Origin of the sequence: Nocardia crassostreae, assembly GCF_001613405.1 — a bacterium.
Taxonomy (GTDB): Bacteria; Actinomycetota; Actinomycetes; order Mycobacteriales; family Mycobacteriaceae; genus Nocardia; species Nocardia crassostreae.
The window spans coordinates 1-57,671 of the sequence record NZ_BDCH01000028.1; the positions used below are offsets into that span (position 1 = coordinate 1).

General features: G+C 68.1%; 47 protein-coding genes and 2 pseudogenes (1 of these 49 running past the window's edge). 39 read left to right on the forward strand and 10 right to left on the reverse strand.

Features of this window, described 5'->3' with window-relative positions:
- Positions 1 to 4,345 (forward strand): non-ribosomal peptide synthetase (locus NC4_RS26875; RefSeq protein ID WP_067543771.1); only part of this gene is annotated, 4,345 nt, incomplete at its 5' end.
- Between the two features lie 47 nt (positions 4,346 to 4,392).
- Here the strand turns inward: NC4_RS26875 and NC4_RS26880 are convergent.
- From NC4_RS26880 to NC4_RS26895, 4 genes and pseudogenes are all read right to left on the reverse strand, one after another.
- Positions 4,393 to 6,519 carry an amylo-alpha-1,6-glucosidase gene (locus NC4_RS26880; RefSeq protein WP_067543773.1) on the reverse strand — a complete coding sequence of 709 codons (2,127 nt, stop codon included), beginning with the start codon at positions 6,517 to 6,519 and terminating at the stop codon, positions 4,393 to 4,395.
- A 521-nt stretch (positions 6,520 to 7,040) separates the two neighbouring features.
- Positions 7,041 to 8,120, reverse strand: a pseudogene (locus NC4_RS39400) (glycosyltransferase family 4 protein); the annotation flags it as partial.
- Positions 8,083 to 8,460: a hypothetical protein gene (locus NC4_RS26890; protein WP_157555246.1), complete on the reverse strand. Its 378-nt coding sequence runs from the start codon at positions 8,458 to 8,460 to the stop codon at positions 8,083 to 8,085. The gene NC4_RS26890 and the pseudogene NC4_RS39400, both read right to left, overlap by 38 nt.
- Positions 8,461 to 8,592: 132 nt before the next feature.
- Positions 8,593 to 9,696, reverse strand: a complete 1,104-nt coding sequence (locus NC4_RS26895) for an AMP-binding protein (RefSeq protein ID WP_218021309.1) — start codon at positions 9,694 to 9,696, stop codon at positions 8,593 to 8,595.
- A gap of 191 nt (positions 9,697 to 9,887) precedes the next feature.
- On the opposite strand from NC4_RS26895, the gene NC4_RS26900 reads away from it, so the two are divergent.
- The 4 genes from NC4_RS26900 to NC4_RS26915 all read left to right on the forward strand — a co-directional run bounded on the left by NC4_RS26900 (position 9,888) and on the right by NC4_RS26915 (position 14,628).
- On the forward strand, positions 9,888 to 10,868 hold the full coding sequence (locus NC4_RS26900) for an ABC transporter substrate-binding protein (protein ID WP_067543778.1): 981 nt from the start codon (positions 9,888 to 9,890) through the stop codon (positions 10,866 to 10,868).
- Positions 10,869 to 10,899: 31 nt separating this feature from the next.
- Entirely contained in the window at positions 10,900 to 12,267 is a 1,368-nt protein-coding gene (locus tag NC4_RS26905; RefSeq protein WP_245721946.1) for a SagB family peptide dehydrogenase, read from the forward strand.
- 54 nt (positions 12,268 to 12,321) lie between these two features.
- Positions 12,322 to 12,666 (forward strand): MmcQ/YjbR family DNA-binding protein, encoded by a 345-nt coding sequence (locus NC4_RS26910; RefSeq protein WP_067543782.1) that lies wholly within the window; start codon positions 12,322 to 12,324, stop codon positions 12,664 to 12,666.
- An 81-nt stretch (positions 12,667 to 12,747) separates the two neighbouring features.
- Positions 12,748 to 14,628: an ABC transporter ATP-binding protein/permease gene (locus NC4_RS26915; protein WP_067543784.1), complete on the forward strand. Its 1,881-nt coding sequence runs from the start codon at positions 12,748 to 12,750 to the stop codon at positions 14,626 to 14,628.
- A gap of 15 nt (positions 14,629 to 14,643) precedes the next feature.
- Here the strand turns inward: NC4_RS26915 and NC4_RS26920 are convergent, their stop codons facing one another.
- Positions 14,644 to 16,677: a M13 family metallopeptidase gene (locus NC4_RS26920; RefSeq protein ID WP_084529819.1), complete on the reverse strand. Its 2,034-nt coding sequence runs from the start codon at positions 16,675 to 16,677 to the stop codon at positions 14,644 to 14,646.
- 356 nt (positions 16,678 to 17,033) lie between these two features.
- Here NC4_RS26920 and rplN point away from each other — a divergent pair, with 356 nt between their 5' ends.
- The 18 genes from rplN (at position 17,034) to NC4_RS27010 (ending at position 27,954) form a co-directional block, all read left to right on the forward strand.
- Complete coding sequence (gene rplN, locus NC4_RS26925) at positions 17,034 to 17,402, forward strand: 50S ribosomal protein L14 (RefSeq protein ID WP_067543786.1); 369 nt, start codon at positions 17,034 to 17,036, stop codon at positions 17,400 to 17,402.
- A gap of 2 nt (positions 17,403 to 17,404) precedes the next feature.
- On the forward strand, positions 17,405 to 17,719 hold the full coding sequence (gene rplX, locus NC4_RS26930) for a 50S ribosomal protein L24 (protein ID WP_067543788.1): 315 nt from the start codon (positions 17,405 to 17,407) through the stop codon (positions 17,717 to 17,719).
- 1 nt (position 17,720) lies between these two features.
- Complete coding sequence (gene rplE, locus NC4_RS26935; RefSeq protein WP_067543789.1) at positions 17,721 to 18,287, forward strand: 50S ribosomal protein L5; 567 nt, start codon at positions 17,721 to 17,723, stop codon at positions 18,285 to 18,287.
- A 4-nt stretch (positions 18,288 to 18,291) separates the two neighbouring features.
- Positions 18,292 to 18,477, forward strand: a complete 186-nt coding sequence (locus tag NC4_RS26940) for a type Z 30S ribosomal protein S14 (protein ID WP_029923637.1) — start codon at positions 18,292 to 18,294, stop codon at positions 18,475 to 18,477.
- A 175-nt stretch (positions 18,478 to 18,652) separates the two neighbouring features.
- Positions 18,653 to 19,051: a 30S ribosomal protein S8 gene (gene rpsH, locus NC4_RS26945; RefSeq protein WP_067543791.1), complete on the forward strand. Its 399-nt coding sequence runs from the start codon at positions 18,653 to 18,655 to the stop codon at positions 19,049 to 19,051.
- A 14-nt stretch (positions 19,052 to 19,065) separates the two neighbouring features.
- Complete coding sequence (rplF, locus tag NC4_RS26950) at positions 19,066 to 19,605, forward strand: 50S ribosomal protein L6 (RefSeq protein ID WP_067543793.1); 540 nt, start codon at positions 19,066 to 19,068, stop codon at positions 19,603 to 19,605.
- Positions 19,606 to 19,608: 3 nt separating this feature from the next.
- Positions 19,609 to 20,016: a 50S ribosomal protein L18 gene (gene rplR, locus NC4_RS26955; protein ID WP_067543795.1), complete on the forward strand. Its 408-nt coding sequence runs from the start codon at positions 19,609 to 19,611 to the stop codon at positions 20,014 to 20,016.
- Between the two features lie 31 nt (positions 20,017 to 20,047).
- On the forward strand, positions 20,048 to 20,683 hold the full coding sequence (rpsE, locus tag NC4_RS26960) for a 30S ribosomal protein S5 (protein ID WP_067543798.1): 636 nt from the start codon (positions 20,048 to 20,050) through the stop codon (positions 20,681 to 20,683).
- Position 20,684: 1 nt separating this feature from the next.
- Positions 20,685 to 20,870 (forward strand): 50S ribosomal protein L30, encoded by a 186-nt coding sequence (gene rpmD, locus NC4_RS26965; RefSeq protein WP_067543800.1) that lies wholly within the window; start codon positions 20,685 to 20,687, stop codon positions 20,868 to 20,870.
- Positions 20,867 to 21,310, forward strand: coding sequence for a 50S ribosomal protein L15 (gene rplO / locus NC4_RS26970; protein ID WP_067543802.1), 444 nt, complete (start codon positions 20,867 to 20,869; stop codon positions 21,308 to 21,310). Before rpmD ends, rplO begins: the two co-directional genes overlap by 4 nt.
- Before the next feature lie 156 nt (positions 21,311 to 21,466).
- Positions 21,467 to 22,789, forward strand: coding sequence for a preprotein translocase subunit SecY (gene secY / locus NC4_RS26975; protein WP_067543804.1), 1,323 nt, complete (start codon positions 21,467 to 21,469; stop codon positions 22,787 to 22,789).
- Positions 22,786 to 23,331 carry an adenylate kinase gene (locus NC4_RS26980; RefSeq protein ID WP_067543806.1) on the forward strand — a complete coding sequence of 182 codons (546 nt, stop codon included), beginning with the start codon at positions 22,786 to 22,788 and terminating at the stop codon, positions 23,329 to 23,331. The genes secY and NC4_RS26980 overlap by 4 nt, the downstream gene beginning before the upstream one ends.
- On the forward strand, positions 23,332 to 24,132 hold the full coding sequence (map, locus tag NC4_RS26985; RefSeq protein ID WP_067543808.1) for a type I methionyl aminopeptidase: 801 nt from the start codon (positions 23,332 to 23,334) through the stop codon (positions 24,130 to 24,132).
- Between the two features lie 106 nt (positions 24,133 to 24,238).
- Positions 24,239 to 24,466 carry a ribbon-helix-helix domain-containing protein gene (locus NC4_RS26990; RefSeq protein WP_067543810.1) on the forward strand — a complete coding sequence of 76 codons (228 nt, stop codon included), beginning with the start codon at positions 24,239 to 24,241 and terminating at the stop codon, positions 24,464 to 24,466.
- Entirely contained in the window at positions 24,454 to 24,879 is a 426-nt protein-coding gene (locus tag NC4_RS26995; RefSeq protein ID WP_245721948.1) for a type II toxin-antitoxin system VapC family toxin, read from the forward strand. The genes NC4_RS26990 and NC4_RS26995 overlap by 13 nt, the downstream gene beginning before the upstream one ends.
- A 96-nt stretch (positions 24,880 to 24,975) precedes the next feature.
- Positions 24,976 to 26,523, forward strand: a complete 1,548-nt coding sequence (locus tag NC4_RS27000) for a YncE family protein (protein WP_067543812.1) — start codon at positions 24,976 to 24,978, stop codon at positions 26,521 to 26,523.
- Between the two features lie 244 nt (positions 26,524 to 26,767).
- Positions 26,768 to 27,736, forward strand: coding sequence for a DUF6585 family protein (locus NC4_RS27005; RefSeq protein WP_067543814.1), 969 nt, complete (start codon positions 26,768 to 26,770; stop codon positions 27,734 to 27,736).
- A gap of 11 nt (positions 27,737 to 27,747) precedes the next feature.
- Complete coding sequence (locus NC4_RS27010; RefSeq protein WP_067543816.1) at positions 27,748 to 27,954, forward strand: hypothetical protein; 207 nt, start codon at positions 27,748 to 27,750, stop codon at positions 27,952 to 27,954.
- Here NC4_RS27010 and NC4_RS27015 read toward each other — a convergent pair whose 3' ends face one another.
- The 3 genes from NC4_RS27015 to NC4_RS27025 form a co-directional block, all read right to left on the reverse strand.
- Positions 27,955 to 28,371: a hypothetical protein gene (locus NC4_RS27015; protein WP_245721949.1), complete on the reverse strand. Its 417-nt coding sequence runs from the start codon at positions 28,369 to 28,371 to the stop codon at positions 27,955 to 27,957.
- A 275-nt stretch (positions 28,372 to 28,646) separates the two neighbouring features.
- Positions 28,647 to 29,642 (reverse strand): pyridoxal-phosphate dependent enzyme, encoded by a 996-nt coding sequence (locus NC4_RS27020; RefSeq protein WP_245721950.1) that lies wholly within the window; start codon positions 29,640 to 29,642, stop codon positions 28,647 to 28,649.
- 3 nt (positions 29,643 to 29,645) lie between these two features.
- Positions 29,646 to 30,155: a DoxX family protein gene (locus NC4_RS27025; protein WP_084529821.1), complete on the reverse strand. Its 510-nt coding sequence runs from the start codon at positions 30,153 to 30,155 to the stop codon at positions 29,646 to 29,648.
- A gap of 217 nt (positions 30,156 to 30,372) precedes the next feature.
- Between NC4_RS27025 and NC4_RS27030 the strand changes: the two genes are divergently transcribed.
- The gene (locus tag NC4_RS27030; RefSeq protein WP_245721976.1) at positions 30,373 to 33,741 is read left to right on the forward strand and encodes an AfsR/SARP family transcriptional regulator; all 3,369 of its coding nucleotides are present in this window, start codon (positions 30,373 to 30,375) and stop codon (positions 33,739 to 33,741) included.
- Here NC4_RS27030 and dtd read toward each other — a convergent pair.
- Positions 33,704 to 34,146, reverse strand: a pseudogene (gene dtd, locus NC4_RS27035) (D-aminoacyl-tRNA deacylase). The gene NC4_RS27030 and the pseudogene dtd sit on opposite strands and share 38 nt — an antisense overlap.
- 123 nt (positions 34,147 to 34,269) lie before the next feature.
- On the opposite strand from dtd, the gene NC4_RS27040 reads away from it, so the two are divergent.
- The 15 genes from NC4_RS27040 (at position 34,270) to NC4_RS27115 (ending at position 57,221) form a co-directional block, all read left to right on the forward strand.
- Entirely contained in the window at positions 34,270 to 34,551 is a 282-nt protein-coding gene (locus NC4_RS27040) for a PLD nuclease N-terminal domain-containing protein (protein ID WP_084529823.1), read from the forward strand.
- A 226-nt stretch (positions 34,552 to 34,777) separates the two neighbouring features.
- Entirely contained in the window at positions 34,778 to 36,046 is a 1,269-nt protein-coding gene (locus NC4_RS41160; protein WP_067543820.1) for a hypothetical protein, read from the forward strand.
- Between the two features lie 71 nt (positions 36,047 to 36,117).
- Positions 36,118 to 36,570, forward strand: coding sequence for a hypothetical protein (locus NC4_RS41165; protein ID WP_067543822.1), 453 nt, complete (start codon positions 36,118 to 36,120; stop codon positions 36,568 to 36,570).
- Positions 36,567 to 37,358 carry an ESX secretion-associated protein EspG gene (locus tag NC4_RS41170; protein ID WP_067543824.1) on the forward strand — a complete coding sequence of 264 codons (792 nt, stop codon included), beginning with the start codon at positions 36,567 to 36,569 and terminating at the stop codon, positions 37,356 to 37,358. The genes NC4_RS41165 and NC4_RS41170 overlap by 4 nt, the downstream gene beginning before the upstream one ends.
- A gap of 203 nt (positions 37,359 to 37,561) precedes the next feature.
- Positions 37,562 to 37,864 carry a hypothetical protein gene (locus NC4_RS27060; protein ID WP_157555248.1) on the forward strand — a complete coding sequence of 101 codons (303 nt, stop codon included), beginning with the start codon at positions 37,562 to 37,564 and terminating at the stop codon, positions 37,862 to 37,864.
- Positions 37,861 to 38,370 (forward strand): YbaB/EbfC family nucleoid-associated protein, encoded by a 510-nt coding sequence (locus NC4_RS27065; protein WP_245721951.1) that lies wholly within the window; start codon positions 37,861 to 37,863, stop codon positions 38,368 to 38,370. Before NC4_RS27060 ends, NC4_RS27065 begins: the two co-directional genes overlap by 4 nt.
- The gene (locus tag NC4_RS27070; protein WP_067543828.1) at positions 38,363 to 45,286 is read left to right on the forward strand and encodes a WXG100-like domain-containing protein; all 6,924 of its coding nucleotides are present in this window, start codon (positions 38,363 to 38,365) and stop codon (positions 45,284 to 45,286) included. Before NC4_RS27065 ends, NC4_RS27070 begins: the two co-directional genes overlap by 8 nt.
- Positions 45,287 to 45,295: 9 nt before the next feature.
- Positions 45,296 to 50,503 carry a hypothetical protein gene (locus tag NC4_RS27075; protein ID WP_067543830.1) on the forward strand — a complete coding sequence of 1,736 codons (5,208 nt, stop codon included), beginning with the start codon at positions 45,296 to 45,298 and terminating at the stop codon, positions 50,501 to 50,503.
- 1,255 nt (positions 50,504 to 51,758) lie between these two features.
- Complete coding sequence (locus NC4_RS27085) at positions 51,759 to 52,244, forward strand: hypothetical protein (protein ID WP_157555249.1); 486 nt, start codon at positions 51,759 to 51,761, stop codon at positions 52,242 to 52,244.
- 103 nt (positions 52,245 to 52,347) lie between these two features.
- Positions 52,348 to 52,629, forward strand: coding sequence for a hypothetical protein (locus NC4_RS27090; RefSeq protein WP_067544201.1), 282 nt, complete (start codon positions 52,348 to 52,350; stop codon positions 52,627 to 52,629).
- Positions 52,630 to 52,678: 49 nt separating this feature from the next.
- A complete protein-coding gene (locus tag NC4_RS27095) occupies positions 52,679 to 52,975 on the forward strand; it encodes a hypothetical protein (protein WP_067543836.1) in 297 nt (98 codons plus the stop codon).
- Between the two features lie 74 nt (positions 52,976 to 53,049).
- Positions 53,050 to 54,384 carry a hypothetical protein gene (locus NC4_RS27100; protein ID WP_157555250.1) on the forward strand — a complete coding sequence of 445 codons (1,335 nt, stop codon included), beginning with the start codon at positions 53,050 to 53,052 and terminating at the stop codon, positions 54,382 to 54,384.
- A 21-nt stretch (positions 54,385 to 54,405) separates the two neighbouring features.
- Complete coding sequence (locus NC4_RS43275; RefSeq protein WP_067543840.1) at positions 54,406 to 55,383, forward strand: hypothetical protein; 978 nt, start codon at positions 54,406 to 54,408, stop codon at positions 55,381 to 55,383.
- Positions 55,335 to 55,544, forward strand: a complete 210-nt coding sequence (locus NC4_RS43280) for a hypothetical protein (RefSeq protein ID WP_067543842.1) — start codon at positions 55,335 to 55,337, stop codon at positions 55,542 to 55,544. Before NC4_RS43275 ends, NC4_RS43280 begins: the two co-directional genes overlap by 49 nt.
- 3 nt (positions 55,545 to 55,547) lie before the next feature.
- Positions 55,548 to 57,221, forward strand: a complete 1,674-nt coding sequence (locus NC4_RS27115) for a protein kinase domain-containing protein (RefSeq protein ID WP_084529825.1) — start codon at positions 55,548 to 55,550, stop codon at positions 57,219 to 57,221.
- 15 nt (positions 57,222 to 57,236) lie between these two features.
- Here NC4_RS27115 and NC4_RS27120 read toward each other — a convergent pair whose 3' ends face one another.
- Positions 57,237 to 57,671, reverse strand: partial view of a GNAT family N-acetyltransferase gene (locus tag NC4_RS27120; RefSeq protein WP_084529826.1) — the 3' portion only. Its footprint extends 153 nt past the window's final position; only the last 435 of its 588 coding nucleotides appear in the window; the start codon falls outside the window, past its right edge; it ends in the stop codon at positions 57,237 to 57,239.

A 57,671-nucleotide genomic window follows, 5' to 3' on the forward strand; every position in this document is an offset into this window, starting at 1 on the left:
TTCGGAATTCGACGCCATCGCCGAATCCGAACGCCGCCGCCCCTTCGAGCTGAGCCGCGGTCCGGCGCTGCGCATCCTGCTGCTGTCGGTCCCCGGTTCCGACACCCGTCGCCTGATCCTCACCGCTCACCACATCCTCATGGATGGCTGGGCGGTCGCGGTGTTCTTCACCGAACTGCTCGCCGTCTACCGTGCGGGCGGATCCGCCGACGGCCTGCCCAAGCCGCGCCCCTACCGCGATTACATCGCCTGGCTGGCCGGTCAGGACCGGGCCGCCGCACTGGGTAAATGGGTGGACTACCTCGGCGTGCTGGGCGGTCCGCTCATGATCGCCGACGGCGCCCCCGCGGCGCGCGGCAGCGCCGTCCCCGAGAAGACGAAGCTGCTGCTGCCCGCCGCCGAGACCGCGCGACTGCAACAGTGGGCGCGCGCCAACGGCTTCACCCTGAACACCGCCGTCCAGTTCGCCTGGACCGTCCTCCTGGGCCGTCTCACCGACCGTCGCGATATCGTCTACGGCACCACGGTTTCCGGCCGCCCCGAACACCTTCCGGGCGTCGAGCAGATGATCGGCCTGTTCATCAACACCATCCCGGTCGCCCATCACATCGACCGCGACAGCAGCGTCGTCGAGCAGTGCGCCCGCCTGCAACGCGACTGCGCCGCCATGCGCGACGCCGGATACCTGAGCCTGTCCGAAGTGCAGCGCGCCGCCGGTCACGGCACCCTCTTCGACACCCTCTTCGTCTTCGAGAACGCACCCATCGACGACGCCATCCAGCAGGTCACCACTCCCGACGGCGCGGTCTTCCGCCCCACCGAAATGGAAAGCCTCGCCCACTACCCCCTGACCGTCGTCTCCCACCTCAGCGGCGCCGACCTGCTCGTCCTGATCGAAGCCATCCCGGAAGCGCTACCGCATTTCTCCTCCGCCGACCTCGGCGAGCGCCTGCTCGGCCTACTGCGGCAACTCCCGGAAATCGGTACGGCCACACCGGATTCCCTGGATGCACTCACCATGGCCGAACGCGCCGAACTCGCTCTGGGCGCGGCCAGCCGCACTGCGAACGGAACCGCATCTGGTCCGAGCGGCGCTCTGTCGGATCGCAACGGCGTTCTGACGGGCCCGGGTGCAGGTCTGGGCGGAGTTGTCGACGCGTCGGCCGCGGGCGGCGATCCGGGCACGGTGTGGGAGGCGTTCGAGCGGCAGGTGGCGCTGACGCCGGAGGCGGTCGCGCTGCAGACGGGAAGCGGTGCGCGCTACACCTATCGGGAGCTGCGGGATGCGGCGGCGCGGCTGGCGAATGAACTGGCGGCGCACGGCGTCGGTCCGGAAACCGTTGTCGCGCTGGTGCTGCCGCGCTCGACCGAGTCGATCATCGGTGTGCTCGCGGCCTTCGCGGCGGGCGGCGCGTATGTGCCCGTGGACATCACCTTGCCCGCGTCACGCATCGAATCGATTCTGCGACAGGCGAACCCGGCGCTGATTCTCACCGTCGAGGAATGCCGGGAACTGGCTCCGGCGGAGTCGAGCGCCCTCGTGCTCGACGATCCCGTGGTCGTGGAGCGCGTGTCGGGGCGCGCGAGTGTCGTTCCCGGGGTCTTGCGCGCCGCCGCACAGTGCGCCTATCTGATCTTCACCTCGGGCTCCACCGGCGAACCCAAGGGTGTGGCGGGCACCAATGCCGCGCTGCTGGCCTACTTCGCCGATCACCGCGATCGCGTCTACCGTCCGGCTATGGCGCGCCTGGGTCGCCCGCTGCGGATCGCGCACGCCTGGTCGCTGAGCTTCGACGCCTCCTGGCAGCCCATGGTGGGTTTCCTTGCGGGGCAGACGATTCATCTGTTCGACGCGGAGGAGATGCGGGACGCGCATCGGCTCGTCGAGGGCATGATCGCGCACGAGATCGACATGATCGATACGACGCCGTCGATGTTCGCCCAGCTCAATGCGGCTGGTCTGGTCGACCGCGAACTGCCGGTACTGGCCCTCGGCGGCGAGGCCATCGATGCCGCCCTCTGGTCCCGCCTGCGTTCCCTCGCCCCGCACGGCGGCAAGTCCGGCACGGCCGTCTACAACTGCTACGGCCCCACCGAGACCACGGTCGAAGCCGTGGTCGCTCCGGTCGCCGACTACGACACCCCGACCATCGGCACCGCGAACGCCGGAATGTCGGGCTATGTCCTGGATTCCATGCTCCGCCCGGTGCCGCGCGGCGTCATCGGCGAGCTGTACCTGTCGGGCCCGCAGCTGGCGCGCGGCTATATCGGCCGCCCCGCAACGACTTCCGACCGTTTCGTCGCCGACCCGTTCGTGCCCGGCCGCCGCATGTACCGCACCGGCGATCTGGTCCGCCGTCTCCCGCACGGTGGTTTCGGTTATCTGGGCCGTGCCGACGATCAGGTGAAGGTGCGCGGCTACCGCGTCGAGATCGGCGAGATCGAGACCGCGCTGCGGCGACTGCCGGGCGTGGACACCGCCGCCGTGACGGTCGTGCGCCGCGCGGGCGGCGCGAGCCTGGTCGGGTTCGTGGTGGGGGAGGCCGGTCGTGCCGTCGATCCGGTCCGCTCGCGCATCGCGCTGGCGGAACGCCTGCCCGCGTACATGATTCCGGCGCGCATCCTGGTGCTGCCGCAGCTGCCGACCAATGCCAATGGCAAACTCGACGGCCACGAACTCACCCGCCGCGCCGAACAGGCCCTCGCCGACACCGGCTCCGGCAGCGCCCCGCGCACCCCGACCGAGAAGGAACTCTGCGAGGTCCTGGCCGAACTCTTCGACGGCCGCACCCCCGCCCTGGACGACGACTTCTTCGCCCTCGGCGTGGACAGCATCGTCGCCATCTCCCTGGTCAACAAGGCCCGCCGCCGCGGCCTGACCCTGACCCCTCGCATGGTGTTGGCCACCCCCACCATTCGCGAACTGGCCGCCGCCCTCGACACCGCCGATCCGGTGTCCACCGCGGCGGAGGCCGCCGACTACGGTGAGATCCTCCCGGTTCCGGTCGTCTCCTGGATGTACGAGTACGGCGGCTATCGCCGCTTCACCCAGACCGCACTGTTGAACCCGCCCACCGGAATCCGGCGCGATCAGCTCGAAGCGTCACTCCAGACACTGCTCGACAGCTACGACACCCTGCGCGCCCGGCTGGCCGACACCCCGGACGGCCCGCGCCTGGTGACTCGCGCTCCCGGCGCGGTGACCGCTACTGAGATCCTCACGCAGACAACGGAACCTGCGGATCCGAACGCGGCCATCCACAGTGCTGCCCGCACCGCCAACGACCAGATCGACCCGCGCACAGGCGATATGGTGCGCGCCGTCTGGTTCACCGGCACGGGCCAGGACGATGTCCTGCTCCTGACCATCCACCACCTCGCCGTGGATGTGGTCTCCTGGCATCTCCTGCTGGCAGCCCTGACCGAAGCCTGGACCCAACTCGAATCCGGCACGCCGCCGACGGCTCTGCCCGAATCCACCTCGTACCGCGAGTTCTCCGGCCGCCTGTGGCAGCGCGCCGCCGCACCGGAAGTCCTGGCCCAGCGCGACTACTGGACCACCCAGCTCGCGGCCCCCGATCCCGCTGTCGGCCACCGCATCCCGGACCCGCGCACCGACACCTGGTCCTCTTTGCGTGTCGCCACCGCCGTCACCCCGGTCGAGGTCACCGAACGCATCCTCACGGCCCTCACCCGCGAGGAGGGCGTCCGCGAATTCCTGCTCACCGCGCTGACCATGACCATCGCCACCTGGCGTCGTGAACGCGATCAGGACCCGTCCTCCGGCGCGCTCATTGCCCTCGAAGGTCACGGCCGTGCCGACGACCTGCTCGGCGTCGACACCTCCAATACCCTCGGCTGGTTCACCAGCGTCTTCCCGGTTCGCCTCGGCGCCGGTGACGCCGTCGACATCGACCGTGCCGAGGCGGACCCGAATGCGGCTCGCGCCCTGCTGGATTCGGTTACCGCGCAGCTGTCCGCCATCCCGAATCAGGGCTTGGACTACGGCCTGCTCCGGTACGTGAACCACACCCCGGACCTGGTCTCGGCCCCGCAGCCGCAGCTGGAGTTCAACTATCTGGGCCGCGTCGACCTCAGCGGTCAGCAGCCGGGCTCCTGGTCGTTGCACAGCGGTCCGCTGAACGAGGCGCTACCCCTGGACCCGGAACCCGACCTCCCCCTGCGCTACGCCTTGGACGTCATCTCCGGCATCGGCACCACCTCTGAAGGCCCGCAGCTGACCACGAATTGGCGCTGGAGCGACGCCCTGTTCACTGCGGCCGACGCCGAGCACCTCACCGCGCTCTGGAATCGCAGCCTCACCGCACTGGCCGCGGCGCTCTGAGCCCGAGCGCCGAGCCATCGAACGTCATTACCTGCTTGCATTGCGGGTCAGTGGGTGATGAGGGTCCAGGTGTCGGGGAGGTTGGTGGTGGTCAGGCGATCGGATTCGGCGGACAGGTCTATCAGGTCGGGGCCGAGGCGGAGGTCGGTGAGTTCTACTCGGCCCCAGCGGGATGGGAGGTGGGGGAGGATCGTGAGGCGGCGGTGCGGGACATCGGGGGCGAGGCCGAGGAAGGAGCGAACGAGGAGTAAAGGGGCTGCGCTCGCCCAGGCTTGGGGGGAGCAGGAGGTCGGGTAGGGGACGGGGGCGGCGAATTTGGTTCGCGGGAAGCCGCAGAAGAGTTCGGGGAGTCGGCCGCCGAAGGCCGCGGCGGCGTCGAGGAGGCCGTCGGAGAGGCGGGTCGCGAGGTCGAGAGCGCCGGGGATGTGGCGGTAGCGCAGAAGACCTGCCACGGCGATCGCGGTGTCGTGGGGCCAGACGGAACCGTTGTGGTAGCTCATGGGGTTGTAGGCGCCCATCTTCGAGGAGAGGGTGCGCAGGCCGAAGCCGGTGTCCATATCGGGTGTGGACAGGTTCGCGATGACTTCGGCGGCGTGCTCGTCGGTGACGATGCCGGACCAGAGGCAGTGGCCGATATTGCTGGTGAGGGCGTCGAGGCGGCGTTTGTTCGCGTCCAGGGCGACCGCGTACCAGACCTTTTCGGGCAGCCAGAAGGCTTCGGCGAATTTGGTGCGCAGCTCGGCGGCGCGGTCGCGCAGGTGTTCGGCGGTCGTCGGATCGCCGAATTCCTCGGCGAGATCGGCGCGCGCGTGCAGGGCGGCGTAGACGTAACCCTGGACCTCGCACAGCGCGATGGGGGGTTCGGCCAGATGGCCCGCGGCGTCGTTGATGCCGTCGAAACTGTCCTTCCAGCCCTGATTGATGAGGCCGCGGTCGGTGGCGCGCCGGTATTCGACGAAGCCGTCGCCGTCGCGGTCGCCGCGATCGGCGATCCAGGTCAGGGCGGCGTCGGCGGCGGGAAGCAGGGCGCGGACCGCGTCCTTGTCCGCGCCCCAGCGCCGGGCCTCCGCGAGCAGCATGACGAAAAGCGGTGTGGCGTCGGCGGTTCCGTAGTACGTCTCACCACCGAGCACCGCGCCGCTGGCCGGGCCGCGGCGCATTTCGTGCATGATGCGGCCGGGTTCCTCCTCGGTCATCGGATCGACCCGCACCCCTTGCATTTCCGCGAGCTGCTGCAAGGTGCCGACGGCCAGGTTCACATCCAGCGGCAGCGCCATCCAGGCGGTGAGCAGGCTGTCGCGGCCGAACAAGGTCATGAACCAGGGCGCGCCCGCCGCCACGAACGGTCTGCCGCCGCGGGCATCGTCGTGAATCTGCAAGGCGCCCAGATCGCTTTCGGTGCGCCGCAGTACCGCGGCGAGTTTCGGATCGGTGGCGGTGATATTCGTGGCGGTATCGCGCCAGGCCGCGATCTTGCGGCTCGGCGCGCTGAATTCGACGTGCTCGCCGGGACGCAATCCGGAATGGATGGGCTGATTGCCGACCGTCGGATGCGCCACGATCTCGGTGTGCCAGCTGCCCCCGGCGGGCACCACGGCCCGCCAGGACAGCGAACCCGGCAGCACCACCGGCAGTTCCGAGGAGGACACCGCCAGCCCGCGCGCCCGGTCCGAGCGATCGTTGAGCAGCAGTTCCACATCCGCGACCAGCATTTCGGCGCGGGCATTGCCGCTACGGCCCTCCTTGACCGCGAACAGGTCCGCGAAATCGGCGTCGATATGCAATTGCAGGTCCACGGCGGTGGTTTCGCGGCCCAGATTCTCCACGGTGATGGTCTCGCGCAGCCCGTCGGCGACGAGCCGTTCCCGGATGATCAGGACCGAACTGTCGGCCGCGCCGGCCCGCGGTGGCCGGCGCAGGATGAACCGGGCGTGGAAAGCCTCCGGATTCAATACCGACAGCGGCTCCGGCCGCTGCCCGTCCAGGCGCAGTTCCCAGCGGGACAGCACGCGCGCGTCCCGATAGAACAACCCGTACGGAGTTCCCGGCTCGACATCGCCGAGCCGGTCGGACAGGCAGAATGTGCTGCCCTCCACCAGGGTGACCGCGCCCCCGACCCCGCCCAGGGCCGTCGGCTCACCACTGTTGAGAGCGGCCGGAGCCTCACCGTTCATGCAGTGCCTTCCTCCCTCGCGCCCGTCTCTGGATCGCATTCGGCGGCGGACGCGAAACCTGTTGCGTTGCTGTCGGGAACCGTTGTACGGCCCAGTGTGCGGCCTTCTCCGGTCAAGACCACTGAATCGGCCGCGAGTCCGCCGACCGTGTCGACGTGCAGTTCCGATCCCGACTCCGTGAGATCGGCGACTGTCTCGACGACGGGGCCGAGCGGCGGTGCGGCCGGACCGGGTACCCGATTCGGGACGGGGCCCGTGGCGCGTGTCGGGGTTGCGCCCGATGCCCGGATCGCCCCGGAACCCGATGCGCGCTTACGGCTCTTACCGCCGCGGGGCGCCGCCGTGCCCGGTGTCCGGCCCGCGGCCTTGCCCCGCGCCACCGGGGAGCCGGGCTTGCGCACCGCGCCGGTGGGCGCGGTCGCGCGTCCCGGACCGGTCCCCGCCGCCCGGGTGGGCTGCGGATTGGCTTGGTGCGCAGGCTCACTGGACCAGGCGTGCAGGGTGATGCGCCCGCCGCGGCGGGAGGTACGGGGGCGGAGCACGCTGCGATAGATCTCCTCGTAGTCGCGGCCCAGGGTGTCCGCGCCGAAGTGGGCGACCACGTGCTCGCGCATGACGTGCGGGTCGTAGTCCTGGACTTCCTTGATGGCAGCGGGCAATTCGTCCGGATGATCGCAGATGCGGCCGGTGACGCCGTCGACGATCACCTCGGCGACCGCACCGCCGCGCAGGGCCACCACCGGCGTTCCGCACACCATGGCCTCGATCATGACCATGCCGAAGGGTTCCTCCCAGCGCACCGGGAACAGCAGGCATTTCGCACCGGACAGCAATTCGCGCTTGGCCACGGCATCGGCCATGCCGAACATGTGATCGTGCTCGGTGAGCAGGGGCGCGACCGCGCTGTCGAAGTACCGGCGCTCCGGCGGCTCGGCGCACTTGCCCGCCAGAATGAGCGGCATCCCGACCGCGTGCGCCGCCGTCAGCGCCAGATGCGGCCCTTTCTCCGCGGTGAACCGCCCGAGGAACAGCGCGTAGTCCTGCTTCACGGGCTGGAACGGCCAATCCTGGACGCGCAGCGCATTGTGCACCCGCCCCGCCCAATTCAGATCGGGAGCCAGCGCGCGCTGCCGATCGGAGATGGCCACCAGATGCGCGTCCTGCCCGAGTTCGCGGTAGTACACATACGGATCGCCGTCCACGGGACCGTGCACGGTCACCACCGTCGGCAGTCCGAGATCGCGATAGACGGGCGTATTGAGCACCCCGGCGAAGGTGTGGTCGTGCACCAGGTCCACGCCCGAGGTCATGGCGAGCCGCTCCAGGGCGCGCCGGACCTTCAAGGCGTGCACCACTTCCGGAAACGGGTCGCCTAATCGCGCGGCCTGAATCTAGTCCCACAGGGGTAGGAAGTCTGCCTTGGTGCCGTTCTCGCCCGCGCCCAGCAGGGTGACCTGATGCCCGCGTGCGACCAGGGCGTCGACCAGATCGGCGACGACGGCCTCGACCCCGCCGTAGGCCTTGGGCGGGATAGGGGGCACCACCATGGCGATGCGAAGTTGCTCAGATTCCGGGCCGCGCGCCGGGTATTCCGCGCTCATAGCCCCTCCTTCCGGGGACACAACCGCCGGCGTCCGGATGCGGGCGCCGGTCCTCGTGACCGAACCGGGAGAAGATCGAATGCGGCTGTGCCGCAGTGGACCACCGGTCGACCCGCTCGAGGCGAATTCGCGCGGGCAGCCGGGCACACGGGTCCGACAGCACGCTCGCGGAGATGAACGCCTGGTGATCGTCGCGCCGGTTGATGCATTCGTCGCGGTGCCACCGCGCGGTCATGCGGCGTGGACGACTCAGCGACGGCGGTGAGGTCGTCACCGCTGGTCGAGCGGTGAGACCGAAATCGAAGGCACCCCGAGGCGCGTCATCGCGCTCGGCGGCCATTCGGTAATTCCACGATATAGCCCGCGATCACACCGCTAGGGCGGATCGTAATTGTTCCGGGCTTTATCGATAGAAAGTTCTCTCCAGGCCACCCGGCGGTTCGTTACCGGTACGACTTTCCGTTACCGCAGCTCAGGCGGCCACGTAGTCGACGTCGTCGTCGCCGGGGAGCAGCTCGGTCAGATCGAGCGATTCGGCCAGGGCGGAAGTCGCTGCCACGGGCAGGGATTCGGCCGCGTCGAAGACCAGCCAGCCGTCGGCGGTCCAGTGGCCGCGCGCACCGGTACGGGCCAACTGGCCGGTTTCGTATGGGTCCGTGACGAATTCGGACGCGGAATCCACCGCCGCCACCGTGAGCGCCGCGCCGCCGAGGTAGACCTCGCCGGTGACGCCGGGCGCCACGGCCCGCAGCCGTTCGTCGAGCACCAGCACCCGCGCGCCCGGAATGGGGCGCACCCGGCCGGTGCCGTCCAGCGGACCGCGCGCGGCGACGCCCGCGTATTCGGTGGCGGTATAGGCGAATCCGGCGACCGAACCCGGCGCGATACTGCGCAGCAGACCGGAAAAGATTGCCGGGCAATCGGTTCCGAGCACATCCCAGCGGCGCACGCTGGGCAGCGCCGGAGCGGGCAGATCGGCGATGGCGGCGAGGGTGTGCGCCTCGGCCACCACATGGGTGGCGGCGCTGCTCGCGATGAGCTCGCACAGAGCGGCCGGATCGGTGCGCTCGGCCTCGGTGGCCAGCACCAGGGTGGCGCCGTCGGCGAGGGCCGCCAGGAGTTCGACGGCGGCGTCGGCGCAGTCCCAGCGGGAGGCGAAGAGCCGGACCTCGGCCGAACCGAAGGCGCGGTCGGTGGCGCAGGGGCGATGGTCGGCGACCACGGCGCGGCGATCATCGGCCGCGGCGGCCAGGGCGGCGGGGCTCAGGCCGATACCGCAGCCGTCGAGGGGCAGCACGGCGCCGGTGCGCGCGGAGTCGGCGATAGTACGCAGCAGCTGCGCCAGCCCGTCCATGGAGGGCCCGGTCGCGCCGATGGCGCCGCCGTCGAGGTGCCCGTACAGCTCGGCATAAGTACGAATGTGGGCGCCGCAGCGGACCGCGGTGCGCAGCGACGGCACGCGGCGGCCACGTTCGATCAGCCCGGAGACCGCCGGTACGTCGTACAGTTCGACGCCATTGGCCCATTCGTCCACGAGTCGATGCTGCTCGACGCCGGACAGAGATTCCCGCACCACGCTCTCCATCGCTCTCAACCCCCGTACAACAACTTATGCAACCCTAACCTAACAGGGGTGGATCACGATAGCCCGCCCCATCCGGAATCGATCGCGCCACACCGTTCCGCCAGGTCGTCGCATATTAGGCTAGGCTCACCTCCCGCTCGCCCGTTTCGGGCCGGGCATCCCTGAGAAGGAGAGGGTCAACGATGAAGTCGGTCCGCAACGCACGCGGCTGGACCCGGGCGGCCGTGGCCGTCCTCGCGGGTGTGCTCACCCTCGGAATCGCGGCCTGCGGGTCCGCCTCGGACGAACCCTCCGGCAGCGGCGAACCCGTCACCATCGCGCACGCGCTGGGCGAGACCACCATTACCGGGGTGCCCGAACGCATTGTGGCGCTGGGTAATCAGTGGCTCGACACGGTGCAGGCGCTGGGCGTCACGCCGGTCGGCTACATCGACAATATCTCCGTGCTGAGCAAGAACCTCGCACCGTGGGAGCCCGAATCCCTGAAGTCGGTCAAGGCCCTCGACACCACGGGCAGCCTGCCCGAGCAGATTGCGGCGCTGAATCCGGATCTCATCCTGGCCGACGCCTTCATCGCGGATGCCAAGACCTATGGGGACCTATCCAAGGTCGCGCCCACGATTCCGGGTCTCACCAAGGAAGCGGTCACCCCGTGGGCCGACCAGGTCAACGCACTGGGCAAGGTGCTGCACAAGACCGCCGAGGCCGACAAGCTGGTGGCGGACCTGAACGCGCGCATCGACGGCATTGCCAAGAAGAACCCCGGCTTGCAGGGCAAGACGTTCATCAGCAGCTGGCTGGCCGGGCCCACCCAGCTCATGGTTCTCACCGATCCGGCCGACGGCTCCAGCCGCCTGTTCACCCAGATGGGCATGACGATTCCGCCGTCGCTGGTGGCCCAGGGCGGCACCGGCGGGCGGCTCGCGCTCTCGCCCGAGCGGTTCGACGAGCTGAATTCCGATCTGCTGCTGGCCGGTTACTCGCCGGGTCAGGACGAGAAGTACCGCCAGCTCCCGGGTTACAACGACCTGCCCGTGGTGAAGAAGAACGCCGTCGTCTTCCTGACCGTGCAGGAGATCAGCGCCGTCAACCAGCCGACCCCACTGGCGCTGCCCTACATCCTGGACAAGCTGGAACCGGCGATCGCCAACGCGGCCAAGTAATTCCATTCCCCATAGATTCGAAGGACCGCGGTTGTCGTCCCACGCCCAGACCCGTTACGCCCTGCGTCCCGGCGTCACCTGTCTGACCGTTCCCGTCGGCGCGGTGCTGTTGAACCCGCCGCACAACGAGAAGCTGACGGGCCTGGCGCCCGCCCAGATTCAGGCGCTCAAGACCCTCAACCGCGGCCCTGCCACCCTGCACGAGCTGACCGGCGGGGCCGAATCCGCCGAAGTGGCAAGCCTTCTCGATCTGCTCTCCGCCGGTGGCTGGCTCACCCGCACGATCCGCGACGGCGAGCGCGACCTCTATACGGTGCGTCCCTTCGCCACCCCTCCGGCCGCGCCCGCCCCCTCTCCCGTGACGGCGACCCTCTCCAAATTCACGGTGATCCACCGGGATTCGGAGGGTCTGGTGCTCGAGCACCCCACTTCCTGGTGCGACCTCCGCATTCACGATCCCCGTTTGCTGGCTCTCGCCGCCGGTGCGTCCCCCGCGGAACTGGGCCTGTCCGAACAGGTCTCGGCCCAGCTTGCCGCCGACCTGCATCGCGGCGGTTTCACCGCCGACCCGGACACCGAGGACGAAACCTTCACCACCCGCAGCTGGACTCCCTCGGACCTGTGGTTCCATCGCCGCAGCACCTTGGGCCCGCGCGTCCTCACCTGGGACCACTTCGGCCCCACCAAATGGGCGAAGGACACCTTCCCCCTGCCCCCGGCCCGCAAGCCCGCCTACCCGAGCGCCCCGATCGCGCTTCCCGCGCCGGATCTCGAAACGCTGAGCATCGCGGACCCCAGCCTGACCACGGTCCTCGAGGATCGCCGCTCCACCCGCGCCTTCGATGAGGCGAACCCCATTACCCTCGCTCAGCTGTCCGAACTCCTCTACCGCACGGCGCGCACCCGCTCGATCGAAACCACGCCCGACGGCGAGGAACTCCCCTCGCGCCCCTACCCCTCCGGCGGCAGCGTCCACGAACTGGAGCTCTATCCCGTGGTCCGCCACGTCGCGGGCCTGGCCCCCGGCATGTACCACTACGACTCCTTCGACCACACCCTGTGCCTGATCGACCCCGCCGATTCGCCTGCGGTCCAGCGTCTTCTGAAAACCACCTCCGCCACCCTCGCCGATGCGGCCGAACCCCAACTGGTTCTGCTGATCGGCGCTCGGGCGGGCCGGGTCATGTGGTCCTACGAGGGCGTCCCCTACGCCAACATCCTCAAGCACGTCGGCGTCCTCATGCAGACCCTCTACCTGGCGGCTACCGCAATGGGTTTGGGCGCGGTGGCCCAGGGTTTCAGCGACACCGCCGCCTTCACCACCGCCACCGGCGTCAACGAACTGGAAGAATGCAACGTAGGCAGCATGATCGTCGGCACCCCCGCTACGCCGAGGTAGGCAGCAGCGGCGTGCGATGTGTCATTGTCACCCCCGCCTGGAAATATCACCCGCATGACGGCGAATGGGGATGATGTTCGCGCGGTTGCATTCTCGCTCCCGGAAACTCGGGAATTGGTGGAGTGGAACATGCCGACCTTCCGAGTAAAGGGCAAGCTGTTCCTCACCCTCCCGGAGGGCGAAACCTCCATGGCGGTCCGCTGCCCCATCGCCGACCGCGACGAACTCGTCCAATCCGAACCCCATAAGTTCTGGATCGCCTCTCATGAGGCCTACAACGCCTGGGTCCGAGTCCGGCTGTCCGCATTGGATGATCGCGACGAACTGGAAGCCATCATCGTGGACTCCTGGCAGCTGGCCGCGCCCCCGCAATTGATCGAGAAACATCGAGGTCTTTGACCCGCCCGTGCGGCGAAAACTCGGCAAACGGGTTAAGCTCCGCCGACCGTTTGATGCGCCGAGAGTGATGGGGCACCCTGCATGACTACGTCGAGGGACTGGGGCAACGAGGTCTTCGAGACCTTGAAATGGCTCGCAATAGCGTTCTCGATCATCACGATCGCATTTGTGGCGATCGCGGCGGTGCTGTTGCGGTACACCCAGTGGGGTAAGCAGTTCTGGGCGATCACGGGCGAGTATTTCCGGGGGCCGCAGGCGCCGCGGGTGTGGGCGTTCCTCGCGATACTGATCTTCCTGACGGTGTTCGGCGTGCGGCTGAACGTGTTGTTCTCCTACTGGAGCGCCGATCTCTACGATTCGTTCCAGACCGGTGCGGCGGCGCTGGGTTCGGGGGATGCGGAAACGCTCGACGTGGCGCGGGACGCGTTCTGGAGCGCGATGGTCCTGTTCGCCGTGCTGGCCACGATTCACGTGGCGCGGGCCATGGTGTCCATTTACCTGTCGCAGGTTTTCGATATCCAATGGCGAGAATGGCTGACCGACAATGTCACCCATGACTGGCTGGGGGAGCAGGCGTTCTATCGCGGCCGGTTCATCGACAACACCATCGACAACCCGGATCAGCGCATCGAATCCGATATCACCAAGTTCGCGACCTATGCCCGGACCCTGACCCTGGGCGGCGGTACCGCGAACGGTGCGGTCGGCGCGGTGGTGACCGTGGTGTCGTTCACCAAGGTGCTGTGGGACCTGTCCGGCCCGATTTCCTTGCTCGGCATAGAGATCCCGCGCGCCATGTCGTTCCTGGTGATCATGTACGTGCTGATCACCTCGGTGGTGGCGTTCTGGATCGGCCGCCCGCTGATCCGCCTGAACTTCCTCTACGAACGCGTCACCGCCAACTTCCGCTACGCCCTGGTGCGATTGCGCGACAGTTCCGAGAGCGTCGCCTTCTATCGCGGTGAGCGCGTCGAGCAGCGCGGTCTAATGGAGCGCTTCGCCGCGGTCGTCCGCGTCCTCTGGCAGAAGCTCTACCGGTACCTCAAGTTCACCGGCTGGAACTTCTTGGTCAACCAGACCTCGGTGGTGTTCCCCTACCTCATTCAGGCGCCGCGATTCTTCGACGGCCAGATCAGCCTCGGCGGCATGCAGCAGACCGGCCGGGCGTTCGGCGAAATCCACGCCGCCCTGTCGTTCTTCCGCGAGGCGTACGACACCTTCGCCGAATTCCGCGCCTCCCTCATGCGTCTCGACGGCCTGATCACCGCCAGCCGCGAATCCCGCGACCTGCCCAAGATCACCAATGTCGAGCTGGCAGATGCCCTGGAGCTCGACGACATCACCGTGCGCCGTCCCGACGGGCACGTCCTCGTCGCCGATCTCGAGCTGCGCCTGGTCCCGGGCGATGCCCTTGTGGTGAAGGGTGTTTCGGGCAGCGGCAAGACGACCCTGCTGCGCACCCTGGCCCAGATGTGGCCCTACGGTTCGGGCACCGTGCGCGATCCGGGCGGCGACGAGACCCTGTTCCTGTCACAGGTGCCGTACCTTCCGCTCGGCGATCTGCGCACCGTGGTCAGCTACCCCGCGGATCCGGGCACGATCGACGACGACACGCTGCGCGCCGCGCTCACCAAGGTGCATCTCGGCCAGCTCGTGAACCGTCTCGACGAGGAAGCGGACTGGTCCAAGATCCTATCCCCGGGTGAGCAGCAGCGCCTCGCGTTTGCGCGCGTGCTGTTGACCAAGCCCGCGGTGGTGTTCGTGGACGAGGCCACCTCGGCGGTCGACGAGGGGCTCGAGCATTCGCTCTACACCCTCGTCCGCACCGAACTGCCAGCCCTCATCCTGGTGAGCGTCGCGCACCGCAGCACCGTGGACCAGTTCCACACCAAGCGCCTGGAACTCGACGGGAACGGCCCGTGGCGGCTGGAGCCCTTGCAGCCGGTCACCACGAAGGCGTGACCGGCTCCGGGCCCGTCAGAGCGTGACGCGCTGGTCGGGCGGCAAGTACGCCTTGTCGCCCTCCTTCACCCCGAAGGTCGCGTAGAACTGCTCGATATTCCGGACGACCTGGTTGCAGCGGAATTCGCCGGGGGAGTGGGGATCCCCCTGTAGCTGCTGCTCGAGGGATTCCGGGGTCCGCTGGATGCGCCAGATACGGCCCCAGGATTCGAACATGGGGCGCAGGTCGGGATTGTCGGTGCCGCCGCGCTTTTCGGCAATGCCGTAGGCGGCCAGGGCAATGCCGAGGCCGCGCAGGTCGGCCAGGTTCTCGCCGACGGTCAGTGCGCCGTTGACGTGATCGTCGGCGGGCAGACCGGTCGGTACTAGGGCGTCGTACTGCGCGATGAGCTGTTTGGTCTTGACCTCGAACGCGGCTCGGTCCTGTGGGGTCCACCAATCCTTCAGATTGCCGTCGCCGTCGTACATCGAACCCTGATCGTCGAAGCCGTGCCCGATCTCGTGGCCGATGACCCCGCCGATCCCGCCGTAGTTGACCGCCGCCTCGGCCTCCGCGGAGAAGAAGGGCTCCTGCAGAATGCCCGCCGGGAAGACGATTTCATTGCGCGTCGGATCGTAATAGGCATTGACGGTCTGCGGCGGCATACCCCATTCGGTCCTGTCCACCGGCTCGCCGAGTTTGCCGAACATTCGCTTGTCAGTGAAAGCCTGCACGGCGAGCAGGGATTCGACCAGTTTGCCGCGCGTAATGGACAGCCCGGAGTAGTCCTCCCACTTATCCGGATAGCCGATCTTGGTATTGATCTTGTCCAGCTTCACGATGGCCGCGGCGCGGGTATCGGGCGACATCCAGGTCGAATTCTCGAAGTCCACCCGGTAGGCGGCCATGAGATCGCCCACCAGCCGCTGCACGGCATCCTTGGAATCCGCCGGGAAGTATTGCGCCACATACTGTTTCCCGAGCAACTGGCCGATGTTCTCGTTGACGGTGTCGATGGCGGTCTTCCACCGTTCCGGTCGCTGTTCGAGCCCGTTGAGCGTCTTCTCGTAGAAGTCGAACTGCGCGTCGGCAATGGCGGCGGGCAGATACTCGGCCCAGGTGCGCACCAGGGTCAGCCGTAGATAGTCCCGCCAGGTGTCGATATCCACCTCGCCCCACAGCCCGGCCGCGGCGGTGACATAGGAGGGCTGGCGCACCAGTACCGCGTCGAACAGTTCCCGCGGCCGGTCTGTATGCCCGGCCAGCCACCGATCCCACTCGAACCGCGGTCCCAGCGCGGTCAATTCGCTCCAGGAGAGCTTGTTGTACCCGGCCTGCGGATCCCGCAGTCGGACATTGTCCCAGAATCCGGCGGCGATCCGCTTCTCCAGCTCCAGCACCCGCCGCGCCATCCCGGCCGGATCGCCGAATCCGGCGCCGGTGGCTATCCGCTCCAGGAACTTCTCGTACCCGTCGAGGATGTCGGCGAACTGCGGATCCCGGTAGTACTGCTCCTCCAGTCCGAGCCCGGACTGATTGATCTGCGCGATATTCCGGCTGGCATCCCGGTCGTCCACACCCACCATGAGCCTGAACAACCCGTCCACCGGCAGCGCGCCCATGGCGTTCGCGAGCTCGGGCTTCCCGGCGGCGGCGTCGATGCGCGCGAGCCGGTCCCGCAGCGGCGTCATCCCCAGCTTGTCGATCTCGCCGGTGTCCAGGACCCCGTCGTACAGATCGCGGATCTTCTGCCCATCGGTCCCGGCTCCCGGATCGCCGATCCCCTCCACGAGCCCGCGCAATTGCTGCTGCGTCCGCTCCTCGACCTCGGCGAATGTGCCGTAGGAGGTCTTGTCCGGCGGCAGCTTGTAGTTGTCCAGCCACTTCCCGTTGACGTATCGATAGAGGTCGTCCTGCGGCCGGATGCCCGGATCTGATCCGGACATATCGGGCCCGGTGAGCGCCTTGGGCTTGTCCGGGGAACAAGCGGCCGCGGCGGCGACGAGTGGAACGAGGCCCAGGGCCTTCAGTAGAGTACGGCGGTCAAGAGCGTACGAACGCTCGGTCAACGCGAATCTCCTCCGACGGATTTCGGATATTGCTCTGACGTAGCTGAAGATGTTCGACGAACTCGGGCCGACGCTAATCGACCACTCTGAGGAAGACCTGAAACCCGCGCGGTGCGCCCCGCGGGTCCCCTCGCGGGTGACTCTGCCCACCCTGATTTGGGCGCCACCTGCGGTTTCGCTACACTAGACCGGTTGCCTGCGGGAGCTGTACCCGCAATCCGGCCGCGAACCCACAGTGGTTGATCATCTCTGATGCTCCGAAAACCGCTGGCAGGCGCGCGTTTGGGTGGCAACTGACCATGCCCGTCGGGTCGGCAATCCGGCGTGCATTACGTCCAGGTCTAGGAGGAGCTGAAGTGATTCAGCAGGAGTCGCGACTGCGCGTCGCCGACAACACGGGTGCGAAGGAAATCCTCTGCATCCGCGTGCTCGGTGGTTCGGCGCGTCGCTATGCCGGTATCGGTGATGTCATCGTCGCCACCGTGAAGGACGCCATCCCCGGCGGCAACGTCAAGAAGGGCGATGTCGTCAAGGCTGTCGTCGTGCGCACCACCAAGGAGCGCCGCCGTCCGGATGGTTCCTACATCCGTTTCGACGAGAACGCCGCGGTGCTCATCAAGGCGGACAACGATCCGCGCGGCACCCGCATCTTCGGCCCCGTCGGCCGTGAACTGCGCGACAAGCGCTTCATGAAGATCGTTTCGCTGGCTCCGGAGGTGCTCTGACCATGAAGGTGCACAAGGGCGACACGGTCATCGTCATCTCGGGCAAGGACAAGGGCGCGAAGGGCAAGGTCATTCAGGCCTTCCCCGCGACCGGCAAGGTCCTGGTCGAGGGCGTCAACCGCATCAAGAAGCACGTCGCGAATTCCGCGAACCAGCGTGGCGCCAGCTCGGGCGGCATCGTCACCCAGGAAGCGCCGATCCAGGCCTCCAACGTGATGGTTGTCGACTCCGACGGCCAGCCGACCCGCGTGGGTTACCGCACGGATGAGAACGGCAAGCGCGTTCGCATCTCCCGTCGCAACGGGAAGGACATCTGAGATGACTTCGACCGATAACAAGGTGCAGCCGCGCCTGAAGGCGCGCTACCGCGCCGAGATCAAGGACGCGCTGCAGAGCGAGTTCAACTACGACAACGTGATGCAGATCCCGGGTGTCGTGAAGGTCGTCGTGAACATGGGTGTCGGCGACGCCGCCCGTGACGCGAAGCTGATCAACGGCGCGGTCGCCGACCTCACCCTGATCACCGGCCAGAAGCCCGAGATCCGCAAGGCCACCAAGTCCATCGCGCAGTTCAAGCTGCGTGAGGGCATGCCGATCGGCGCGAAGGTCACCCTGCGCGGCGACCGCATGTGGGAGTTCCTGGATCGCCTGATCTCCATCGCGCTGCCCCGTATCCGCGACTTCCGCGGCCTGTCGCCGAAGCAGTTCGACGGCAACGGCAACTACACCTTCGGTCTCTCGGAGCAGTCGATGTTCCACGAGATCGACGTGGACAAGATCGACCGTCCGCGCGGTATGGACATCACCGTGGTGACCACGGCGACCAACAACGAAGAAGGCCGCGCGCTGCTCAAGCACCTCGGCTTCCCGTTCAAGGAGAACTGAGCACATGGCTAAGAAGGCTCTGATCAACAAGGCCAACGCCAAGCCGAAGTTCGCGGTGCGGGCCTACACCCGTTGCCAGCGCTGCGGCCGTCCGCACGCTGTGTACCGCAAGTTCGGCCTGTGCCGCGTGTGCCTGCGCGAGATGGCTCACCGCGGTGAGCTGCCGGGTGTGCACAAGTCCTCCTGGTAAGTCCCCCAAGACTTTTCGCCTGTCCCGGCCACCCGTTACGTGGCCGGGCCGGGCGGACAGAAACGGTTCTCCGGGTAACCGGGGAGCACAAACCCCACTTCGTTGTAGGCCCACGATCGCTCCTGAGAACGGTGCTGAATGGGAACCGCGGCGAGAAAGGTAAACGGTCAAAAACATGACCATGACTGATCCCATCGCAGACTTCTTGACCCGTCTGCGCAACGCCAACTCGGCGTACCACGATCAGGTGAAGGCGCCGCACTCGAAGATCAAGGTGAACATCGCCGAGATCCTCAAGCGCGAGGGCTACATCGCCGACTACCGCATCGAGGATGCGCCGGTCGGCAAGAACCTGATCGTCGACCTGAAGTACGGCCCCAGCCGCGAGCGCTCCCTGCAGGGTGTGCGCCGCGTCTCGAAGCCGGGTCTGCGTGTGTACGCGAAGTCCACCAACCTGCCCAAGGTGCTGGGTGGCCTCGGCGTGGCGATCATCTCCACGTCCAAGGGCCTGCTCACGGACCGTCAGGCCAAGCAGCAGAGTGTGGGCGGGGAAGTCCTCGCCTACGTCTGGTAAGGGAGGTAGGAACAATGTCGCGTATCGGTAAGAAGCCGATTCCGGTTCCCGCCGGCGTCGAGGTGACCATCGACGGCCAGAACGTCACGGTGAAGGGTTCCAAGGGCACCCTGTCGCACGTGGTCGCGGAGCCGATCACCATCAACAAGGCCGAGAACGGCGAGCTCGAGGTCGTTCGTCCGAACGACGAGCGTGGCAACCGCTCGCTGCACGGCCTGACCCGCACCCTGATCAACAACATGATCATCGGTGTCACGCAGGGCTACGAGAAGAAGATGGAAATCTTCGGCGTCGGTTACCGCGTGCAGCAGAAGGGCTCGGACCTGGAGTTCGCGCTCGGCTACAGCCACCCGGTTCCGGTCGTTGCCCCCGAGGGCATCACCTTCAAGGTCGAGGCGCCCACCAAGTTCTCGGTGTCCGGCATCGACAAGCAGGCGGTCGGTCAGATCGCCGCGGTCATCCACGGCCTGCGCAAGCCCGACCCGTACAAGGGCAAGGGCATCCGCTACGCCGGTGAGGTCGTTCGCCGCAAGGTCGGAAAGACGGGTAAGTAAGCCATGGCACAGACTGAGAACCAGAAGGCCAAGCGCAAGCCGCTCGGCAAGGATGCTTCGACCGCACGTCGTCTGTCCAAGACGCGTCGTCACTTCCGTCTGCGCAAGAAGATCGTCGGAACCTCCGAGCGTCCGCGCCTGGTGGTCAACCGTTCCTCGCGCCACCTGCACGCCCAGCTGATCGACGACTCGGCCGGCAAGACCATTGCCGCCGCGTCCTCCATCGAGGCCGATGTGCGTGCGCTCGAGGGTGACAAGTCCGCCAAGGGCGCCAAGGTCGGCGAGCTCATCGCCGCCCGCGCCAAGGCTGCCGGTGTCGAGGCGGTCGTGTTCGACCGTGGTGGTCACGACTACCACGGCCGCATCGCGGCGCTCGCCGATGCCGCTCGCGAAGGTGGGCTGAAGTTCTGATGATCAACACTGCGAATGGAAGGAACGTCTGATGCCGGGACGTCAGCGGCGTGACGGCGGAAACGGTCCCGCCGGACAGAATGGCAGCAATGATCGTGACGGAGGCCGCGGCGGACGCCGTGGCGATCGTCGCGACCAGCAGCAGGCCGAGAAGACCAACCAGCTCGAGCGCGTCGTCGCCATCAACCGCGTCTCCAAGGTCGTGAAGGGTGGTCGTCGCTTCAGCTTCACCGCCCTCGTGATCGTCGGTGACGGCAACGGTCTGGTTGGCGTCGGCTACGGCAAGGCCAAGGAAGTTCCCGCGGCCATCCAGAAGGGCGTCGAAGAGGCTCGCAAGAACTTCTTCCGCGTTCCGATGATCGGCTCCACCGTCACCCACCCGGTTCAGGGTGAGGCGGCGGCCGGTGTGGTCATGCTGCGTCCGGCCTCGCCGGGTACCGGTGTGATCGCCGGTGGCGCGTGCCGTGCCGTGCTGGAATGCGCCGGTATCCATGATGTTCTGGCCAAGTCGCTCGGTAGCGACAACGCCATCAACGTCGTGCACGCCACCGTTGCGGCTCTGAAGATGCTGCAGCGTCCCGAAGAGGTCGCCGCTCGCCGCGGTCTGCCGATCGAGGACGTGGCCCCGGCCGGCATGCTGCGTGAACGCGCGGGACAGGGAGTCTGATATGGCACAGCTGAAGGTGACCCAGGTCAAGTCCAGCATCGGCGCCAAGGCGAATCAGCGGGAGTCGCTGCGCACCCTCGGGCTGCGCGGCATCCGCAAGTCCGTGGTGCGCGATGACAACGCGCAGAATCGCGGCCTGATCAACGTCGTGCGCCACCTCGTTCAGGTTGAGGAGGTCCAAGCATGACCATCAAGTTGCACCACCTGCGTCCTGCCCCCGGTGCCAAGACCGAGAAAACCCGTGTGGGTCGCGGTGAAGGCTCCAAGGGCAAGACCGCGGGCCGCGGTACCAAGGGTACGAAGGCTCGCAAGAATGTTCCGGTCCGCTTCGAGGGCGGTCAGATGCCGATTCACATGCGTCTGCCCAAGCTCAAGGGCTTCACCAACCCGTTCCGCACCGAGTACCAGGTCGTGAACGTGTCGGATATCGCCCGCGTGTTCCCCGAGGGCGGCACGGTCGGCAAGGCCGAGCTGGTCGCGAAGGGCCTCGTTCGCAAGAACGAGCTCGTGAAGGTGCTCGGCGAGGGCGAAATCGGTGTGGCCGTTCAGGTTTCCGCCGACAAGTTCTCCAGCTCCGCCACGGAGAAGATCACCGCGGCCGGTGGCACTGCCACCGTACTGGCCTGACGGTAGGCTGAATAGCAGATGGCACCGGACGAGTGAAGAGCTCGTCCGGTGCCACTGTTAGAGTTCAAGTGTTGTCTGCCAACACCGTCATGGGGATCGGCGCTCTCTTATCGCTGAAGCCATGGCCCTGACCCATGTCGTTAGCCAGGAGGATGTGTGCTTTCCGCCTTCGTGTCGGCTTTCCGGACCCCGGACTTACGGTGGAAGATTCTCTTCACGCTGGGCCTGATCGCGCTCTACCGCGTAGGTGCCGCACTGCCCTCCCCGGGCATCGATTACAAAGCAATTCAAGAATGCGTTGACCTGGTCAACGGCGGTGACTCCGCCGGTATCTACCAGCTCATCAATCTTTTCTCCGGCGGCGCGCTGCTGCAGCTTTCGGTGTTCGCGATCGGCATCATGCCCTACATCACGGCGAGCATCATCATTCAGCTGCTGACCGTCGTCATTCCGCGGTTCGAGGAACTGCGAAAAGAAGGCCAAGCGGGTCAGACCAAGATGACCCAATACACCCGGTACCTCTCGATCGCGCTCGCGGTCCTGCAGGCGACGGGTCTGGTGGCACTCGCTGCGCGCGGTCAGCTGCTGCGCGGATGCCCCCAGGACATCCTGGCCGACACGTCCATCTTCGGCATGATCATCATCGTGCTGGTCATGACCGCGGGCGCGGCCCTGGTCATGTGGTTCGGCGAGCAGATCACCGAGCGCGGTATCGGCAACGGCATGTCGCTGCTGATCTTCGCCGGTATCGCGGCCCGTATCCCGGCCGAGGGCAAGCTGATCTGGGACAGCGACGATTCCCGCATCAAGTTCACGCTGGTCTGCCTGGCTGCGCTGGCGGTCATCGTCGGCGTCATCTTCGTCGAGCAGGGTCAGCGCCGCATTCCGGTGCAGTACGCCAAGCGCGTGGTGGGCCGCAAGATGTACGGCGGTTCCTCGACCTATCTGCCGTTGAAGGTGAACCAGGCGGGCGTCATCCCCGTCATCTTCGCCTCCTCGCTGCTGTATCTGCCGAACCTGCTGGCACAGCTGACGCAGAGCACCTCGGGCGATCCGGCCAAGTGGCAGGAGCTGATCCAGAAGTATCTGGTCAACCCCTCCAACCCGGTTTACGTCACGGTCTACTTCGCCATGATCGTGTTCTTCACCTACTTCTATGTCGCGATCACCTTCAATCCCGAAGAGCGCGCGGACGAGATGAAGAAGTTCGGCGGCTTCATTCCGGGCTATCGCCCCGGTAAGCCCACCGCCGATTACCTGAACTACGTGCTCAGCCGGATCACGCTCCCCGGCTCGATCTACCTCGGCGCGGTTGCCGTGCTGCCGAACGTGTTCCTCAACTTGGGCAACAACACCGGTGTGCAGAACCTGCCGTTCGGCGGTACCGCGGTGTTGATCATCGTGAGCGTCGGCCTCGATACCGTGAAACAGATCGAGAGCCAGTTGATGAACCGAAACTACGAAGGGTTCCTGAAGTGAGACTCGTACTGCTCGGACCGCCCGGCGCCGGTAAAGGCACCCAGGCCGAACTGTTGTCGGAAAAGCTCGGTGTTCCGCACATCTCCACCGGGAATCTCTTCCGCACCAACATTGCCGAGAAGACCGCGCTCGGTCTCGAGGCCCAGCAGTACCTGGATGCGGGCAACCTGGTGCCCTCCGAGGTCACCAACCGCATGGTCGAGGCCCGCATTGCCGAGCCGGACGCCACCAACGGCTTCATCCTCGACGGGTACCCGCGCACGGTCGATCAGGCCGAGGCGCTGGAGAAGATGCTCAAGGATCAGGGCCGCGCGCTCGATGCCGCGCTCTGCTTCGTGGTGCCCGAGGACACGCTGGTGGAGCGCATGCTCGCCCGTGGCCGCGGCGACGACACCGAAGAGGTCATCCGCAACCGCATGCGCGTCTACCGCGACGAGACCGAACCGCTGCTCGATCACTACGACGGCCTGGTCGTGACGGTCGACGGCGTGGCCGAGGTGGACGAGGTCAATGCGCGGGCGCTGAAAGCCCTGGGTCGCTGAATGGTCTTCGGCCGTAAGAGCAAGAAAGTGGTGCCTTTCCGCACCGCCGGTGAACTGGACGCCATGGCGGCGGCGGGCGCTGTCGTCGGCCGCGCCCTGGTGGCGGTGCGCGCCGCCGCCAAGCCCGGCGTCTCGACCCTGGAACTCGACGAGGTCGCCGAGCAGGTGATTCGCGAGGCCGGTGCGGTCCCGTCCTTCAAGGGCTACCACGGCTTCCCGGGTTCGATCTGCTCCTCGGTCAACGACCGTGTGGTCCACGGCATCCCGTCCAAGGACGACATTCTTGCCGAGGGCGATCTGGTGTCCATCGACTGCGGCGCCATTCTCGAAGGCTGGCACGGCGATTCGGCGTGGACCTTCGGCGTGGGCACGATCATCGAGGCCGATCGGCTGCTGAGCGAGGCCACCAAGCTGTCCATGGAGGCCGGTATCGCCGCCATGCTGCCCGGCAATCGGCTGACCGATGTCTCGCACGCCATCGAACTGGGCACCAAGGCCGCCGAGGCCGCGCACGGCCGGGCCTACGGCATTGTCGACGGGTACGGCGGGCACGCCATCGGCCGCGAAATGCACATGGACCCGTTCCTGCCGAACGAGGGCAAGCCGGGCAAGGGCCCGGAACTGCGCATCGGTTCGGTACTGGCCATCGAGCCCATGCTCACCCTCGGCACCACCGAAACCAAGGTGCTGGAAGACGATTGGACCGTCGTCACCATCGACGGCTCGCGCGCCGCGCACTGGGAGCACACGGTCGCCGTCACCGAGGACGGCCCCCGCATCCTCACGCTGCGCCCGGAGTAGTTCGGCAAGATCGACTCGCACACACCCGCCCCGTTTCGGGGCGGGTGTGCTCGTCTGTGGCAAACGCAGGTGTCACGGCTCGAACAGCAGGGTATGCTGGCATGCCATGAAGCGCACGACGGTGAAACTACCCGACGACATGGACGATCTGCTCCGGCATGAAGCCCAGCGTCGGGGAATCACCGTCTCCGAGCTCACCCGCGAAGCGATTTCGCAGTACCTGTGTGCGGCCGGGGGGCGCCGCACGTTCGGTGCCGCGGGTGCTGGGCGCAGCGGCCGGTCCGATATTTCGAGCCGGATCGATGAGATCCTGAGCCAGGAGTGGGGAAAATAGGCGCGCTGGTCGTCGACGCGGGTCCGCTGTACGCCTATGTCGACGCCGATGACGCGCATCACGAGGCTTGCTTGGAACTATTGCAGACTCATCGGGGTCCGCTGGTCGTTCCGACACTTGTCATTACCGAGGCCGCCTATCTGATCGGCACGCGTTTGGGTGCCGAAGCCGAGGTTCGATTCCTTGGTGATTTCGCTGAGGGCCTCTTCACCGTGGAGCCGGTGCATCCGGCGGATTGGCTGCGCATCGCCGAACTTGTCGCGAAGTACCGCAGTTTGCCCTTGGGCACTGCGGACGCGTCCGTGATTGAGCTCGCGGAACGACGGAACCTGTGCCAGATCGCCACAACCGACCGTCGCCACTTCTCGATAGTCCGTCCACGACATACCGATCAACTGACTCTATTGCCCTGACCCTGTTCGGGCGCGGCCGGGAGTTCACCGTTTCCGAGGCGGGCGCGTTGTCGTTAGGATCGACGCCGCGTGTCGCGTGGAGAGGGGATTGTCGTGATGGGGGTCGATCGAACCGATTGGCTGACAGCGAAGATCGGTCCGGCGCAACCCGGAACACGGGTGATCGTGGCCGATTTCAGCGCCGAGGTATTCGAGGCCACGGCCTTCATCGCGGCGGCGGGTGGCCGATTCCACGTCGTCATGTCGCGCACCGAACCGGCGGTCCGCGGCGGCAACTCGGCCGCCGAAACCGCAACGCAGGCCATGGAAACCGTGCGCGCCCTGGCCATGGCGGTCGGCGTGGCCGCGCCGAGTGATCTGCACTCGATCTGTCTCGAGGGCCTCGGCCCCGAAGTCGCCCGCGTCCGCGAGGCTTTTCAGGTACTCCAGGTGCCCCTGGTGTTCGACGAACCGTCGCCGCAGCTGTCCGAAGCGCCGGGGACCGCACCCGTCATGCCGCCGGTTTCACCCGTCCCGCAGCAGTATCGGCCGGTGCCCGGACCGCAGCCCGCTCGGTCGCGGGCCGTGATCGCGGTGGCGATTGCCGCCGTCGTGCTGCTGGCGGCCATCGTGACCGGTGTCGTCCTGACGGGCAACAGTTCGAACGACCCGGAGTACCAGTCGATCCCGGTGGGGATGACCAGTGGCGGCGCCTATGCGCACGCCGCGTTCGATTCGGTGACCGGATTGCTCTATGTCACCAACAGCAATGATCGGACCGTGTCGGTCGTGGATCCAGTGAAGGGCAGTGCGACCGCGACGATTTCGCTGCCCGACGATCCGGAGGGCATTGCCATCGACCCGGCCCTGCGCCGGTTGTACGTGGTGGGGCGCGGGGATGCCACGACCGGCAGCCCGGTCAACGGCTCGGTCTCGATCATCGACACCACGAAGAACGCCGTGCTCTCGACGATCATCACCGGGAAGAATTCCTGGGATGTCGCCGTCGACCCGCGGACGCACACCGTCTACGTCGTGAGCAGCACCGGTCTGCAAGCGAGCGAGAAGCCGCGCCAGTACCAGAACCCGAACCCGGCGATCACGAACGATACGAGCACCCTGTCGGTGATCGATCCGGTCACCGCCACGATCACCGCGACCATTCCGGTGGGTGACAACGCCATGGCTGTGGCGATGGATCCGGACCGGCAGACGGCCTATATCGGAGGCCATTACGACCGGGGGCCGCAGCAGCAGTCGAATCAGGGGCTGGTGATCGTCGATCTCGCTGCGCAGCGGGTGACCGACTACGTCGATGTGGGCGGCAGTTCCAGCGGGATTCTCGATGTCGCGTTCGATCCGGCCGCCGCCGTCGCCTACGCGACCTCGCGGGATCAGATTGCGGTGGTCGATGTGGTGGCGCGCACGTTGAACGAAGCGATACCGAACGGGGGGCACGGCCTTCTCGCCATCGACACCGGCAGGAACGTCCTGTACGCCACCGACCTCGATACCCAGGGGATCCGGGTGATCGACACCAAGACGCGGAAGGCCACCGGCACGCTCGGCGGGGGCAAGACCTACCTGATCGGTGTCACGGTCGATCCCGGTTCGCACACCGTCTACGGTCTCAGCTTCGACACGGTGACGGTGATTCCGCGCTGAGGAGCGGAAGTTGGACGAGGCATGGAGGCGGCGGAGTCTCGCCTCCATGTCCCGTGAACGGTACGCTGCCATCAAATCCGCACGACCACAATGCATCTCAGAGGAATTGGCTCAGATGGTCATAACTACGCTCCTGGCGTCATGATCATCGGGGCGGAGAGATGCGGGCGGTCGGTTTGCCGGGGGTGCACGGGGCCGATAGTTTGGGGCGCGAAGTCGTTCGGCTAGTTCGGGGGAGTGTCCAGTGAGTGGGGCGCAGGGGAATCAGGAGCTGTTGCGGCGGATCGCGGATACCGCGTCGGCCAATAATCTCGGGGCGCATCGGAAGGGGTTCCTGCCCGTCAAAGGGGAAGGGCGGCTGGATCTTTACGAGAGTGGCGCGACCCTGGTGGTGAGCGGTCAGGTCCGGGCGGTGCGCTACGACTCGGCGCAGGTCTGGCAGCAGATCACCCGGGTGCAGCAGAACGGCGTGCACACCCACACCAAGCACGAGTACCGGATCACCGATGTGCGAGGCGCGGAACTCCGCCTGGACGAATCGATTTCGGGTCCCGACGAATGGGGTCCGGCGCTGGTCGAGGCCGTGGCGGTGCGGCAGGCCCCCGTTGCCGTCGAGACCCTGCAAGCCGGGCAGCGCGTGGAGTTCGGTCCCTGGTGGCTGTCGGCGACGCAGTTCGGCGGCGGCTCGAAGACCTTCGCGCTCACGGAATTGCGGGCGTTCCGGGTGGATCAGGGTCAGGTCTACGTGGAGGCGGGCGATTCCACCCGGCTCGTCAAAGGCATCGGCGAGATCCCGAATTTCCTGGTGTTCCGTTTTCTGTTGAAGCAATTGCTCCCGGAGTTGCCTGAATCGGCGGGCAAGACCTTCGATCGCCGCCTCACCGTGCGCGGATTGAACCGGCTCTTCGCCGTGATCGCGGTCGTCGCATTCGGTATCGCCTGTGTGAGCGCCTGGCCGGTGGGCGAGGACGAATTGTGCGACAAGCTCTCCGCCCTGCGCTCGGCCTCCTCGGAGATCACCGATCAGCTGAAGGATCTGAAGGGCGCGGCCGACGACTACCGCGGCGCGGACCAGGAAGCCATCCGCGCCGACGGCGACAAACTCGGTGAACTCACCGACGGTTCCGGCTGGCAATGGATCAAGGATTCGGAACTGAATGCCGCCACGACCTCGATCCGCCCGCTGTGCCGGGCGAGCGAGTTCTCGTTCTAGGAGAGGACGCCGTGAATCGCGATATCGAAAGCCTGCTGCTCAGCCTCTTCTCGCTGGGCCTCGGCGCCGTGGCCATGGTGCTGACCACCAGCTGGGTCTGGCCGGGAATCGCCTTGGCACTGGGCGGGATCGGCTTGCTCATGGCCCTGGCGACCCCCGCCCGCGACACCCCCGCCGCAGGTCCCGAGGAACCGGATCGCTTGTATTTCCAAGGCTGATCAGAAGCGGATGTGCTTGATGCCCACCCCGGCCCGCCGCAGCCGTTTCCGCAGCGGCCCATCGGTATTCGGCGTGAGCGTCAGCCCCGCCGCCGCGGCGATGCGGTCGGCGACATCGGTGATATCGATGTCATCGGTATGAATGTGCTCGGCGAACTCCGGCCGCTGCAATGCGCTCAGACAGCGGTCCACCTGATCGACAGCGAAACTCTCGTGCCGCAGCCCCCACAAACCGCGTTCCTTCAGCCGCCGCAACACCGTCTCCGGCCGGGCCAGCAAGGCGAAATGGTGAACGTCATGGCCCTTGTCACGCAGCCGCCCGACGGTTTCGGCGAAGTAGCCGGACTCCACCACCGTCATCGGCGCGATAACCGGACCCTCGTACTTGCTCAGCACCAGATCGAGGGTCTCGTACACGCCCTGCCGCTAAGCGGGAAAGTCCTGAAAATCGGGGCGAAGCTCACGCGGAATCATCCGATGCAGCCCGAACCCCACCTCTTCCGGATCACACACGACGCTACCCGGCACCCGCCGATGCAACTCGAACGCGGTCTGCGTCTTCCCGCCCCCGAACGGTCCATTGATCCACAAGAGCATGCCCGCCACCCTAAACCCGCCCAGAGCAACCGTCGAGCAGGTAATGGCGGGGGCGACTCGCCGAGAAACACTCGCGCCAGTACCTGCTCGCCGGATCAGCCGTGGGGGGAGAGGTCGGTGGGGTCGGTGTTGGCGCCGCAGAGGATGAAGGCGATGCGTTCGGTGGGGGTGGGGGTGTAGGCGGCGGTGCGGAGGGCGGCCAGGCCGGTGGCCGAGCCGTGTTCGACGGCTATGCGGTGGTGTGACCAGAGGAGTCGGCGGGTTGCGATGATGTCGGCGTCGTCGACTATTACCGAATGCACGTCGGCGGTGCGGGCCCACTCCAGGGCGGGCGGCCAGATACGGGGTGCGCCGAGGGAGTCGGCTGCTATGGAATCGATTTCGACGTCGAGGACGGAGTCGGCGGCGAGGGCGGCATGCAGGGCCTGGCTGCCCGCGGGCTCCGCGCCCACGACGCGAATGCCGAGGTGGGCGGCGGCCGCGGTAATGCCCGCGAACATGCCGCCCGCGCCGACCGCGACTACGACGGTGTCCAGGTCGGGGACGGCGTGCGTGAGATCGAGCAGGATGGTGCCCGCACCGGCGGAGGTGAGCGCATTGTTGTGCGTGTAGGGGTCGATCGCGCCGGTTTTCGTTATGAATTCGTGGGCGGCGGACTGGGCTTCGGCCTGCGTCGCACCGCCCAGCCGGACCTTCGCGCCGAACGCGCCCAGCCGCGCGACCTTGGCGGCGGGCGCGTCGGCGGCCAGGAAGACGGTGATCGGGACGCCGAATCGCTGTGCGGCCCAGGCGAATCCCAGATCGGCGTTCAATCCGGTGGAGGCGGCCAGCCCGGCGTCGGGCAGGGCGGCCGAGTCCCGCAGGGCGGCAATCAGGTTGACCGCGCCCCGCGCCTTGAACGAACCGGTGTACTGGAGGAATTCCAGGGCGAGGTACGCGTTCGCGCCGGGCAGCAGATCCTGGTCGGCCGCTATGACGGACAGCGGTCGGACGACTCCGGCAATGCGATCTGCGGCGGCCTTGACGTCGCCGTGGGTGGGGCTCGACACCCGATGACCGTAGACGGTCGCACTGCCGGTCGCCGACGTCACCGCTCAGCGCCGCACCGCGGACCGCCGGAACCGCAGGGCTTGCGGCAGCGGCTTCGGATCACGCTGCGCGGGCGCCCGCAGGCCCCAGGACGCGAGCGTCAATCCCGCGAAGACCAGCGGCCCGACCCACTTGGCCGCCGGATCGCCGACCGCGAGGTGCGACAGCGAGGCCCCGGCGTAGACGAAGAACAGTCCGGCATAGGCCCATTCCTTCAGCCGCGCGAAGCCCGGAACGACGAGCGCGCCGACCGCCGCGACCTTGGCCGCGCCGAGGATGGAGGCGAAGTACATCGGGTACTGCAACCCGGCGAAGGTTTCCTGCACGTAGGGGATGCGCGCCAGATCCCAGTACGCGCCCACCACGGATTCGGTGAGCACGATGCCGCTGGCGGCCAGGAAAATCGCGAAGCGCGCACGCGAACCGAGCGTCGTGCCCGCATAGCTGTTGATCAGCCGGAGAGCGCGGCCGGACGCATCGACGGTGGCGGGTGAGAGGGGAGCGGTGGTGGTCATGGCGAATTCCTTCGAGTCGAGCTGGTTTCGGTGGGTGGCCGCCCGGTACCACTACGACGGAGCGGAGCGGGCGACTGTGACATGCGTTGCACTCCCGCCCCGGTCGCCGGTTCCGGCGGCCGCGAGTGGATTTCCTCGCATGCCGACTACTCTGTGCGCCCCGCTTGATAGATTCGCGATGCCTCCGCTGTGGGTGCTCGATGGAGGTTCGACGTTGGTGCGGTTCAAGGTGCTCGGCCCGGTCGAGATCGAAGCCGACGGCCGCCCGCTGCCGGGAACGGCTCCCCGCCACCGCGCGGTTCTGGCCTATCTGCTGCTCAATGCCGGACAGGTCCTGAGCGCCGACCGCATTATCGACGCGATCTGGGGTCTCGATGCCCCCGGTACCGCTCGCTCCCAGATCCACGCCGCCATTACCGCTATCCGCCGGGCGCTGCGCCGGGCCGAGGCCGACGACGTTCTCGAAACACGGGGTGCGGCAGGCTATGTGCTGCGCATTCAGCCGGACCGGCTCGATCTCGCAGAGTTTGGCGACCTGGTCGCGCGCGCCCAGGCGACCGCGGCGCACGATCCCGCCGTCGCCGTCGAAACACTGCGCGCGGCCTCGGCCCTGTGGCACGGCGAACCCCTCGCCGACGTGAGCGCCGACTACGTACCGGGCGCCCGAATCCGGCTCACCGAGAAGCGGCTGACCGCTCTCGAGCGCCTCCTCGAACTCGAATTGGCGCTGGGCAGAAATGATCTCGTCCTGGACGAGCTGACGGCCCACGCCACCGAACACCCCCTCCGAGAACGCCTGCACGCCCACCTGGTCCTCGCGCTGCACCGCGCCGGTCGTCAAGCCGACGCCCTCGCGGCCGCCCGCCGCTTCCGCACCACCCTCGCCGAATCCCAGGGCCTGGATCCCAGTCGCGCCTTCCTCACCCTGGAACAGGCGGTACTTCGGGACGACCCCGTCCTCGCCGCCCCGATCCCGGCCCCGCACCGGTCGACCGCACCGCCGAATACCTCCGCCGTTCCGCAACGTTCGGCCGCGTCCCGGTCAGGCGCGGCGGGGCCGACCGCCGCCATGGCGCGGGAAGCGGCCGTGCCTCGGCTCGCCGCGGAATCTCGAGGCGTCGCAGCCGAGTCCGTGGGCGAGCACGGAGCCGGGCCGAAGGCGATCGCCGGGGTGGAACGAGAAGGCGGCGCGCCGCCGGAGGAGGCGAGCGCGGTGGTGCTCGCGGGCGTGGAGTCGCGGGATGTCGCACCTGCGGCCGGGGGCGGGGTCGGGCCCCGGGCAGTCGCCGCGGAATCGATCGATGCCGCACCGCGCAGCGTCGATCCACGTGGGGCGGGTGCGCCGCTGCCGCGGACGAACGCCGTGCGGTCCGCGCGGGCGACATCCGCTGGCGGCGTCTTCGCGCGGGAGTCGCGTGAATCCGATCCGGAGTTCGGCGTCGGGGCGCCTCCGCGGCCGGACTTCCTGCCGTACGACGTCCCCGACTTCGCCGGGCGCGGTGCCGAACTCGATCAACTCCTGGGCGACGCCGGGGCCGCGACAGTCGTGGTGATCGACGGCATGGCGGGGATCGGCAAGACCAGCTTGGCGATTCATACTGCGCATCGGGTGGCGGAGCGTTTTCCCGATGGGCGGCTTTTCGTCGATTTGCAGGGGCATACGCCGGGGAGCTCGCCGGTCAGCGCCGCAGCGGTGCTGGAGATTCTGTTGCGGCAGTTGGGGATTGCCGCCGACCGCATTCCGCAGGATGCGGTGGAGCGGGCGGCGTTGTGGCGGGCGGAGCTGGCGAGCCGGGCCGTGGTCGCGGTGCTGGACAATGCCGCCGATGCCGAGCAGGTCCGGCCATTGCTGCCCGGGGCGTCGCGCAGCCTGCTGCTGGTGACGAGTCGGCGGCGGCTGATCGATCTGGATGGGGCGCGGGCGGTGTCGGTGGAGTTGCTGCCCGCCGAGGATGCCGTCGAGTTGTTCGGCCGGATCGTGGGGGCGCGGGCGCGGGCCGAGCCGGTCGCGGTGCTGGATGTATTGCAGCTGTGCGGTTTTCTGCCGCTGGCCGTCCGGATCGCGGCGGCGCGGTTGCAGCATCGCCCCCGGTGGAGTGTGGAGTATCTGGCGGGGCGGCTGCGGGACGAGCGGCGCAAGCTGGCGGAGCTCGCCACCGCGGACCGAGGCGTGGCGGCGGCGTTCACGGTGTCCTACGAGCAGCTCACGCCCGAGCAGCAGCGGATGTTCCGGCTGTTCGGCCTGCACCCGGGACGGGATGTGGATCCGCACGCGGCGGCGGCGCTGGCGGGCGTCTCCTATTACGAGGCCGAGGATCTGCTCGAGGACCTCCTCGACGCGCACATGCTGATTCAGCACGAACCCGGCCGCTACACCTGCCACGACCTGCTGCGCGAGTATGCCCGCGGCACCGTCGGCGAGGTCGAGCCCGCCGCGGATCGGCAGGCCGCCACCACCCGGCTGTTCGAGCATTATCTGCACCACGCCCGCGCCGCGGTGGACCGGCTGTTCCCCTACGGCGCCGCGCAACGTCCACTCTTGCCCGCCCCTGTGGTGCCGGTCCGCCCCTTCCCCGACGATGAGAGCGCCGCCGCCTGGCTCGACGCCGAGCGCGAGAACCTGATCACCGCGGCGGCCGCCGCCGAACGCTGCGAATGGCCGTTCCGGGTCGGCGAATTGGCCGCCACCCTGCGCCCCTACCTGGACGGCAACTCCCGGCACGCCGACGCGCTGACCCCGCACAACGCCGCCCTGCGGGTGGCCCGCACCCTGGCCGATCCCGCCGCCGAAGCCCGCGCCCTCACCGACCTCGGCTGGACCGCTTGGCGCAGCGGCGATTACGCCGGGGCCGAACGCTGGTCCGCCGCGGCCGTCACCCTGTGCCGGGAGATCGGCGACGGCTACGAGGAGGCCCGAGCCCTCAACACCCTCGGCAATGTCGCCCTGCGCCGCCGCGATCACGACAGCGCCGCAACGTATTTCGCCGTCGCCCTCACCCTGGCCCAAACCGTCGGAAACCGCGTCGGCGAGGCCCACGTACTGGGCAATCTGGGCAAGGTGTTCGACCAGTCCGGCCGATTCGCCGACGCCGAAGACCACCTGACCCGCGCCCTGTCCCTGCACCGCGAACTCGGCAACCGGCGCGGGGAAGCCCTGGTCTTCAACTACCTCGGCTCGGCCTACCGCCGCGCGGGCGACCACCGGCGCGCCCGCGACCACCACCACCGCGCCGCCCAGCTCTACACGGAACTCGGAAACCCCAGTGACCGCGCCGCATCCCTCAACGGCCTAGGCGAAACCGCCCGCGCGGCAGGCGATCCCGCCCGCGCCCTGACCGAACACGGCGAAGCCCTGCGCCTGGCCGAGGAAACCGCCAATCACCCGGAACTGGCCCGCGCCCACGACGGCATGGCCCGCGCCGAATTCGACCGCGGCAACCTACCCGCCGCCCGCACCCACGCCGAAGCCGCCCTCACCCGCTACCAGCACCTCGAAGTCCCCGACGCCGACGACATCCGCGCCTTCCTCGACCCGCTCACCGCCGGTCTCAGGACTCCAAAAGAATCGTCACCGGACCATCATTGACCAGTTCGACCTGCATATGCGCCCCGAACCGCCCGGTCGCCACCGTCGCCCCGAGTTCCCGCAGCGCCGCCGCGAACGCATCCACCAGCGGCTCCGCCACCGCCCCGGCGCCGCCGCCGACCAGGACGGCCGCCGCCCCTTCGCAGTATCGGCATACAGCGTGAACTGACTGACCACCAGAATCGGCGCACCCAAATCCGCCGCGGATCGTTCACCCTCGAGAATCCGCAGCCGAAACAGCTTGTCCGCCATGGCCTTCGCGGTGGCCTCGGTATCACTGTGGGTGACTCCCACCAGCGCGACCAGCCCCTGCGGCGCCCCGTGCGCCGCCGGATCGATCAGCCCGACCACCTCACCGTCCACCGTCACTTGCGCCGACCCGACCCGCTGCACCAGTACTCGCACGGTCCCGATCATCGCAGACCCCACATTCGCCGAAAGATGTACATCCTCCGAACTAGCATTGACAGCGAACTTAGAGCTAACGAGTGATGCGCCGAAGCACACCCCATTCCTAGGCTCGAACCCATGACGACAACGACCCTGGCCTCAGCAGCCACCCTGGCCGCCGGAACCGCCGAGACCGCAGGCTCCATAGCTCTCGCCGCAGGGCTGATCGCCATCGCGGTCGCGGGCATCGTACTGTTCATCGCCGCCGTGGTGAGCGTCCTCCGCTCCCGCACCTACCAGCCCGGCGGCAAGGCCGTCTGGATCCTGTTGATCCTGGTCTTCCCGGTCCTGGCCCCGATCGTGTGGTTCATCTGGGCCCGCAACTCCACCATCATGAGCCCGCCGCCGTCGGCCGCCTGAGCAACGAACGGGCAAGGCGCATCCAGCCCCGATCCCGAGAGGGAATCGAATTTCCTTGCGCGCCATAGTCGGTTCACGTTAGTAGTCTGTGCTGGCAGGGAGAAGCGAACAGGTGGAGCGACAGTAACCGATGGCACCTACAGATCAGCCAAAATGGGGCAGCGACCTTAAGACTCAGATCGCTGGGCAGCAACTACAGTTCGAGCCCAGGGACGCGGCAACGGGCATGCACGCCGCGGCGGATCTGGCGCGTGCGATGCGCGGTTTCAAGGACGCGGTGACCAATGCGAACCTCAACAACCTCCCGGCGCTGGGCAATCTGCCGTCCGGCACGGCGCTGCAGTCGGCATTGAGCCGCCGCGGGACCGAATTGCTGACCGCTTTCGACGGCCACATCGAGATCCTCACCGCCATGGTGGATACCTTTCGCGCCGCCGGTGAGGCGTACAAGATCGTGGACGGCACCTCGAAAGAGCAGTTCGTCCGGACCAAGAACGCGATCGGCGCGCTGGGCGACATCAAGATTCAGCCCGGTTCCGCCGATGTCGGGTTCAAGCCGCCGAACCGGGTTCCCGGCGTCGGCCTGCCCGGACCCTATGAAGACGATCTCTCGGGGAATCTGAAGAAGTTCCGCGACAATAAGGACAAGGCCAAGGACAGCGTCTTCATCCGGTGGGAGAACAAGGATGAGATGGACTGGGACGAGCTCATCAGCCTCGGAAAGTCCATCAACGCCTCGCCCTACCTATGGGCGGGCGAGGACTGGAAGACGCTGGCCGACAAGGTGAACACGCGCGTCGGCGACTACGTCACCAAGATCGAAGGGCTCAGCAACAGCTGGATCGGCGCCGGTTCCGAAGGCGCCCGCGCGGCCGTCCGCAAGTACGGCAATGATCTGACGCCGCTGATCGACACCATGAAGTACACCGGTGAGGTCCTCGATTTCGTCGCGCACTGGATGGTCTCGACCAAGAACTCCATGCCGGAGAAGAAAGAGGACAAACTCTGCACCGACGACCTGGGCAACTACCGCCGGTACTTCGAGCGCGACTACGTCACCAACGGTAAGGACACCCAGGGGATTCTGCCGATCATCGCGCAGCCGCCCTTCGACAAGCCGAAGCCGGTCGATCCGCCGAAGGAGCCCGAGAAGAAGCCGGATCCGGAGAAGAAGCCGGACGACAACAACAAGAACCCGGGCGGTAATCAGAACCCGGGCGGCAACAAGAATCCGGGCGGCCAGAATCCGGGTGGGCAGAATCCTGGCGGTCAGAAGCCGAATATTCCCGACCCGAACAAGCCCAATGTTCCGGATCCGAACAAGCCCAATGTTCCGGATCCGAACAAGCCCAATGTTCCCGACCCGAACAAGCCCGGCGGTCAAACCCCGGTGGCCAGAATCCGGGCGGCCAGAATCCAGGCGGTCAGAACCAGAACGGCCAGAACAACAACAGCCAGAACGCGTCGCAGATCGTCAGCGCTCTGGCCAGCCTGATCCAGGCCGCCACCACCGGTATCTCGACCATCGCCCAATCCCTGCCCGGCATTCTGCAACAGCTCGACGCCATGCTCGAGCAAGGAAAGACGGAGGAGCTCGCGAAGCTGCTCGGTGTGCCCGAGGACAAGGTGGTTTCGGCGCTCGCGGAGGTCGAGAAATCACCGGAGAAGCTGACCCAGCTGGGCGAGCTGCTCGGTGTGACGACGCCGCAGGAGCCCGCCGTGGTCAGTGCGGGGCTGCCCGCCGAAGAGGGCACGCCTGCCGGTGTGGTCGTCCCGACGCCCGCGGCGGGGCAGGTCACCTCGCAGCCGTCCATGCTGACCAACCTGTTCGCCCGGGCGGGACTGGACGAGTCCATCACCAATCCGCTGGCGAGTGTGGCGTCCGCCGTCACCGCGGGCGCGGTCACCGGCGAGAGCACCGCTGGCGCCGACCGTCCGTTCGGCGCAGCCGAATTCGTGGAGACCATCGCCCGTGCCCAGGGCGCTCCGGCCGAGGCGGATCCGGTGACCGAGGCATGAGATGGGAACTCACCGCCGACGAGTTCAAGGCCCTGTGCAACCGCTACGCGGACGGGGCCATGCCGCCGCCGCTCACCTACACCAGTCGTACTCGCTATCTCGACGACTTCGAGCATGAGCTCGCGGCCTTGGAGGTGGGGCTCCGGGATCGGATGGACAGCGGTCTCGCCGCGGCCTTCGAGACGATCGCCCATCCGGAAGTGGCCGTCTACTCGTCCACCTGGTGCGATACCGACACTGACAATCCCGAGAAGCGCACGCGCGTGCACGGCGCGCGCCGGGGCTGGAGCGCGGTGATGATCACCCAGAAACCGGGTGAAACCATTTACCACAGCAACGGATACACGCTGACCGAATGCGAGCCGGACGCCCTGCCCGCGCTCATTGTCCAGCAGTTGCCGGATACGCAGGCGGGCAGTGCCGCGCCGGTGCCGATCGTCTTCGAACCGCCGGAGCGCGATCCCTACGAGGTCCGGCAGATGCTGGCCTTCGACTCCTTCGATGACACGGCCGAAATGCAGGGCCAGACCTTCTGGGCCAGGCCCGCCGAGTGGACCGGCTTCATCCGGGTGCGGCAGTGCCGTTCGATCTACGGTCCGCGCGGCGTCCTGGAGGCGAGCATGATGTGGCGTGATCTCCCCGGGGACGGCCGATATCTCATCGATCTGGACGAGCCCGAGACCCGTGCGATCGGCGCGGGCCCGGAGCGGCTCGCGAAGCGCCTCGGGCAGAGCGTCGACCGGGTGCTGCGGCACATGGAGGAGCGTGGGGAAGAGCTGGTGATGTGACGAATTCGGGCGGGGCACACCGTGCTCCGCCCGAATCGCCACTCTCCGTTAATGTTCCGTCAACGGAGTGGTCGACCAAACCTGGCAGTGTCACTATGCGATCGGTTCGATCTTGTCGAAACGGTTTGCTGGATAGCAGTATCCGCATGTGCGCTGGAGGTGATGACCAGGTGGGTGGCAGTCGGCTGGATTCCTATAAGGATTTGCTGCGTACTGCGAAGTCGAAGACGGTCAAGGTGCAGGACGGTATCGATACCGTAGTGAACACCCTGGTCTCCTCCATCGGATCGCGTGGTGAACCTTGGGGCAACGACACCTTGGGGAAGAACTTCTCCGACGGCGAGAACGGGTATATCGCCAGCAAGGGCAATATCGTGCAGGGCGCCCGGAACATGTCGGGCACCTTCGGCAACTTCGCCAAGGGGCAGCAGGAAGCGCTGGATTACCTGTCCACCATGGACACCGGCAATGCCGGGGCCTACCAGCAGGCCAAGCGGGTGCGATGACCAACGAACGCGCCAAGGCCGATCTCAACGACATTCTCGATGGCTTCGCGCAGCAGATGCGCACCATCACCCAACTGCAGAAGGATCGCGCCGTGCTCACCGCGACCGCGACCGTGCGCAAGCGGGTGACCGTCACGGTGAACGCCGAGGGCACCGTGATCGAGACCAGATTCGCCTCGGATATCGAGGATCTCGACTACGAGGAGATCGCGAAGGCGGTCACCGAGGCCGCGCAGCAGGCCGCCGCCGAGGTGGTGCGGCGGCCAGGAGGTGATGGCGCCGGTCTCGCAGGGCAGCCGTCGCCTGCCCAAACTGGCCGAACTGATTCCGGGCATGCCGGACCTGAGCAAGGAATTGACCATCCCGGCCCCGCCGGTCGTCTCCACCGCACCCCCGAACTCACCGGAACATCGTGCGGCGCAGCCGACTTCGGAATCCGATGGCACGGTCACCCGGCGCGGCGGAGCCACCGACTCCGGGTGGTAGGTGTAGCCCGCGTTGGGTGATATCGAGTTTCCCGAATCCCTGGAATGGGTGGGCTGGCTGGTCGGCATGGAATGGCCGGACGGCAGCGAAACCCAGATGTGGGAGCTGGCCGGTGATTGGCGCCTGGGCGCCGACGGACTGCGAAATCTGCTGTCCGCCATCGACGATGCCAGATACGCCACCATTGCCGCATACCCCGAGGGCGAGGGTATGGAGGCCATGGTCAAGGCGTATGACGTCTTGCAGGGCAAGACCAATGGCAAAGACGACACCTCCATTCAGGATCTCGCCAAGTACTTCGAGGATCTCGGTGAATCGGCCTACTCGACCGGCACCGAGATCGAGTACACGAAGCTGATGTTCTATTCGTCGCTGGCCCTGGCCGCGGCGGAAATCCTGGCGGCGTGGCTGTGGCCGCCGACCGCGCCCGCGGTGGAGGCGGTCGTGGTCGCTTTCACCCGCGTCGCGGTTCGAATGATCGGCGCCCGCGCGGCCCGCGCCATCGCGACCTATGCGGCGCGGATGGCCGGGGCCTCGGCCGTGAAGTTCCTCCTGCGGCATGTCGCCATCGATCTCACCCTGGGCACCGTCCAGGAGATCGCGGTGCAGCAGTACCAGGTGAACTCCGGTAAACGGAAGGACATCAACTGGACCCAGGTCGGCATTACCGCCATCAGCTCCACCGCGGGCGGCGCGGCGGCCGGTCCGTTCGGCGGCTGGCTGGGCAACAAGCTCGGGCGGGCCGGGGTCAATAACGTCGTCAATGCCGGAATCACCGGCGTCGCATCGGGATTGGTCGGCGCGACAGCGGGTTTCGCCGCCGGTACCGGCGCCCAGTTCGGCGTCGACGTCTACAAGGACGGCTGGGACAAGGCCGTCGAGAACCTGAAGAACACCCAGTTCGATCCGCGCATGCTCACCTCGGGCGCCTTCCAAGGCGGCCTGTCGGGCCTCAGCCATGCGGGCGCGGACCGCTTCTACAACGGTCCGCCGGGCGTGCCCCCGATGCCGACCGGCGGCACCAACCCGTACAACGGGCCGCAGGGCACGAACCCGTACAACAGCCCGGGCGGCGTCGATCCGTCCAATGATCCGGGCGCGAATGATCCGAACCGCGGCCGCGGTGACGACGGGACGCGCCCCCGGGCCGACGATCCGGCCAGCCAGAACCGCCCGGAGGGCAGCGGCGAGAACAACACCCGCCCGGAGGGGCGCGGCGAGAACAACACCCGCCCGGTGGGTGACGACACCTCTCGCAATCCCGGGGACGACAACACGCGCCCCGCGGGCACGGACGAGAACCGCGGCAGCGCACCGGATTCGGGCGAGAATCGCGCGACCGATCCGGAGCCGCGGGCCAATGCCCCGGAAGGCGAGCAGCGCACCGCGCCGACGACCGGCGGGCAGCCGGGTGCGCAGCCGGGCGGGCTGCAGACCAATCCGGCCGGTTCGGATACCGGTGCGCCCGATACCTCCTCACCGCACGACACCGGCCGCGACACCGGGCGTGCCGATACCTCCGAGCGCGCTCCGGCGAACACCAATGAAGGTGCCGGTGGGACGGGGCGCGATGATCGGCCGGGCGCGAATACCGACACCCGGGCTGGCGACCCCGAGTCGTCGACACCGCGTGACTCCGACCAGGGCTCGTTGAGCAGCCCGGCCCGCGACATCGACGCCCCCTCTGACCCCGCCACGCAGGGCAGGCCCATCGACTCCGACTCCGATTCCCCCACCACCAGTGGGGATTCGAGCCCTGAATCTCGGGTGAACGCGCGCAGCGACGCGCCCCCCGCCGCCAACGCCGACGTACTGAATGCCGGAAATACCACGGCGGGAACGCAACCCGGCGCGGTCGCACCTGTCATGGGCGGTGCGCCGAGCCCGGCCGCCGCGGGCCCGCCCTCGACCGCCGGTACCACTCCGACAACCGGCGGAACCACCTCGAACCCCGCAACGTCGAGCCCCGCAACGTCGAACACCACGACGACCAGCCCCGCAGGCACGTCGGCCGCCAACCGCGTGGCCGGTCCCGCCGTCCCGGGTCAGGTCGAGCCCGCCGGGTCCGCTCCCGATTCCCGTGCCGGAATCGACGGTCGTACAACGGGAGTCGTATCCGGGGACGCGAACCCAGGCTTGCAAGCCGGTTCCAGCGGCGTCGAACCCGACGCTCCCACAAGCAATGTCACCGATCGCGGCGACCAGGCCCTGACGCAGACTGCCGAGCCGATCGCCGACGCCCCGGGCGCCCGCGATACGGAGGGTGGGCTGCTGATCGCGCCGATTCCCCTGCCGGACGGCGCATCCGCGCCGACGCAGCGGGATTACGAGCGGGCAGCGCGGGCCAGCCGCGCCGATCGCGGCGATGGTTCGGTCGCGCATCCCGCGCGGGCGGGCGAGGCCGGGCGCGCGGACGGCGGTTCGGGGCGTGACGGCGCGGATCCGGCGCTGCTGCACGGCGGTGACGAGCCCCCGCAGGACGCCTGGTCGGATCTGTCTGCGGAGGAGGTGGCCGCCGAGCTGGAACGGCGCTGGGCGCATCTGGAGCCGGAGGGCTTCACGGTCGAGGGCTTCGATCGTCCGGGCATCGATCCGGAGGTGGCGCGGGAGTTCGCGCGTGCGGTCGACGGCATGATGCGCAACTACCCGGAGGGCGATCTGCGCGGTATTGCCATCGAGCCGATCGCCGATCCGGACAAGTACGCCGAGACCGATCCCGGCACCAGCGCGGATCCGCGCAACCGGATCATTCTCAGCGAGGGTTACGCCACCGATCCGCAGCGTTTCGCCGACAATATCGCCGAGGACGAGGCCGCCGGTGATCTGGTGCCGGGATCGGCGCTGCGGCCGGTCCATTCGACGATCGTGCACGAGTTCGCCCATGTCCTGGACTTCACCTCGGACACGGTTTCCCGCGATGCGGCCTGGGATGCGCTGCTCGACCACTACGAGGACGCCTACCGTGTCACCGATTGGACCGATGCCGAATACGCGCGGTTCGACGAATGGGTGCGCCAGCTCAGCGATTACAGCTTCTACGACGACGGCGGCTTCGACCCGATCGAGGCGCTGGCCGAATCCTTCACCGATGTCGAACTCAACCGCGAGTTCGCCAGCGAGCCCGCCCACGTCCTCTACGACCTGCTGATCGGCAATACCGAGAACGCCTCCGGCACACCGCAGGACGCCGCCGCCCGCCCCGACGCGGGCGAGAACCGCGAACCCGCCGACCGCCGCCGCCAGCGCCAGCCCGAACCCGAACGCCGCCCCACCCCCGAGCCCGACCCGGAACCGGAGCAGCCCACCGCGACCCGCCCGGACAATCCAGTTCAGCAGCCCGCCACCGAGACTCGCCCCGACCACCCGGTGCAGCAGCCCGCGTCCGAAACCCGGCCGGACAACCCTGTGCAGCGACCGGCGTCCGAGACTCGGCCCGACAACCCGGTCCAGCAGCCGCTGCCGGAATCGGAGACCGCCCCCGAACTGCAACCGGCCGAGGGCGGTGGCGGGGAGCCGCCCAAGCCGCCGGACGCCGCGCCCGCCCCCGATCCGGATGGTCCGGAGGGTCGTCCGGACCGTTCCGATGGCCCGGACGAGTGGTTCGACCGCATGCGCGCCGAGCAGGCCGATTGGGAAGCGCGGATGGATGCCGAACGCGCCCAATGGCTGCGCGAGCGGGCCGATGAGGACACCTCCGACAGCATCGAGGCGCGATACGCCCGCCTCGAGGCCGATAATGCCGAGTGGCTGGCCAAGATCGCCCAGGACCGCGCCGAATGGCTGTGGGACCTGGCCGGTGGCCGCCCCGAACGCACCCCCGACGCCCAGCACCCCGCCGAACCCCAGCCGCAGTCAAACGGCGGCGGCCAGCAGCCGCCCGGCGGCACCCCCGGCGCCCCGCCCGCCGCCGACCCGGACGAACCCAACCCCGCCCGGGACAACGACCCGAACGACGTCACCCAGCCCCTGCCGGACCCGTCCCAGGCGACGACCCAGCCGCTGCCGCAGAATTCGGTGCCTGACCCGTCTCGAGTGACGACCCAGCCGTTGCCCGCGCCGGATCCGTCTCAGGCGACGACTCAGCCGCTGCCGCAGAATTCGGTGCCTGACTCGTCTCAGGCGGTGACTCAGCCGTTGCCCGCGCCGGATCCGTCCGAGGCTGTCACGCAGCCGCTGCCCGCGGCGGGTGAGCTGGAGACGACGCCGCAGGCCGGGGTGGCCGAGCCGGTGGGGGAGAGCCCGACGCTCGTGCTCGACACCGATCCGGTGCCGGAGGCGCTGCGTCCGGCGCGGGACTTCCTGATGGAATTGCCGCCGGAGGACGGGGTTTCGCGGTCGCCGGAGGAGCTGGCGTATGCGCGGCGGCTGGCCGAGGCGCTCGGGTTGGGGCCCGCGTTGGCGCGGCATCCGGATCCGCTCTCGGTATTGCGCGACATTGCCGAGATGGCGCGGGCGCGTGGGTATTTCGGGGACGCGAGCCGAGGCGAGCCGCCGACGCGGATGCGGCATCCCGAGGACTTCGAGCCGCTCACCGCGAGGGAGCGGTACGGCGACGAGGAGTACTGGCGGACCGAGGTCGATCAGGATCAGCTGCGCGCCATGGAGGCGGAGCTGGATCGCCTCGGACTTACCGATCGCCTGGCCGGTGCCGTCGACGACGGAGCTCCCGCACTCCAGGCGGGTCCGGCGCGGACCGAGCTGCCCGCGGGGCCGGAGAGTCCAACGGTTCCGCTGCGCCCGGACAATGCGGCACAACAGACCTCGCCCGAACCACAGTCCTCGCCCGGTCGTACGGAGGACACCGATCCGCGCGCGGTTCCGCTGGATCAGCTGCAACGCGAGCTGGCCGACCGCCTCGGCATTCCCGAGGCGGACCGCACCCCGCAAGGGCTGGCGGACGCGGCCGGTGAACTTCAGTACCGGTATCTGCTGCGCGCCGGTGGTCTCGAGGCGCTCGCCGAGGCCACGGCGCGCCGCGATGCCGCCACCGATTCGGAGCAGCGCGCGCTGCACGCCGCGGACGCCGAGGACTGGGCGCGGCGGCTCGGCATCGATCCGGAGCGGATCGCGCCCGAGCGGCTCACCCCGGACGCCCGCGACGCCGCCCTCGCGGATCTGCGCGCCGAAATCCTCGGTGACGCAATGGATGCCGCCGATCTGCCCACCGCCGACCGGCATGCTCCGGACGAGCGTCGCGCCGTGCTCGAGGTCGATGGCGAGCGGGTGCACGTGCGCCTCACCGAGGGCCCCAACCGCACCTGGCGCGCCGAACAGACCACCCGCCCGGGCACGCCCGACGCACCGCCCGCGCGTCCGGCGGAATCCGCGCCGGAGAAGCGTTCCCTGGTGCGCCGCCTGTGGGAGAGGTTCATCGGCCGGGATCGCGCGATCGAGCCGAAGTACCCGTCGGGCTCCGGACAGGACGGCGACTACCAGTCGCAGCTCGCCTCCGAAATTGCGCATGCCGCGGGCAGTGATGTCGTCCTCGACGGCTTCAACCCCATCCGCATCGCGAAAGAGGTTGCCACGCTGTGGAAGGCGCGCGATCGCCTGCCGCTGCTGCGCCTGTTCACCAGCCGCGTGGCCGCGGAGACCGGTGACGGCCAGGCCATGCGCCACCGCGACGGCGAGGAATTCGAGCCGTGGCTCACCGAGGTCGATCCGGCACAGCTGCGCGAAATGTCCGAGGATCTGCGCCGGGCCGGAATGCATTCCGCCGCCGACGAGATCGACGACTACCTGAAGCGCGGCGCACAGCCGGATCCGGCCGAGCAGGCCCCGGAATCGCCCGAGCAGCACCGGGATCTGCCGCAGGATGTGCGGGATGCGCTGGCCGAGCTGGGAATCCAGCTCACCGACACCAGCCCGGAGGCGCTGCGCCGCGTCCTCGACGAGGCCGTCGCCCTGCAGATGCGCCGCGCGGGCGCGGTGGAGGCGCTCGCCGTTGCCGCGGCGCGCTACAACGACGAGGACACCCGCATCGCCTTCAGTCGCGATGTCAACTTCTTCGACAATGACCCCATGGGCCGCTTCCTGCGCGAGCTGGCGGCGGCCAACAATCAGTTCGCGCCGTTCCTGGATTCGCAGGGCGTCAACAATGGCGCCGAAGCCCCGTACGCCTTCGGTGATCTCAGCCCGGAGGAGGTCCGCTACGACACCGGGCTGAAGTCCATCTTCGAACATGCGTTGCGCCGCAACGAGATTCGCGACGAGCGCTCGAACTGGTCGCAGCTGCTCGCCACGGCCCTCGATGATCTGACGCCGGAGCGCCTGGCGCGTTTCCTCAGCGATCAGCGCATGAGCGTGCGCGACGCCGCCGATGCGCTGGCTCGGCTGGAAGAGGCGCTCGACAACCACTTCCCGGACGAGACGCCCGATGCGAACGATCTCGCACAGCGCCTGGCCGACGATGCCGCCCGCGCCTGGGTGGACGGGCGTGGCGGCGTGCTGCTCGACCACAATCTCGGCCTCGTGCCCGGCGACACTCCGGACGCGCCGCCCCGGCTGGTCGTGCTCAGCGGTGAGGCGAACCACGGCCGGATTCTCGCCGATGCGTTGACCGCGGATCCGCGCCTACGTGATCTGGTCAATGACGTTGCGGTGCAACCGGATTACCGCCTGCTCGGCATCGACGAGCAGGGCCGTCTGCATGTGGTGCCCGGTGATGCGCCGCAGGTCCGGCACATCGACGAGATGGTGGATGGCCGCCGCCTGTCGGCGACCCTGGTGCGTTCCGAGGACGACGGCTACTGGCAGTTGGTCCCCGGCCGCACCGATCTCGCCGAGTTCGCCGACTCGGACCACCCGGACGAGGTGCTGGCCGCCCGCAACGAGCTCGCCGACCGGATGTCGGTGTACAACGTGGACCTCGCGCCCGGCCGCCTTGACGACGCCATTGCCGCACTGCGGCACGATAATTCGGTGCGCGCGGCCTAGATCGAGGGTATGGCGGACTTCATCCGCAGCAGTGACGCCATCGACAATTTCAATCGGCTGGCGGCGGCGCGGGACCGAATGTCGCTGCGCCTGAGCATTGATCCCGCCGATCTGACCCCGGAGCTGCTGGCCGGGAACCTGACCGATCCGGAGACGCCGCGCCCGCGCCGCCGCCAACAGATCAAGGATCTGCTCGACTACGCCAAGCTCATCCGGGGCGTGGACGCCGACGACGCCACCGCCGCGCTCGACCGGCTGAACACCGCACTCGGGATGGATCTCGCCGCCAACCGGGCAACGGCCAACCTGCTGGCCGACCCGCCGCCCGAGGTCGTGGCCGCGCTCACCGAATTCGCCCGCACACTGGGCGATCTCGACCCGTACACCGATCGGCTCCGGTTCGACCCGGCCACCGATCCGCGCGCGGTCGACGGTGAGGTGGCCATGCACGATCCCGCCGCGCCGGATCTGCTGCGCGACGCGTGGGACCGCGACGGCATGGTCGGCGAGCCCCGCTCGGACGATCCCTCGGATGCGCCGACGGTGTGGGCGCGTCTGCTCGGTATCGACCTGACCCCGCCGAATGCGGCCGAAATCGCTGCGGCCGGTGGAGATTTCGCCGCCGCTGAGCAGGCCTACTGGGCCCGCGTGGCCGAGGTGTACGACCTGTACCGTGACGGCCGCCTCGACCAGCACGAGCGCCTCACCCCCGAGCAACTGGCCGCCGAACTCGACGAGCTGCGCGCCGAGGTGCGCGCCCGCGACGCCGAGATCGACGCCCTGGAAGCCCTGGCCGCCCGCTACAACGAGCTCACCGCGCCCGCCTCGCTCACCCCCGATCAGGCCGCCGCCGACCTCGCGACAGCCGCCGCCGACCGCGACAATGCCCTCGCCGCAAGGGATTCCGCCCTGCGCGCGATGGCCGCCGACACCGACCCGGATCGCCCGATCCGCTCCTCCGACCTCACCCCCCAGCGCCTGTCCGGCGCCCTCGACTACCTGTCCCACCGCTCCGACCCGTCCGGCCCCCGCTACACCGAAGCCCAACTCGACAACTTGCGCCAGGCCGCCGAAGCCCACCACCGCGCCGAATCCGCCCTCCGCACCGCCGAAGCGGGCCACGAAGCGGCCACCCGCCCGCGCCCCGCCGACGAACCGACCCAGCCTGTGGATCCCCGCGAGGCGTGGATGCAGCGGGGCGAGGACCCGGCGCAGCCCGTCGATCCCCGCGAGGCGTGGATGCGGCAGGGTGAGGAGCCCGCGCAGCCGGTCGATCCGCGTGAGGCGTGGATGCAGCGAGGTGAGGAGCCCGCGCAGCCTGTGGATCTGCGGGTGGAGTGGATGCAGCCCGGACAGGAGCCCGCCCAGCCGGTGGACCCGCGGGCGGAGTGGATGCAGCGTGGCGAGGAGATGCCGCAGGCTGAGCAGGGTTTGCCGCAGCAGCCAGCTGAATCACCTGCGGGGCAGCCGGTTTCGGCACCCGGGGATTGGCCGCGCGCGGGGCTGCCGCAGGTGTACATTCCGACCAGTCCGCAGATGCGGGCGGAGCTACAGCAGGCGGTCGACCGTGCGCACCAGGCGACCGAGCGCGCCCGGATCGCTCTCGACGAGGCCGAAGTGCGGCTCGGCGAGATCGCGGACGACCTGGGTGTCGCTCTCACCGAGGCGGGTGTCGGCCCGGCCTGGCAGCGGATCACCGAGTGGCTGGATGCCGAGAATGCCCGGCTCGAGCAGCTCATGGACCCGGATTTCCGTCCGGACCGCACCGTCCCGGAGTACTTCGCCGACCGTGACGCCGCACAGCAGCGCCTCGACGAACTGCGTCCCATCCGCAATGCGGCGAACGACGCCCGCACCGCCGCCATCAACGCCCGCAACGAGGCAGCCAACGCCTGGAGCGATGTCAACCTGCTGGCCGCCCGCGACATCATGACCGCTTCCGGCGCCCGCGTGGTGTCCGACGCCGCCGGAATCCTCCCCGGCAACCCCCAGCGTGTCCTCGTCGTCACCCCGCTCGCCGACCCCACCCCGGCAATCGGCCCCGACCTGCGCGACTCCCTCGCCGCCCAGGGCATCCCGATCGAGTACCGCCAACTGGAAATCCACCCTGACGGCCAGATCACTCACGTCCAGATCACCCCGCCCACACCCCCGAGCGCCCCGACCCCTCCGGCCCAGCCGCCGAGCACCCCACCGCAGTCCCCGCAGCCGAGCGCCGAGCCCGCACAGCAGCCTTCGGCGCCGCCCAAGTCGGGAGACGAGGGAGGGGAGCCGCCGCAGACCGGTGGACCCGTCCGGCCCGGCGGTCCCAGCGAGCCCGACTCCGGTCCGACTCCAGTGGCCCGACCGGAGCCCGCGCCCGAGGGCTCGGACACGACCTCCGGCGATCGCGATCCGGTGTCGCCACCGAGTACGGACGAGCCGACCCCGGATGCGGGTGGCGGGTCGCAGCAGCCACCGTCGGAACCTCCGGCGCGCAATGCGGACGATGACGGCGAGCCCTCGGAGCCGGGTGGGCAGCCGGATGAAGGCGGGCCGCAGGCGGAGACGCCGCGCGCGGAATATGAGCGCTTGCTTCAGGAGCGCCGGGAGTTGGCTCGGGAGCTGGAGTTCCAGCGGGCCAAGCGGGACGCTCGGGTTGGTCGGTTGCTGGATGTCGGTGATCCGGAGGCAGCGCTCGGTACCCGGGATCGATTGCAGCAGAACGCGCTTCGGTTGTTCGATGAGGCCGGGTCCCGGGTTGTGGGCGTCGGCGACGAAGGTCGGCATCAAGAGCGGGTGCAGAACAGTCCTGCCGAGCAGCAGCGCAGGCTGGCCGAGGTTCGGAAGCTCATTGCCGCGGCGGAGGAGGTCATCGGGCTGCGGGAGCAGGTTCGGGAGATCGACCGACGGATTCACGAGTTGGAGCGGGACAGGGCCGCTGCGGGTCTGCCGCGGCCCGCGGAGGTCATTGCCGAGATGGATCGGCTGGCCGCGGAGCGCGCCGACGAATTGCAGCGGATCAAACCGCGGCGGAACGACCGCGACGAACTGGCGCTGGATCTCGGCTCGCTCGATGCGGAATTGGCGCACCTCGCGGCCGAACAGCGCCCAGGTGAACCGGATACCGTTGAACGCCTGCTGAATACCGATGGATCGGTCAACGAGGCGGCGCTGAGCCATGAGAATCTCGGCGAGCTGCTGCGGCGGCTGCACGAGGCATTCCCTGAGCGCGCAGGCGATCTCGACCGGTTGCGTGCGGCCGCCGAGGATGTGAACCAGGCGCACAACAGGATCGGCCGCATCCAGGACGAGATGGCGCGCATCGCCGGGGAATGGCGGCGCATCGCCGACGGCGAGGGTGCGCGCATGGTGACTCCCCGGGTGGCGATCGCCGACGGGCAGCCGCGGCGGATCATCGTCTTCGGCCCGCGCGATGAACTCGGCCGCCCGTTCGCCGACCACGATCGCGCGCTCGCCGAGGCGCTGCTCTACTTCCCCGAAGTGGCACAGGCCCTCGCGGATCCGAATACGGTCGTGGAGCGCCTGCGGGTCACCGTCGGCCGCGACGACGAAGTGTCGGTGACCCGCTCCGAGCTGCCGGTGAATCGCCTTACAGCAGGCGGGAACTGGAGCGACCGCGTGCTCAGCACGCGCTGGCGGGACGGCGACGGCAACTGGCACGAGGTGAATCAGACCCGGCCGAACTGGACCGAGAATCGCGGTTCGGACGCGTGGCCGGACGAGTTCAAGCTGGATATGGCGCAGGGTCTCAGCGGCTGGGCCGCCGACCAGGTGCAGGGCGCCGTCGTGGGCGCCGTCATCGACCGCGTCAGCGGACTGCCGCCGGGCGCCCAGAACCAGGATCTGTTGCCGCACATACCCGGTGGCAAGAAGCCCGTCGCCGACCCGGACGAACCGACCTTCGTCCTCCCGTTCGCGGACTTGGCGTCCAATGTCATGCGGATCATCCTGGAAGTCGCGAAGCTGTTCGGCTTCACCTGGTTCGGCGACTCGGCCCAGCCCGCCCGAATCAGCCCGAAGTTCAAGGGTTCGGTGCTGTTCGGGCAGCGCGTGGGCGAGATCCAGCCCATGATCCGCGAATTCGATCGCGGTGAGCACGCCGCCGATGTCGAGCCGTCCAGGCCCTGGCACGAAGCGAACCAGGCCGCCGCCGAGCGATGGGCCGCGGTACAGCGGTGGGCCGACGAGCAATACGACGGGTTCCTCCACGACGACGTCCGGGACGGTCCCGACAACGACGTCGCTGCCATAGCCGATAACCTCGCCGCCTACCGCGACGCCCGCCGCGAGGACCTGCGCGCCTTCATGAACGAGGCGCTGAGCGTATTCGCGAACCGTCCGGGCGCCAACCTGACCAAGCTGATCGCGCGTGTCACCGGCCTCCTGGGCTCCGAGAACGCCGACTACGCACGGCAACTCGCCACCGACCTACGCGACAACCTGCTGCGTGTCCCCGCCGACGACCGCGACGAACTCTTCCGTGCCCTCGACGAACAACTGCGCGCCGCGGTGGACAACATGCTCCCCCCGGCCTTCACCCCCGAGCAGGTCCAGCAGATCAAGAACCACCTGATGCGAGACCCGCACTGGTACCTCGACCCGGTCCACAACCAATGGCGCCAGGCCCCCCTCGACGCCGTAGCCGACGTAGCCGAAGCCTGGAACCGCCTCATAGCAGGCAACCCCCTACCCCCCGACATCCTCCTCCTCCAAGACGCCCTCGCCGAGTCCAACTTCCTCCGCGCCAACCCCAACGCCACCTGGGCCGACGCCAACGCCGCCGTAGCAGCCATCGACGGCTACCACTGGGACGCCCACCGCCCACCCCTAACCGGAAACCGCGCAGGCATCCCCTACGTCCCCGGCCCACCCCAATCCCGTCCCTACGGCGAACCGGAGACCCCCGACGCCCCGCCGACCCCACCCATCCCACCCCGCCCGACCTATCCCCCCCGCCATCCCGCCCCAGCCTCCCATTGCATCGCCGGAGGCTCCCCGTCCGCACGCCGCACCCGAACAGTCAGCCCCCCAGCCGAATTCAGCCCAAGAACCGCACCGGGGCCCGCAAACCAACGAGCACGGCCACCTCACCCCACCCGCCGAGCCGAAGCAATCCGGCGATTCGCAGCGCCAGCCCGTTGCGGCCGACCCGACCACAGAGCAGCCGGATCAGCCAGAGCCGCAGCAGGATACGAGCTCCGGCGAACAGCATGACGGCTCTGCCCCGGTGGGCACGGCCACCGACGAGTCCGCGCAGTCCGCGACACCCGAGTACGACGAGCCGAGTCGCCGGCAACCGCGGAACCCGAGCGATCCGGCCAACCGTGACACCAACGACCCGGCCGCCGCCGACAGCAATTCAACCTCGCCCGCCGAGGCCTCACCCCCGGGCGTGGATGAGGAGTCCCCCGGTGATGGTGATTCGACGCCGGGTGATGGTGACTCGTCGCCGGGTGATGGCGATCCGACTCCGGGTGACGATGGCGCGGCCTTGGATGAGGGCGAGCGGACCCCCGACGAGGGCGGTACGCCGCCGGGTGATCGCACTTCGACGCCGGGAAGCCCGGACTACCGCTACAACCCGAGCTGGCGCTCGCACCTCCCGCGTGTCCCCCGCGAGCTCGACGTCGAATTCCCGGACTACACCTCGGAACCGCCGCAACAGCCCGCCCCGTGGGTCCCGCCGCCGGACCTGCAAGATCCGTCGGACAACCCCGACGACCGCGACGATCCTCCGCAGCCGCAGCCGCAGCCGCAGCCGCAGCCGCCACAAGTACCGCAGCCGCCGCAGGTACCGAATCTGCCTGTGCCTACACAGCTTCCGCAGCCTCCGGAGATGCCGCGGCCGCCGCAGCTTCCGCAGCCTCCGGAAGTGCCGTGGCCTCCGCAGCTGCCGGAACCACCGCAGGTGCCGAATCCGCCTGTGCCGCAGGGGCTCTTGCAGCCAACGGAAATGCCCTGGCCCCCAGGCATTCCGACACATCCCGACGGCCAATGGCCGCCCGGTTTGCCCAAGCCGCCCGAGATGCCGTTGCCGCCGGACGGCAATTGGCCGCCGGGTGTTCCCACACCACCGGATTTCCCTTGGCCGCCAGGGGGTCCCACGCCTCCGGACGGTGGCTGGCCTCCGGATCTGCCTATGCCGCCGGGAGAGGGTTGGCCCTCGGGTCATTCCAAACCTCTGGGAGACGGAGGGGCGCCGGGCATTCCGTCGCTGCCCGGGTGGTTGTCGCCCGAGGATCAGATGAACCTCGGCACCCCGGGAGCCTTCGAGTCGTCGTATCCGACTGGACCGGGAGCGCCCGAGTCGTCGTACCCGGGTACACCAAGTACTCCGGGCGGGCCGGGTGCACCGTCGCATCCGGGGATGCGCGACTTGTTTGCGCCGGGTGCGCCTTCGGGCCAGCCGGGGGCGCTGCCGGATGGGCAGTCCGGGCATGGTGTCTCGTAGGCTCCGGGGGGAGCGCCGATGATGGGGTCGCCCATGGCCGGATCGGCTGCGGGTAGGGGTGGGAACGGGCATGGTGGGTCGCGCGGCGGGCAGCGGTTCCCGCGGGCGTCCGCACCGGTGCGCGGTGGGGCCATCTATTTGCGCGCCCATGGCGGGTATGGGGAGTTCGCGGTGCTGGACCCGGATACGGGGGCGTTGAGTTCGGCGCCGTCGGCGGGGGCGGTGTCGGGTGTGTACGGGGATATGGACGGGACTTCGATCTCGTTCTATCGCGATCAGGCCGGGCTGATCCTGCGGGTGGGCCAGCAGGTGATCGAATTGGACCGGATGGGTGCGGGGGCGGCTTGGGAGCCGGGTGGGCAATTCCATTGGTTCGCGGTGTACGTGGGCGGGAATTACCTGTGTGAGCTGCGGTATCGCCCGGTGGAGGCGGATGCGGACCTGGGTCTGCTCATTCGTGACGTACTGGCCGATCCCTTGCGGCGGTCGGGAATCTTCGGATGAGACGACGGTGTGAGTTCTTCGATTTTTACGATTTCGGCAACCGCGCGGTCAGCCGGGATATGTGATGCTGACAGTTGGTTCGACACGAACGAGGAGGATGGACGTGCGCGCAGACCGCCCGAGCAAGGAGCAGTTGCGGCGGAATTTCGAGGCCGTGCTGGCGGATGTGCTGGCCGGACGCGGTGTGCGCACCGAAACCGGCCTGGATTCGCCGACCGAGGATGCCCTGTGGGCCATTGCCCGCGCCCATCCGAACGCCTCCGCGGAACTGGTCGCGGCCGCCCGGCAATCCCTCGCCGGTCAACTGGACGGCAGCAATGCCGCCCGCTGGCGCGCCGACCTGGAACGCATGTTCAACGAAGGCCGCCCGGCCACGGACGGCTGATCGCCGTGCAACAGGCGTGGTGCCGACCGTAGTTCGCTGAATCAGGAGGATGGACGTGCGCAGAGGCCGCCCGAGCGAGGAGCAGTTGCGCCGCAATTTCGACGGCGCGCTGGAACAGGCCGTGCGCGGCAGCGGTGTCCGCACCGCGTCGGGGCTCGACGAGCAGACCGAGAAGGCGCTGTGGGTGGTCGCCGGTGCGAACGGCGCGGCCACCGAGGAGATGGTCGAGGCCGCGCGGCAGGCTTTCGCCGGTCAGCTGGACGGCTCCAATGCCGCGGCCCGCAAGGCGGCGATGGCCCGCGATCTGGAAGTGCGCGCGGCCCGCAAGCGCCGTCCGGAAAACTAGCGTGACGGCCGGATATCGCATACGGTTCGGGGCTCACACTGTCTCGAAGTGACCGCCCAGGAGACGATTACCACGTGACAATGTCCTCAGAGCCCATCGAAACCCCGAACGGGGCACCGGAATCCGCCACCGTCGGAGCATCGACCCTGGTGACCGGCGTGGTCGGCGCGTCCCTCAGTGGCGAAGTCGTCGGCGCTGCCAGCGGTGAAGTCGTCGGAACCGTAAGCGCGGAAGCGGAACCCACTCCGGATGTCGGCTTCTCCCTCGACGCTCCGCCCGAACCCGATGTGGCCGAGAAGACCCGCCGTATCGCCCATCGCATCGCCCAGGAACTGCTGGAGCTGGGCCCGCAGGGCTGGGCGCGCGTGCACGCGTCGTTCTCGGTCACGGTGAACGGCCAGCTGGCCCGCGTGGTGTTCTCCGACGACGAGCAGCGTCAGGCCCAGGTGCACCCGACCCCGGGAATTCACGCCCTGGTGGCCGAACACCGCACGCTCTCCGCCGAACTCGGCGACGGCCCGTGGTGGCGGTTCGAACTCATCCTCTCCGCCGACGGCGAGCTGGAGGTTGACCACGACTACGGCGACGACCCGTTCCCGGACGACCAATTGTTCGCTCCCGAGGACTATCTCGCCGACTTGGAGGCGTATCCCCGTGCGGCGCTGCCGGTTTGGCTGGCCGCCTACATCCGCCACGGCAACCGCCAGATCCGCACCCCGCAGCAGGCCGCCGCACAGGCGCGCAACGACCGCGAATCCGGTATCACCCCAGTGATTTCCGAAGACGACTTCCCGGATTTCCCCCTGCTGTGGGCCCGTTGGTCCGCCATTGCCGCCGCTTTCGTCGCCATCGGCTCGGAGTGGGGCCCGCGCGTCCTACCCGCCTTCGGCTGGTTCGAGGGCTCCCGCCGCTCCGGCTCCACCCTGTACTCCCTACCGGGCGGCCGCGCCGTGCTCTCCGGCGGCGTCTGGAACGCCCCGGAACTCGACTCCGCCTACAACACCGATGCCGCCCTGCCCCGCCTGTACGCCGGAGCCCCGGAATGGGTTGCCACACCGGTGCTCAACACTCGTGCCGCGGGCGGCATGCTGACCTTCTGCTACTGGTGGGAAGACGGCCGCTGGCACCGCGGCGAATCCCCGTCCTCGACCGAGCTGGCTTCGGCGGTCCCCGGTATGTGGACCGCGGACACTGTCGCCGACGTGATTATGGGTCTTGTCGCCGATCAGCCGACCGAATCTCTACGCGCCACAGTCGAATCCTTCGTCGCCGCCGCGGAACAAGGACGGGTCGATTACGTGTTGCTCACCGAAGTCTTCGGTGAGACAGCCGATTTGGATGGCGCCGCTTATCAGCTGATCTTGTCGGGATGTATGCGCGGCAGCGACAATCAACCTACTGTTCGATGAGACGGTGGATGGGAGCAGGACGTGGGTGACGAGAACAAATACGACAACCCTTGGCCGGGGCTGGCCCAGCAGGCCCGCGACGGTCGTCTGAAGCTCGACAAGGGCGCGGCCGAGGAGGCTGTCAAGTTTGCCGCGGACTGCGCGTCGTCGCTCGATCGCACGAAGAACATGAGTTTCCTGTTCCAGAATCACCGGGGTTTCAGCGACAACAATCACGTGCAGTCGGCGCTGCTGCTCGCGGGCCGGTTCGACAAGGAGGGGCGTCGCGTCGAGGAGATCCTCGGCAAGTTCATCGGTTTGGTGAATGCCATCGGTGACATCTTGCTGACCGCGGGCAAGCTTTACGACGCCCAGAAAGAAGATTCCAAGGCGGCTTTCGACAGACTGAAGAAGGACGCCGGTACCCGCGACATCAAAGAAGGCCCCAAGATCACCCCGAACGGCCAGGTGAAGATCCCCCAATGGGGCGCGACCGATGCCAATGGGGCGTTCGACAAGAAGCACGTCGGAGGTCTCGCCGATTACAGCGGGAGCAAGGACAAGCACTACACCGACCCGATCGGCGCCGAGGATCCGGGCGGCCGCGGCGGTGAGTGGTTCGACAAAGCTGGCGAGGGTATGAACCCCCAGGTCATAGCCGATCGCTCAGCCGACTGGACGTGGGTGGCCGACTCGATCGACCAAGACTTCGACAATCTCGTGCTACGCATGGAACGCTTGGAGCAGGACGAGAAGTGGACCGGTACGGGTGCGAAATCCGCCATTGCCGCGGTCAATAAATTCAAGGTCCAGTCCAGCGACCTGACCAACGATATGCGCAATATGGCTACGTGGTCATCGACGATTACGACATGGTGGCCACCGGCGGCCTCCAGAACCCCCTCGCCCCCCTGGTGGAGTACCTCCCCCAGGCCCGAGACATCGGCCTCCACGTCATCGTCACCCGCCGCATGGGCGGCGTCTCCCGAGCCCTCTACGACGGCGTCCTGGGCGCCATGAAGAACCTCTCGGTGGACACCCTGATGATGAGTGGCCCGAAGGACGAGGGAAAGCTCATCGCCGACGAACGCCCCCAGAAGCTCCCACCCGGCCGCGGCATGCTCATCTCCCGCAACATCGGCAAGGAAATGATCCAAATCGCCGACCTCCCCGGCTTGTAACCCATGCTCGCTCCGGGCTCCGTCCTAGGCGGCTACCGCCTCGAGCGAGTACTGGGCAGCGGTGGGATGGGAACGGTCTATCTGGCCGCCCATCCCACCCTGCCCCGCCGCGACGCGGTGAAGGTGCTGTGGCCGCATCTGACGGCGGACCCCGAGTACCGGGCCCGGTTCGAGCGCGAAGCGAATGTGGCTGCCGCGCTGGACCATCCGAATATCGTGTCGGTATACGACCGGGGCGAGGATCAGGGCTGCCTGTGGCTGGCGTTGCAGTATGTGCGCGGCGAGGACGCCGCCGTCGCCGTCGACCGTGAGCCCGGCGGCATGCCCCCGGAACGCGCGCTGCGGATCGTCACCGAGATCGGCAAGGGGCTCGACCACGCGCACCGGCGCAATCTGCTGCACCGCGATGTCAAACCCGCCAATTTCCTGCTCGCACCGCAGGAACACGGCGCCGAGCGAGTCCTGTTGTCGGACTTCGGAATCGCCAGACCCCATGACGCCGCCACCGAAATCACCCGCACGGGAACCTTTCTCGGCACCGTCGCCTTCGCGTCACCGGAGCAGTTCTCGGAAGGGGAGCTGGACCCGAGAACCGATATCTACGGCCTCGGCTGCTCGTTCTATCGCCTCCTGACCGGTCGGAACCCGTACCCCGGTCCGCAACCGCTGACGATAATGATCGGGCACCTGACCAAGCCGCCGCCCCGTCCCAGCACGGTGCGGCCCGATGTGCCCTCGGCGCTGGACGAGGTCATCGCCACGGTGCTGGCCAAGGACCCGGCACACCGATTCGGCAGTTGCCTCGAATTCACCACCGCCGCCGCGGCGGCGCTCGGAGAACACACCGCACCGAGTGCTCCGGTGCGTCCGATCGCCCTCGGTGGCGGACTGCGGGTCTCGGAACGTCGCGTACTGCCCGCGCATGTTCATCGGGACGAGTTGCTGGACATGGCCGGAATCTACGGGATCGCTCAGGGGCCGACCCGCGCGGTCGTCGGCCTCGGTGAGTCCGATCTCGGGCCGGTCGCCCTGGACTTCGGCGCCGATCCACATCTCATGATTCTCGGCGAGGCGGGGTGTGGCAAAACCACCTTGCTGCACAACATCATCCGGGGCATTGCGGACAACTTGACCGCGTATCAGGCTCGATTCGTTCTGGTGGACTACCGGCGGACGCTGCTCGGCGTGGTGGAAGGCGATCAACTGGCGGGCTATTCCACCCACGCGACGAGTTGCGCCACGATGATCAGGGAGATGGTCGAGTATCTCTCCCGGCGCATTCCCGGCCCCGGCGTGACATCGCAACAGCTACGGGACCGCAACTGGTGGTCGGGGCCCGAAATCTACGTGATCGTCGATGATCACGAACTCGTAGTCACCGGTGCGGGGAGTCCCGTGACGCCGCTGCTCGAATATCTGCCACTGGCACACGACATAGGTCTGCACGTGATCGTCGCGAGTCGCGCCAGAGGCAAGTCCCGCTCCTTGATCGGCGACGAACTCCTCGGCGCGCTGACGGACCACTCGGGCGACGCTGTTCTCATGAGCATGCCGGACGAGGACGGCGAGATCGTCGGCGATGTGCGTCCGAAGACCTTGCCGCCCGGCCGCGGCATCCTGGTCGGCCGGAGCCGCAGGAAGCAACTGATCCAAGTCGCGAACCTGCCCGGTTCGTAAACGAGCCGTTTTCGCCTATCCGGCGTGGAGTTGAGGGCGGGCCGGGAGGGCGGGTTGGGTCTGGTTTGTCCAGGTGGGAAGCCAACCGGCGGTGGGTCTTTCGAAAAGGGCTCTTGACGGGCCGGTGGCTTCGGGGCCTGCTATGCGGACGAGGGTGAAGCCCACGCGGCGGTAGTAGTCGTGGAGGGCGTGGTTGGTGGTCCAGGCGTCGAGGCGGACCCAGGGGAGGGAGAGGTCGCGGGCCTGGCGGGTGGCGTGGGCCAGGAGGGCCTCGCCTATGTGGTTTCCGGCGTAGCGGAGGTCGACGATCATGTAGTGGACGATGAGGGAGGACGAGAGTTCGACGGGCGTCCAGAGGCCTTGGTCGGCGCGGTTGTTCAGGGTGATGGTGCCCGCGGGGTGGCCGTCGACCTCGGCTATCCAGGTTTCGCCATTGTGGACCGAGGTGGC

Excerpts from the sequence above, each read along its gene's own strand:
- NC4_RS26880 (WP_067543773.1), bottom strand. The coding sequence starts at position 6,519 with ATGAACGGTGAGGCTCCGGCCGCTCTCAACAGTGGTGAGCCGACGGCC.
- NC4_RS26890 (WP_157555246.1), bottom strand. The coding sequence starts at position 8,460 with ATGGCCGCCGAGCGCGATGACGCGCCTCGGGGTGCCTTCGATTTCGGT.
- NC4_RS26900 (WP_067543778.1), top strand. The coding sequence starts at position 9,888 with ATGAAGTCGGTCCGCAACGCACGCGGCTGGACCCGGGCGGCCGTGGCC.
- NC4_RS26910 (WP_067543782.1), top strand. The coding sequence starts at position 12,322 with ATGACGGCGAATGGGGATGATGTTCGCGCGGTTGCATTCTCGCTCCCG.
- NC4_RS26915 (WP_067543784.1), top strand. The coding sequence starts at position 12,748 with ATGACTACGTCGAGGGACTGGGGCAACGAGGTCTTCGAGACCTTGAAA.
- rplX (WP_067543788.1), top strand. The coding sequence starts at position 17,405 with ATGAAGGTGCACAAGGGCGACACGGTCATCGTCATCTCGGGCAAGGAC.
- rplE (WP_067543789.1), top strand. The coding sequence starts at position 17,721 with ATGACTTCGACCGATAACAAGGTGCAGCCGCGCCTGAAGGCGCGCTAC.
- NC4_RS26940 (WP_029923637.1), top strand. The coding sequence starts at position 18,292 with ATGGCTAAGAAGGCTCTGATCAACAAGGCCAACGCCAAGCCGAAGTTC.
- rpsH (WP_067543791.1), top strand. The coding sequence starts at position 18,653 with ATGACCATGACTGATCCCATCGCAGACTTCTTGACCCGTCTGCGCAAC.
- rplF (WP_067543793.1), top strand. The coding sequence starts at position 19,066 with ATGTCGCGTATCGGTAAGAAGCCGATTCCGGTTCCCGCCGGCGTCGAG.
- rplR (WP_067543795.1), top strand. The coding sequence starts at position 19,609 with ATGGCACAGACTGAGAACCAGAAGGCCAAGCGCAAGCCGCTCGGCAAG.
- rpsE (WP_067543798.1), top strand. The coding sequence starts at position 20,048 with ATGCCGGGACGTCAGCGGCGTGACGGCGGAAACGGTCCCGCCGGACAG.
- rpmD (WP_067543800.1), top strand. The coding sequence starts at position 20,685 with ATGGCACAGCTGAAGGTGACCCAGGTCAAGTCCAGCATCGGCGCCAAG.
- rplO (WP_067543802.1), top strand. The coding sequence starts at position 20,867 with ATGACCATCAAGTTGCACCACCTGCGTCCTGCCCCCGGTGCCAAGACC.
- map (WP_067543808.1), top strand. The coding sequence starts at position 23,332 with ATGGTCTTCGGCCGTAAGAGCAAGAAAGTGGTGCCTTTCCGCACCGCC.
- NC4_RS26990 (WP_067543810.1), top strand. The coding sequence starts at position 24,239 with ATGAAGCGCACGACGGTGAAACTACCCGACGACATGGACGATCTGCTC.
- NC4_RS27000 (WP_067543812.1), top strand. The coding sequence starts at position 24,976 with ATGGGGGTCGATCGAACCGATTGGCTGACAGCGAAGATCGGTCCGGCG.
- NC4_RS27025 (WP_084529821.1), bottom strand. The coding sequence starts at position 30,155 with ATGACCACCACCGCTCCCCTCTCACCCGCCACCGTCGATGCGTCCGGC.
- NC4_RS27040 (WP_084529823.1), top strand. The coding sequence starts at position 34,270 with ATGACGACAACGACCCTGGCCTCAGCAGCCACCCTGGCCGCCGGAACC.
- NC4_RS41160 (WP_067543820.1), top strand. The coding sequence starts at position 34,778 with ATGCACGCCGCGGCGGATCTGGCGCGTGCGATGCGCGGTTTCAAGGAC.
- NC4_RS41165 (WP_067543822.1), top strand. The coding sequence starts at position 36,118 with ATGCTCGAGCAAGGAAAGACGGAGGAGCTCGCGAAGCTGCTCGGTGTG.
- NC4_RS41170 (WP_067543824.1), top strand. The coding sequence starts at position 36,567 with ATGAGATGGGAACTCACCGCCGACGAGTTCAAGGCCCTGTGCAACCGC.
- NC4_RS27065 (WP_245721951.1), top strand. The coding sequence starts at position 37,861 with ATGACCAACGAACGCGCCAAGGCCGATCTCAACGACATTCTCGATGGC.
- NC4_RS27075 (WP_067543830.1), top strand. The coding sequence starts at position 45,296 with ATGGCGGACTTCATCCGCAGCAGTGACGCCATCGACAATTTCAATCGG.
- NC4_RS27085 (WP_157555249.1), top strand. The coding sequence starts at position 51,759 with ATGATGGGGTCGCCCATGGCCGGATCGGCTGCGGGTAGGGGTGGGAAC.
- NC4_RS27095 (WP_067543836.1), top strand. The coding sequence starts at position 52,679 with ATGGACGTGCGCAGAGGCCGCCCGAGCGAGGAGCAGTTGCGCCGCAAT.
- NC4_RS43280 (WP_067543842.1), top strand. The coding sequence starts at position 55,335 with ATGGGCGGCGTCTCCCGAGCCCTCTACGACGGCGTCCTGGGCGCCATG.
- NC4_RS27115 (WP_084529825.1), top strand. The coding sequence starts at position 55,548 with ATGCTCGCTCCGGGCTCCGTCCTAGGCGGCTACCGCCTCGAGCGAGTA.